The following is a 56896-nucleotide window of genomic DNA, read 5'->3' as shown; positions in this document are numbered from 1 at the left end:
AGATCCGGAAGCCGCCCTCGAGCACGCGCGTGCCGCGCGGAACCGGGCGTCGCGGATCGCGGCGATCCGGGAGGCCGTCGGCATCGCGGCATACCACTGTGGTGACTGGGCGCAGGCCCTTTCCGAGCTGCGTGCCGCCCGACGGATGGGCAGCAAGTCTCCGCTGCTGGCCCTCATCGCCGACTGTGAGCGAGGTGTCGGCCGTCCGGAGCGCGCCATCGAGTTGGGTCGCAGCCCCGAAGCCGAACAGCTCACCGGTGACGACGCCGACGAACTGAAGATCGTCCTGGCTGGTGCACGCTGCGATCTCGGCCAGCCGGCGCAGGCGCTGGCACTGCTGTCCAACCCGCCGCTGGATTCCACCCGGACGGGCCAGACGGCAGCTCGCCTGTTCTATGTATATGCCGAGACGCTGTTGGCTCTGGACCGCAAGGACGACGCACTCCAGTGGTTCCTGCATGCAGCAGCCGCGGACCTGGAAGGCGTCACGGACGCCGAGGACCGCGTCGCCGAATTGGGCTGACGTGACGACGCTGGCTCAGCTGCACGACTGCTTGCTCCTGGACCTCGACGGCACTGTCTTCCGTGGTCATGAGGCCACCGAAGGTGCGGTCGACGCCCTTGCCGCGGTCACGTCGCGCAAGCTTTATGTGACCAACAATGCGTCGCGAAGCCCGGCAGAGGTGGCGGACCACCTCGACGCGCTCGGCTTCTGCGCGCATGCCGACGACGTGGTGACCAGCGCCCAGAGTGCGGCGCACCTGCTCGCGCTACAGCTACCCGCGGGCGCCAAGGTTCTGGTCATCGGTACGGATGCGCTGGCCGCTGAGGTCGCCAATGCCGGCCTGCAGCCGGTACGGCAGTTCACCGACGGGCCGGTCGCGGTGGTCCAGGGGCATTCGCCCCAGACCGGGTGGGCCGACCTCGCCGAAGCGGCGCTGACCATCCGGGCCGGTGGCCTGTGGGTGGCGGCCAACAGCGACAAGACGCTGCCGTCGGAGCGGGGGCTGCTCCCGGGGAACGGCTCGATGGTCGCCGCACTGCAGACCGCCACCGAACAGGTGCCGCAGGTCGCCGGTAAGCCGCAGCCCACGTTGATGAACGACGCCCTGGCCCGCGGTCAGTATGGAACCCCGTTGGTCGTCGGCGACCGGCTCGACACCGATATCGCAGGGGCGAATGCCGCCGGACTGCCCAGCCTGATGGTGCTGACCGGGGTGAACACCGCCGCCGACATGGTGCACGCCGTCCCCGGCGAGCGTCCCGACTACCTGGCGCCCGACCTGCGCTCGCTGGCGGCGCCTGCGGATGCCTTGCGAGTCGGGCCGCACCCCGCGTGGCGGGTCGAGATGTCCGGCAACGAGGTCACCGTCCACGCCACCGGCGAACCCGTTGACGACGAACTGTCGGTGGTCCGCGCGACGGCCGGTGCCGTATGGTCCGGCGCCGTCTCGGGTCGGGTGCGCATCGCGGCCGGGGACGACACGGCACGCGCGGCATTGGATCGGTGGTCGCTGCTCGACGGCACCGATCCGCTAGCGTGAACATCGCTATGAGTACCGATCCTGACCAGATCCGCGAGGACATCGCGGTCCTGCTGTCCCATCTCCCGGATTTGTCCGGCGAGGGCGACGAGACACCGGACCTCGAGGCTGTCGCGGCGGGTTTGGACCACGCCCACAATCTGCTGGTCCGGGCCCTGGAATCGGTCGAGAAGGGGTGACGGGCACGTGACGCGACGCGCACGTGTTGATGCCGAACTCGTCCGGCGGGGGCTCGCCCGGTCTCGTCAACAAGCCGCCGAACTGATCGAGGCCGGCCGCGTGACCATCGACGGTATGCGGGCATCGAAAGCCTCGACGGCGGTGACTCCCGCGGCCAATCTCCTGGTCGCCGAATCCACCGAGCGCAGCTGGGTGTCCCGTGGCGCGCACAAGCTGATCGGGGCGCTCGACGCGTTCGGCGTCTCACCCGAGGGACGACGCTGCCTGGACGCCGGTGCGTCCACCGGCGGATTCACCGAGGTACTGCTGGACCGCGGAGCCCGCGAGATAGTCGCGGCCGACGTCGGCTACGGCCAGTTGGCCTGGTCGTTGCGCTCTGATGATCGCGTCATCGTCATGGAGCGGACGAACGTGCGGGAGCTGACGGCCGAGGCCATCGGTGGCCCGGTCGACCTGGTCGTGGCCGATCTGTCGTTCATCTCGTTGGCCACGGTCCTACCGGCACTGACCGCATGTGCGTCGGCCCTAGCCGATATCGTTCCCATGGTGAAGCCGCAGTTCGAGGTGGGCAAGGATCGAGTTGGAGCCGGTGGTGTGGTTTCCGACCCGGAATTGCGCGCCGATGCGGTGCTGACGGTCGCGCGGCGCGCCGCGGAACTCGGCTGGCATGCGGTCGACGTCACCGCCAGCCCACTGCCCGGCCCGTCGGGCAACGTCGAGTACTTCCTGCGGCTGCGGGCCACGACCGATCAACCGCTGCAGGGCGACGCGCTCGTCGCAGCCGTCGGCCGCGCGGTCGCCGAGGGGCCGCAGTGACGCGCGAACGCACCGTCCTGCTGGTGATCCACACCGGCCGCGACGAAGCCACCGAAACCGCAACCCGTGTCGAAAAAGTACTGGGCGACAACGGAATCGGTTTGCGCGTGCTCGCCGCCGAAGCCGTCGACCGGGGGGCTCTGCACCTGGCCCCGGACCACATGCGCGCGATGGGCGTCGACATCACGGTCGTCGATCCCGACAGCCATGCGGCCGAGGGCTGTGAACTGGTCCTGGTGCTCGGCGGTGACGGCACCTTCCTGCGGGCAGCCGAGCTGGCCCGCAATGCCGAGATCCCCGTGGTCGGGGTCAACCTCGGACACATCGGGTTCCTGGCGGAGGCCGAGGCCGAGGCCATCGACCATGTGCTCGAGCGCATCATCAACAAGGACTACCGGGTCGAAGAGCGGATGACGCTCGACATCGGGGTCCGCGTCGACGGTGAGATCGTGCAGCGCGGCTGGGCGCTCAACGAAGCCAGCCTGGAGAAGAGCAGCCGGTTCGGTGTGCTGAACGTGGTGCTCGAGGTCGACGGCCGTCCGGTCTCGGCGTTCGGCTGCGACGGCGTGCTGGTGTCGGCCCCCACTGGATCCACCGCCTATGCCTTCTCCGCGGGCGGCCCGATTCTGTGGCCCGACCTCGAAGCAATCCTGGTGGTACCCAACAACGCTCACGCCCTGTTCGCCCGTCCCATGGTGACCAGCCCCGACGCATCGATCGCGATCGAGGTCGAAGCGGGCAACAATGACGCCATGGTGTTCTGCGACGGCCGCCGCCAGATGGTGGTCCCGGCCGGTGGCCGGCTGGAGGTCACCCGCTGCGAAGTCTCGCTGAAATGGGTTCGACTCGACAGCGCCCCGTTCTCCGACCGTTTGGTGCGCAAATTCCGGTTGCCGGTGAAAGGGTGGCGCGGCCAGTAATGCTGACCGAGATTCGCATCGAGGCGCTCGGCGCCATCAGTGCGGCCACTGCCGAATTCGGCCGTGGTCTGACTGTGCTGACCGGCGAGACCGGTACCGGTAAGACCATGGTGGTCACCAGCCTGCACCTGTTGGGGGGCGCGCGCGCCGACCCCAGCCGGGTGCGTTCGGGTTCGGCCCGCGCTGTCGTCGAAGGCCGTTTCACCACAACCGAACTCGGCGACGGGGTGTCCGAGCGGGTCGATGAGATTCTCGAGGCCTCCGGCGCCGACCGCGATGACGACGGCAGCGTCATCGCCGCGCGTTCGGTGAGCAAGGACGGGCCGTCGCGCGCATACCTGGGTGGCCGGAGTGTGCCGGCGAAATCGCTGGCCACGTTCACCACGGAATTGCTTGCCTTGCACGGGCAGAATGATCAGCTGCGACTCATGCGTCCCGACGAGCAGCGCGGCGCGCTGGACCGCTACGTCGACGTGACCGGGCTGCTGGCCAAATACCGCAAGCTGCGGGACGAATGGCTCACTGCCCGACGAGATTTGATCGACCGCCGCAACCGGGCGCGGGATCTCGCCATGGAGGCGGACCGGCTGCAGTTCGGGCTGGGGGAGATCGACGCGGTGGCGCCGGAAGCCGGCGAGGACGACGCGTTGGTCGCCGACATCCGCCGGCTGTCCGAGCTGGATGCGCTGCGGGACGCCGCGCAGACGGCCCGCGCGGCGCTGTCCGGCGAACTCGGCGATGGCCCGTCGGACGACGCCACGTCGGCACTCGATGCCGCGGCGCAGGCCAAGTCGGTGTTGTCGGCGACGGACGACGCCGTGCTGCGTGCCCTCGGCGATCGCCTGGCCGAGGCGCTTGCGGTGATCGGTGACGTGTCCGGTGAACTCGGTGACTATCTTTCCGAATTGCCCAGCGACGCAAGCACTCTGGAATCCAAGCTGGCGCGCCAGGCTGAGCTGCGCAACCTCACCCGCAAGTACGCCGCGGACATCGACGGGGTACTGCAGTGGGCGGCCGACGCCCGGCAGCGGCTGTCGCAGCTCGACGTCTCGGAAGAAGCCCTGGCCGAACTGCAGAAACAGGTCGACGAACGGCACGACAAGGTGGTGCTGGCCGCCGCCGAGGTCACCAAGGCCCGCACCAAGGCGTCGAAGTCCCTGGCGAAGGCGGTGACCGCGGAGCTCGCCGGTCTGGCGATGGGCGGCGCCGGATTCAGCATCACGGTGTCACCGCTGGAGGCGCGCGCCGACGACAGCGCGCCGCTGACCTTGCCCGACGGCACCCTCGTGCATGCCGGGCACGACGGCGTCGACGCCGTCGAGTTCGGTTTCACGCCGCACAGCGGTTCGGACGTGCTGCCGCTGGCCAAGAGTGCGTCCGGTGGCGAGTTGTCGCGCGTGATGCTCGCCCTGGAAGTGGTGCTGTCGGCGTCCGCCGAAGGCACCACCATGGTGTTCGACGAGGTCGACGCCGGTGTCGGTGGCCGCGCCGCCGTGCAGATCGGCAAGCGCCTGGCCCGGCTGGCCCGTACCCACCAGGTCATCGTCGTGACGCACCTGCCGCAGGTCGCGGCCTACGGCGACGTGCACCTGGTGGTGGAGAGCGGCCCGAAGTCGAGCCGCGTGGTGCGCCTCGAGGACGAGGACCGGGTCGCTGAGTTGGCCCGCATGCTGGCCGGACTCGGCGACACCGACAGTGGTCGTGCGCATGCTCGCGAGCTGCTCGAGGCGGCGCAGCAGGAGCATGCGGCGCCTTAGGGGTTGGCGGGCGACAGCTCGGCCTGTCCCCATCTGAGTGGACTGACGTCTGTCAGCTCGATCACCTCATCCACGGTGAATTCCACCGAACATTGCGGGCCGTCGTCCCAGATGATCTCGGCGGTGCCGGTCAGCTGCAGCGTGGTCCCGGTCTGCCAGTCGGGGATCAGCAGTCCGGCGCGCGGGTTGGCGCTGATGTTGCCCAGCGTCATGAACATCGAATTGCCTCGGTAGTCCGGCCAGCGCAGCCGGTTCGGCGAAAGCACCTGCAGGAAGCCGGGATTGCCGCCGCGGTGCGACGCATCGGCGTTCCCGTCCGGATCGGCCGACCCGATGAAGAAGGTGTCGGTGCGGGCGACTACGCGCTGCAGACGCTCATCGAGGACGTCGGCGTGACGGACTTCCGGACGATGCGTCTCCTCGGCGACACCGTCGATGTACCTGCGCGAGATGTACTTCGGGCAGTTCGAGTACACCTGGTCGGGGTGGATACGGAGCCCGTCATCGGTCGGTTGGGCGACGCCGTTGACCCGCATGCGGCGCCGGGTCTGCGGTTCGATCGCGATCATGCCGACCTGCTGGCCCGGCCGGCGTACGACATCGTGCAGCGGATCGCCAGGCACGGGCAGGGCGTCGACCACGATGGTGTGGTCGTCGTCGGCGTGCACGAACCCGGCGGGGCCGGTGACCAAACTGGCCCAGACGCGGCCCGCGTCGTCTGTCGCGGCGAGGACCACCATGGGCTGCTCGGCCAGGAAGGCCGCCGCGGCGGCCGGAATCTCCGTACGGATCATCCGGCCGACGCGGACAGCGATCTCCGCCTGGCCCATGCGCCGCTGCACTTCCAGCTCACCGGCGTGGTAGGCAGTCATGGCGCGGCTCAGAAGAATCCGCAGGTGGGGGCGGCGCCGCTCGGTGCCGGAGCGGTCTCGGCGCCGCTCGGAGCGTAGATCTCCAGCCGGATGCCGTCGGGGTCGGTGAAGAAGATGCCGCCCGAGGCCGCGCCCTCGCCGTGTGCCACCACGCCGTCGTGGGCGAACGTCACGCCCAGCTCTTTGAGTGCGGCCTCCACCGTCTGAACCTGCTCGATGGTGTCGACCTGGAACGACAGGTGGTGCAGACCCGGGCTGCGGGTGGAGAACGCGCCGTCGCTCTGCTGCCACAACGTCAGCCGCAGGGTGCCCTCGGAACCCAGGAAGGCGAAGCGGTGGTCGCCCTCGTCGCTGATGCCGAGCTGTTCGAAACCCAAAGCACGCCGGTAGAAGTCGACGGATCGCGACAGGTCGGTGACGTTGAGCCCGACGTGGCCGGGGGCGAGCTTGGGGGTGATGGCGGTGGTCATCGGTTCCTCCGTTGTAACTGTTGATCTGACATTTGAAGGTTAGAATCGGAGGCGCAACGTGTCAACCACCAAAATGAAAATAGATGGTTAGTGGACTGTCGGGAGGCTGTCGATGCAGGAGAGGCGGTTAATCTCAGCTATGCGTGATCCGCGCCCGCACGTCGGCGAACCTCTCGCGCTGGATCTGCTGAACACCCGGTGGATGTCGGCGGAGGGGCCCCGGGATCTCCTGACCGACGTGGCGGGACTCCGATGTTGGTTGGTGGCCAACGGTCTCGACGATCGTTGTGAATCCGATGAGAAGACCCGCGCGGCCCTGCTGCGGGCGCGCGAAGCCATCCTGCAGGTGGTCACCGACGGCGCGGCCGACGAGTTGAACGCTGTCCTGGACCATGGCCGTATCCGGCGGTCCCTCGCGGAGTCCGGGCCGCACGACGATGTGGACGTGCCCCGATCCGAATGGCTGCCCGGTTGGCTCGCGGCCGACAACCTGCTGCAGCTGCTGGCGGAATCGGCCGGCCGGATCAAGCAGTGCGCGCACCCGCACTGCGTGCTGTGGTTCTACGACACGTCGAAGAACGGCGCCCGGCGCTGGCACTCGATGACCACGTGCGGCAACCGTGCCAAGGCCGCCCGGCACTATGCGGCGAAGCGAGATTGAGACCATTCGGCTGTTACGGATGTGACAAAAGAAAACTTCTGAGGCTGTTGTTACGGCGCGCCTCCACCTCTACTTGAGGGTTCATCGACAGAATCGACGCATGAAGATGGCAGCGCTGCTCACCCGAAATGCCGGACCGAAGCCGGGCGTGACTGGAACCGCCCGCGTTGACCGTGACATCGACCGACTGCTGCGACGCGTCGGCCCGGGGGACATCGTCGTTCTCGATGCACTCGACCTCGACCGCATCACCGCCGACGCGCTGGTGGAGGCCGAGGTCGCCGCCGTGGTGAACGCCTCGTCGTCGATCTCCGGCCGCTACCCGAACCTGGGGCCGGAAGTGCTTGTCGCCAACGGGGTTACGTTGATCGACGAGACCGGCCCGGAGGTCTTCAAGAAGGTCAAGGACGGCGCCAAGGTGCGGCTGCACAACGGCGGCATCTACAACGGCGACCGCCGTCTGGTCCTCGGCAACGAGCGCAACGACGAGCAGATCCACGAGATGATGCACGAGGCCAAGAGTGGCCTCGTGGCGCACCTGGAGGCGTTCGCCGGCAACACGATCGAGTTCATCCGCAGCGAGAGCCCGCTGCTGATCGACGGCATGGGCATCCCGGACATCGACGTCGACGTGAACCGCCGGCACGTCGTGGTGGTCACCGACGACCCGAGCGCCGAGGCTGACCTGAAGGCCATCAAGCCGTTCATCAAGGAGTACCAGCCGGTGCTCGTCGGTGTCGGCGCCGGCGCCGACACGCTGCGCAAGGCCGGCTACCGTCCCGCGCTGATCGTCGGCGATCCCGAGGAGATGAGCGCCGATGTGCTGCGGTCCGGTGCCCAGGTGGTGCTACCGGCCGACGCCGACGGCCACGCGAAAGGCCTTGAGCGCATTCAGGATCTGGGCGTCGGTGCCATGACGTTCCCGGCCGCCGGCTCGGCCGCGGACCTGGCGCTGCTGCTCGTCGACCATCACGGCGCCGCGCTGATCGTCACCGCCGGCCACCGCGCCAACATCGAAGAGTTCTTCGACCGCACACGGCAGTCCAGCACCCCGTCGACGTTCCTCACGCGCCTGAAGGTGGGGGAGAAGCTGGTCGACGCGAAAGCCGTTGCGACGCTGTACCGCAGCCGCGTCTCCGGCGGCGCCATCGCGCTGCTGGTCCTGGCGATGCTGGTCGCCGTCATCGTGGCGCTGTACGTCGCGCGCGCCGACGCCACCGTCCTGCACCTGGTGACCGACTACTGGAACCGCTTCCTGCTGTGGGCGCAGGGATTGGTGAGCTAGCCGGACGATGATTTCCCTACGCTCGCATGCGATCTCACTGGCCGCGGTGTTCCTGGCGCTGGCCATCGGGGTGATGCTCGGTTCCGGTCTGCTGTCCAACACGCTGCTGTCCGGACTTCGTGACGACAAACACGAGTTGCAGAACCAGATCAACAGCCTCACCGACGAGAAGAACGCACTGAACCAGAAGCTCAGTGCGGCAGGCGAGTTCGATGCCCAGATGTCGCCGCGCATGGTGCATGACGCGCTGGCGGGGAAATCTGTCGTGGTGTTCCGCACCCCGGACGCCGCCACCGACGACGTCGACGCGGCCGCGAAACTGATTGCGGCCGCCGGGGGTTCGGTGACGGGAACCATCGCGCTGACGCAGCAGTTCGTGGACGCCAACGCCTCGGAGAAGCTCCTGTCGGTGGTGAACTCGCCGATCGTGCCGGCCGGACGTCAGCTGAGCACCCGGACCGTCGACCAGGGCTCGCAGGCCGGTGACCTGCTGGGCATCACGCTGCTGCGCGACCGCAACCCGGCGATCCTGCCCGTCGACGACATGCAGCGCGACACCGTGCTCGCGACGCTGCGTGACACCGGGTTCGTCACCTACGGCTCGCAGCGCATCGGGGTCGCCGACAGCGCACTGATCGTCACCGGCGGCGCCCTGGGCGATGACGCCGGCAACCGGGGAGCCACGGTGGCCCGCCTGGCCTCGGGCCTGGCGCCGCACGGCGCGGGCACGCTGGTGGCCGGCCGGGACGGCTGCGCGTCGGGCACCGCGGCCGTCGCCGTCGTGCGTTCGGATGCCGGGCTGTCCGGCGCGGTCGGCACCGTCGACGACGTCAACAGCCAAGCCGGCCGGATCACCACGGTCCTGTCGCTGCAGCAACTCATCGCCGGCGGCCATCCGGCGCAGCTCGGTATCGGTCGTGGCGCCAGCTCGGTGACGGTCCTGCAGTAATTCGAGTCGCAGCGCGCCGTGGTGACCGTCACCGGCGCGTCAGTCCCAGCTCGGGCCGGTCGGTGATAGGGTGAAATTCCGTGGGTCGGCAGGCCCCAGGTAGCTCAACCGCTACGTTGCCCCATCACCACGGAGGTCGTTCTTGGCATCGCTACGCAGGCACCCACAGGCCGCGACGAAGCACATTTTTGTCAGCGGCGGGGTCGCTTCCTCGCTCGGTAAGGGTCTGACCGCCAGCAGTCTTGGCCAATTGCTCACCGCGCGTGGTCTGCACGTGACGATGCAGAAGCTGGACCCGTATCTCAACGTCGACCCCGGCACCATGAACCCGTTCCAGCACGGCGAGGTGTTCGTCACCGAGGACGGCGCCGAGACCGACCTGGACATCGGCCACTACGAGCGCTTCCTGGACCGCAACCTGTCGCGGTCGGCGAACGTCACCACCGGCCAGGTGTACTCCGAGGTCATCGCCAAGGAGCGTCGCGGCGACTACCTCGGCGACACGGTCCAGGTGATCCCGCACATCACCGACGAGATCAAGAGCCGCATCCTCGAGATGGCGCTGCCCGACGCCCAGGGCAAGCGCCCCGACGTGGTGATCACCGAAATCGGCGGCACCGTAGGCGATATCGAGTCGCAGCCGTTCCTGGAGGCGGCCCGCCAGGTCCGTCACGACGTCGGCCGGGAGAACGTCTTCTTCCTGCACGTGTCACTGGTGCCGTACCTGGCCCCGTCGGGCGAGCTGAAGACCAAGCCCACCCAGCACTCGGTGGCCGCGCTGCGCAGCATCGGTATCACGCCGGACGCGCTGATCCTGCGCTGCGACCGCGATGTGCCGGAGCCGCTGAAGAACAAGATCGCGCTGATGTGCGACGTCGACATCGACGGCGTCATCTCGACACCGGACGCCCCGTCGATCTACGACATCCCCAAGGTGCTGCACCGCGAGGAGCTCGACGCCTACGTGGTGCGCCGGCTCAACCTGCCGTTCCGCGACGTGGACTGGTCGGAGTGGGACGACCTGCTGCGCCGCGTGCACGAGCCCAAGGAGACGGTGCGAATCGCCTTGGTGGGCAAGTACATCGACCTGTCCGACGCGTACCTGTCGGTGGCCGAGGCGCTGCGCGCCGGTGGGTTCGCCCACCACTCGAAGGTCGAGATCCGCTGGGTCGCCTCCGATGACTGCGAGACCGAGCAGGGTGCGGCCGCCGCACTCGGCGACGTGCACGGCGTGCTGATCCCGGGTGGCTTCGGCATCCGTGGCATCGAGGGCAAGCTCGGCGCCATCAGCTACGCCCGCCGCCAGCGGCTGCCGCTGCTCGGCCTGTGCCTCGGATTGCAGTGCATCGTCATCGAGGCCGCGCGGTCCGTCGGCATCAGCGGCGCCAACTCGGCGGAGTTCGACGAGCACACGCCGGACCCGGTGATCGCCACCATGGCCGACCAGCTCGACGCGGTGGCCGGTGAGGCCGACCTCGGCGGCACCATGCGCCTCGGTGCGTATCCGGCCGTGCTGCAGGCGGATTCGATCGTGGCCAAGGCCTACGACGCGACCGAGGTCTCCGAACGCCACCGGCACCGCTACGAGGTGAACAACGCCTACCGCGACCGCATCTCCGAGAGCGGGCTGAAGTTCTCCGGCACGTCGCCGGACGGCCAGCTGGTCGAGTTCGTCGAGTATGACGCCGACCTGCACCCGTTCCTGGTCGGCACGCAGGCGCACCCGGAGCTCAAGAGCCGCCCGACGCGTCCGCACCCCCTGTTCGCGTCGTTCATCGGAGCGTCGCTGGACTACAAGGCGGCCGAACGCCTGCCGCTCGAGGAGATCGACTCCGAGGTGCACGGCGCCGGATCGCATGCGGAGGGTTCGGACGAGGATGCCGAGCAGCTGCAAGAATCCCGTGGCTGACCACGATTTCGCCACGCTTTCGAGCGAAACCGTCTATGTAGGAAAGATTTTCGCGTTGCGGGCCGACGAGGTCGCGATGCCCGGTGGTGGCTCGGCGCGCCGTGAGGTGGTCGAGCACTACGGGGCGGTCGCGGTGGTCGCGCTCGACGACGACGGGAACCTGGTACTGGTGTACCAATATCGGCACCCGATCGGGCGGCGGCTGTGGGAGCTGCCCGCCGGGCTGCTCGATATGGGTGACGAGCCGCCGCACGTCACCGCGGCGCGCGAACTCGAAGAGGAAACCGGCCTGGCTGCCGCACACTGGCAGCTGCTGCTCGATGTCGACTCGACGCCCGGATTCAGCGACGAGAGCGTGCGGATCTTCCTGGCGACCGGGCTGACCGACATCGGCCGGCCGCACGCGCACGACGAAGAAGCGGACCTGGTGGTCAAGCGGGTGCCGCTGGCCGATGCCGTGCGGATGGTGTTCGACGGCGAGATCGTCAATGCCCTTGCGGTGGCCGGGATTCTCGCGGCCGCCCACCGGCCGGCCGAGCTGCGGCCGCTCGACGCGCCGTGGATCGACCGCCCGTCCGCACTGCGCACCCGGCGGGAACAGGACTGATGACGGCCGCGGCGTCAGCGGGGGTCCGGTCGCGACTGGAGCAGCAGGTCCAGGGCTACCTGAACCACCTCAGCATCGAGCGGGGCGTCGCGGCCAACACGCTGAGTTCCTATCGGCGTGACATCCGGCGGTACACCGCCCATCTGGCCGGCCGCGGCATCGATGACCTGCGCGCCGTCACCGAGACCGACGTCAGTGAGTTCCTCGTCGCGCTGCGTCAGGGCGATCCCGACAACGGCGTCGTCGCGTTGTCCTCGGTCTCGGCCGCGCGGGCCGTCATCGCGGTGCGTGGGCTGCACAAGTTCGCCGCCGCCGAAGGTCTCGCCGACGCCGACGTCGCCCGCGGTGTGAAGCCACCGACACCGGGCCGACGGCTGCCCAAGAGCCTCAGCTACGACGACGTCATCGCGCTGCTGGACGGCGCGGGCGGCGACAGTGACGCCGACAATCCGCTGACGTTGCGCAACCGCGCGCTGCTGGAACTGCTGTATTCGACCGGGGCGCGCATCTCCGAGGCGGTCGGCCTCGACCGTGACGACGTCGACACCGAGTCCCGGTCGGTGATGCTGCACGGCAAGGGCGGCAAGCAGCGGCTGGTGCCCATCGGCCGGCCCGCCGTCACGGCACTGGATGCCTACCTGGTGCGGGGCCGTCCCGATCTGGCGCGCCGCGGCAAGGGCACGCCCGCGATCTTCCTCAACGCGCGCGGCGGCCGGTTGTCGCGGCAGAGCGCGTGGCAGGTGCTGCAGGACTCCGCCGAGCGGGCCGGCATCACCGCCGCGGTCTCGCCGCACACGCTGCGCCACTCGTTCGCCACGCACCTGCTCGAAGGCGGCGCCGACGTGCGCGTCGTGCAGGAACTGCTCGGCCACGCGTCCGTCACCACCACGCAGATCTACACGCTGGTGACCGTCAGCGCGCTACGCGAAGTGTGGGCGGGGGCGCACCCGCGCGCCAGATAAGAACGACGATCGGCCGGGGCTAGCATCCGGTCATGGCGTTCTACGACATCATCGAGACGACCGGCAAGGTGATCGACGCCGTCGGTGTCGCCGTGATCGTCGGCGGTGCCGTGATCGCCCTGGCCGCCACGTTCGGTCGGATGCGTGGTTCAGAGGGCGGCGCCTACGACGCGTTCCGGCGCCAGCTCGGCCGCTCGATCCTGCTGGGGCTCGAATTCCTCGTCGCGGCCGACATCATCCGCACCGTGGCCGTCACGCCGACCGCGCAAAGCGTCGCGGTGCTGGCCGGCATCGTCGCCATCCGGACCTTCCTGAGCTTCTCGCTGCAGGTCGAGATGACCGGCTCGTGGCCGTGGCAGCGCCCGGTCAAGGCGGCGGACGACGCTCAGCCCAGGTAGTCGGACTCGAGCACCAGGTCAGGCAGCGTTTTTCTGGTATTCGACGTGGGTGGGGTGTTCCTGCGTGTGCCACAGCTTGCCCTCCTGATCCCGCATGTACGCGCGGTAGGCCGGAGCGCCGGGCACCTTCACGTTGTCCGCCACGACGATCGCGCCGCGGTGCAGCCAGCCCCGCGCCAGGATCGACTCCAGGTCCTTGAGGTAGGCCGCCTTGTCGTGGTCGATGAACACGAAATCGAGGTTGCCCGGCCCGAATCCATGACCGGCCAGCGTGTCGAGCGTCGCGCCGCCGTCGCCGATGGTGCCGACGACGCACGTGATCCGGTCCGCGACGCCGGCGTGGGCCCAGATGCGGCGGGCGATCTCCGCGTTGTCGGCAGACAGTTCGACGGTGAAGACGTGCGCGTCCGGCACGGTTCGGGCCATGAGCAGCGCGCTGTAGCCGCAGTAGGTGCCGAGCTCGAGAATGCGCGACGGGTTGGCCCGGATGAGCGCGGACTCGAGGAGTTGGCCTTTTTCGTCACCGACGTTGACGAGCATCGACTGTTCGCGGGCGAACGTGTCGATGGTCGCGAGGACATGATCGACGTCGCCGCGGCGGGCGTTCGCTTCCACATAGGCGGCCGCGGCGGCCTCGCGGCCGTCGCCCCACTGTCCGGTCTGGACGAACTTTCGCATCCCCAGCGCCATCCGGACGAAGGACCACCGTCGCTTCCAGCTCATGGCAGTCACATTAGGACAGCGGGTCTGCCGTCGTCAGCGGCGTGGCACCGTTAAACTTGCCCGGATGTTCGCTATGGGAGTCACGCCGCTGATCGGCGACGCATGACCGATGTCCCAACAGGCGTGGGGGGCCTGAGCCCGGTGGAGCCGGTTTCGTTGCCGCTTCATGTCGATGCCTCGTCCGCGACCGCAGATCCGGAACCCGCGATCGGCCTGACCGGACGTCCCGCCCGACACATCCCCGAGCCCAAACCCAAGAGCGTGCACGGCCCGGCCAAGGTCATCGCGATGTGCAACCAGAAGGGCGGCGTCGGCAAGACCACGTCAACCATCAATCTGGGCGCCAGCCTGGCCGAATACGGCCGCCGCGTGCTGCTGGTCGACCTCGATCCGCAGGGCGCGCTGTCCGCCGGCCTCGGCGTCCCGCACTACGAGCTCGAGCACACCGTGCACAACCTGCTCGTCGAGCCGCGGGTGTCGATCGACGACGTGCTCATCAACACCCGGGTCAAGGGCCTGGACCTGGTGCCCAGCAACATCGACCTGTCCGCCGCCGAGATTCAGCTGGTCAACGAGGTCGGCCGCGAGCAGACGCTGTCCCGCGCGCTGTATCCCGTGCTGGACCGCTACGACTATGTGCTGATCGACTGCCAGCCGTCGCTCGGGCTGCTCACGGTGAACGGGCTGGCCTGCGCCGACGGCGTCATCATCCCGACCGAATGCGAGTTCTTCTCGTTGCGCGGTCTCGCGTTGCTGACCGACACCGTCGACAAGGTGCGCGACCGGCTGAACCCCAAACTCGACATCAGCGGGATCCTGATCACCCGGTACGACAACCGCACCGTCAACGCGCGCGAGGTCATGGCCCGGGTGGTCGAGCGCTTCGGCGATCTCGTGTTCGACACCGTAATCAGTCGCACCGTGCGCTTCCCGGAGACCAGCGTCGCCGGTGAACCGATCACCACCTGGGCCCCGAAATCCGGTGGCGCCCAGGCGTACCGGGCGTTGGCGTGCGAGGTCATCGACCGGTTCGGCGCGTGATTTCGGAGGTCGACGCTCCCGACAGTGCTGGGGGCGCGGCGCCGGAGGATCCGGCGACCGACCAGCCGGACGAGAAGAAAGCCGGCTTCCAGGTCCGGCTCAACAATTTCGAGGGCCCTTTCGACCTGCTGCTGCAGCTGATCTTCGCGCACCGACTCGACGTCACCGAAGTGGCGTTGCACCAGGTCACCGACGAGTTCATCGCGTACACCAAGGAGATCGGCAGCCAGCTCGAGCTGGATGAGACGACGGCGTTCCTGGTCGTCGCGGCGACTCTCCTGGATCTGAAGGCCGCCCGGCTGCTGCCCGCCGCCGAGGTCCACGACGAGGACGACCTGGCCCTGCTCGAAGTGCGCGACCTGCTGTTCGCGCGGCTGCTGCAATACCGGGCCTTCAAGCACGTCGCGTTGATGTTCGCCGAGCTCGAGGCCGCGGCGATGCGCAGCTACCCGCGGGCCGTCACGCTGGAGGACCGGTTCACCGAGCTGCTGCCTGAGGTGATGCTCGGCGTCGACGCCGACCGGTTCGCCCAGATCGCGGCGGCCGCGTTCACACCGCGTCCGGTGCCGTCGCTGCGCGTCGACCACCTGCACGTGCAGGCGGTGTCGGTGCCCGAGCAGGCCATGAAACTGATGGGGCTGCTGGAGAGTCGCGGCATCGGGGAGTGGGCGTCGTTCACCGACCTGGTCGCCGACTGTGACGGCGGCATGGAGATCGTCGGGCGGTTCCTGGCGCTATTAGAGCTCTACCGGGCCAAGGCGGTAAACTTCGAGCAGATTGAACCGCTTGGAGTGCTGCAAGTTTCGTGGACCGGGGAGCGGCCGACGAACGAGCATCTGGCAGCGGCGGTGGAAGAAGACCAATGACGGACAACGACGCGGTGATTGCCGCGGATAGCAGCGTGGGCGAGGGCGTCGAGCCTGACGCTGGTGTGACCGACGACGCCGCTGCCGCCGAGGGTGACGAACTCGACACCGAGATCAGCGATGACGAGCTCGGGTGCGCGCTGGAGGCCCTGCTACTGGTGGTCGACACCCCGGCGCCGGTCGACTCTCTGGCGACCGCTCTGGACGAAACCATCGAGCGTGTCGAGGACAAGCTGCGCCGGATGGCCGCCGAACTGGCCGAGCGCGGCAGCGGCATCGACCTGCGCGAGGCCGGTGGCGGCTGGCGGATGTACACCCGGGCCCGGTACGCGCCCTATGTCGAGCGGCTGATTCTCGACGGCGCCCGGTCCAAGCTGACCCGGGCGGCGCTGGAGACCCTTGCGGTCGTCGCCTACCGGCAGCCGGTGACCCGCGCCCGGGTCAGTGCGGTGCGTGGCGTCAACGTCGACGCCGTGATGCGGACCCTCGCCGCCCGCGGCCTCATCATCGAAGCCGGCACCGATGCCGACAGTGGTGCAACGACTTTCGCCACGACGGAATTGTTCCTGGAGCGGCTCGGGTTGACCTCGCTGAGCGAGCTGCCGGAACTCGCCCCGCTGTTGCCGGATGTCGACGTCATCGACGACATCACTGAAACGCTCTCTGAGGAGCCGCGTTTCGCCAAACTCGGCGGAACCCCTGCGCCGGCTGCAGAGCCGGCCAAATTCGACGTAGATCGGGACTGACATGACCAACGAAGAAGGCGTGCGACTGCAGAAGGTGTTGTCGCAGGCGGGAATTGCTTCTCGTCGCGTCGCCGAGCGGATGATCCTGGACGGGCGGGTGGAGGTCGACGGCCAGATCGTCACCGAACTCGGTACCCGGGTGCACCCCGATCGCCAGGTGGTCCGGGTGGACGGCACCCGGGTTCTCGTCGACGAGGATTTGGTGTACCTCGCGCTGAACAAGCCAAAAGGTATGCACTCCACCATGTCTGACGACCAGGGCCGGCCCTGTATCGGTGACCTGGTCGAGCACCGCGTGCGCGGCAACAAGAAGCTCTTCCATGTCGGCCGGCTCGATGCCGACACCGAAGGGCTGATCCTGCTGACCAACGACGGCGAGCTGGCCCACCGGTTGATGCACCCGCGGTACGAGGTGTCCAAGACGTACCTGGCCACCGTGCAGGGGACCGTGCCGCGTGGGCTGGGCAAGAAGGTGCGCGAGGGCGTGGAACTGGACGACGGCCCGGTCTACGTCGACGAGTTCGCGGTGGTCGACATGGTCGCCGGCAAGTCGTTGGTGAAGATCGTGCTGCACGAGGGCCGCAATCGCATCGTGCGCCGGCTGATGGCCGAGGTGGGTTTCCCGGTGAAGGAACTGGTGCGCACGCACATCGGCACGGTGGCGCTGGGGGACCAGCGCGTCAACAGCCTGCGGGCGCTCACGCGCAAGGAAGTCGGCGAGCTGTACCAGGCGGTGGGCCTGTGAACGCGCTCGTCATCGCCATCGACGGCCCGGCGGGCACCGGGAAGTCCTCGGTGTCAACGGGTTTGGCGCATGCACTCGGCGCCAACCACATCAACACCGGCGCGATGTACCGCATCGTGACGCTGGCGGTACTGCGCGCCGGCATCGACCCGGCCGACGCCGATGCCGTCGTCGCGGTGTGTGAGAAGACGGAGTTCTCCGTCAGCTTCGACCCGGACCACGACACCTCGTACCTGGCGGGCGAGGACGTTTCGGATGAGATCCGCGGCGAGGCGGTGACTCTCGCCGTATCGGCCGTGTCGGCGATCCCGGCCGTGCGGACCATCCTGGTGCAGCGGCAGCGGGAGTTGATCGCGGAAGCCGGTTCGGTCGTCGTCGAGGGCCGCGACATCGGCACCGTCGTCAAGCCGGACGCCGATCTCAAGATTTTCCTGACCGCCTCGGCCGAGGAGCGCGCCCGTCGGCGCAATGCGCAGAACGTCGCAAACGGTCTGGGCGACAACTACGAAGCGGTGCTGGCCGATGTCCAGCGCCGGGACCATCTGGACTCGACGCGCGCGGTCTCGCCGCTGCAGGCCGCCGATGATGCGATCGTCGTCGATTCCAGTGATATGACCCAGGCTGGTGTGGTGGCACATCTGCTGGATCTCGTGCAGCAGAAGGTAGGTGTGCGTCAATGAGTGACGACGATGGTGTGTGGTTCGACGAAGGTGACTGGGAGATCGGCTCGGAAGGATTCGAGGCCGAGGTCGACGAGTACGCCGGACCCCCGCCCGTGGTGGCCGTGGTCGGCCGCCCGAATGTCGGCAAATCGACTCTGGTGAACCGCATCCTGGGCCGTCGCGAAGCGGTGGTGCAGGACATCCCGGGCGTGACGCGCGACCGCGTGTCCTACGACGCGCAGTGGGTCGGGCGCCGGTTCGTGGTGCAGGACACCGGCGGCTGGGAACCCGACGCCAAGGGCCTGCAGATGCTGGTCGCCGAGCAGGCCACCGTGGCCATGCGCACCGCCGACGCGATCATTCTCGTGGTCGACGCGGTGGTCGGGGCGACCGCGGCCGACGAGGCCGCCGCCAAGCGCCTGCAGCGCTCCGGCAAGCCGGTCTTCTTGGCGGCCAACAAGGTTGACAACGAGAAGATCGAATCCGAGGCCGCGGCGCTGTGGTCGCTGGGGCTGGGACAGCCGCACTCGATCAGCGCGATGCACGGCCGCGGCGTGGCCGACCTGCTCGACAGCGTGCTCGAGGTGCTGCCCGAGGTCTCCGAGACGTCCGGCGGGACCGGCGGTCCGCGCCGTGTCGCGCTGGTCGGCAAGCCCAACGTCGGCAAGAGCTCGCTGCTGAACAAGCTGTCGGGCGACGAGCGGTCCGTCGTGCACGACGTCGCCGGCACCACGGTGGACCCCGTCGACTCGCTGATCGAATTGGACGGCAAGACTTGGCGTTTCGTCGACACCGCCGGTCTGCGCCGTAAGGTCGGCCAGGCCAGCGGGCACGAGTTCTACGCCTCGGTGCGCACGCACGGCGCGATCGATGCCGCCGAGGTCGCGATCATGCTGATCGACGCCTCTCAGCCGCTGACCGAACAGGATCTGCGGGTGCTGTCAATGGTCATCGAGGCCGGGCGTGCGCTCGTCATCGCGTTCAACAAGTGGGACCTGGTCGACGAAGACCGGCGATACCTGCTGGACAAGGAGATCGAGCGCGAGCTGGTGCAGGTGCAGTGGGCGCCGCGCGTGAACATCTCGGCGAAAACCGGTCGGGCCGTGCAGAAGTTGGTGCCGGCGCTGGAGACCTCGCTGGCGTCGTGGGACGCCCGTATCCCGACCGGACGGCTCAACACCTTCCTCAAGGAGATCGTGGCGGCCACGCCGCCGCCGGTGCGCGGTGGCAAGCAGCCACGCATCCTGTTCGCCACCCAGGCGGCATCGCGGCCGCCGACCTTCGTGCTGTTCACCACGGGCTTCCTGGAGGCCGGCTACCGCCGCTTCATCGAGCGCCGGCTGCGTGAAGAGTTCGGCTTCGAGGGCAGCCCGATCAAGATCAACGTGCGGGTGCGGGAGAAGCGCGGGGCCAAGCGCTAGTCGCCGACGCGCCGCCGGACCCGTTTAGGGTCCGGCGGGAGGTCTGAGGTAGGCTTTCCAACCGTTGCCGGTTCGTCCGGCAGCGCCGCGGGCTGTGGCGCAGCTTGGTAGCGCACTTGACTGGGGGTCAAGTGGTCGCAGGTTCAAATCCTGTCAGCCCGACAAAGTTTTTGCAGGTCAAAGGCCTCGCGGTGGCCTGGATGGCCCCGTCTTCCTGCCACTCCCACCCGAGGACACCTTGATGGCGATCGCCGATGTCTCTGCCTACGTACACCTCAGCCGTGAAGACGTCGAAGAGATCGGCTACGAACTCGACGTGATCCGCCGGGACGTCGAGGAGTCGCTCGGGGCGAAGGACTCGGCGTACATCCGGCGGGTGATCCATTTTCAGCGGGCGCTCGATGTCGCGGCGCGGCTGATGATCGCCGGGAGCCGGTCCAAGGTCGGCTGGGTCGCCGGCACGTGCGCGCTGGCGTATGCGAAGTCGGTCGAGAACATGGAGCTCGGCCACAACATCTCCCACGGCCAGTGGGATTGGATGAACGACCCGGAAATCCACTCCAATACCTGGGAGTGGGACATGGTCGGACATTCGGCGCAGTGGCGGTACTCGCACAACTATCGGCATCACGTCTACACCAACGTGCTCGGCATGGACGAGGACATCGGTTACCGCCTGCTACGGGTGACGACCGACCAGCCGTGGCGGTGGGCGCATTTGTTTGCCCCGCTCGGAAACCTGGTGCTGGCAGCGACGTTCGAATGGGGTATCGCCCTGCACGGCCTGCACTCGGAGCGGCTCCGGGGTGAGACGCCAGACGCTGTCGCGGTGGAGGAGCGGAAATTCCTCGCCAAGAGCGCGCGCCAGCTGGCCAAGGACTATGTGTTCTTCCCGGCGCTCAGCCTGCGCCGGTGGCGTCGCACGCTGGCGGCCAATGCCACCGCGAATGTGCTCCGGAACCTGTGGGTGTACGTGAACATCATTTGCGGGCACATCCCCGACGGGGCCGAGACGTTCGACCCGGCGGTGGTCAAGGACGAGACTCGCGGCGAATGGTATCTGCGACAGATTCTCGGGACGGCGAACTTCAACGCAGGCCCGCTGCTGGCGTTCTCGGGTGGGCACCTGTGCTACCAGATCGAGCATCACCTGTTCCCTGATCTGCCGAGCAGCCGGTTGCCTGAAGTGAGCGTCCGGGTCCGGGAACTGTGCGAGAAGTACGACCTGCCCTACAACACGGCATCGCTTCCGCGCCAGTACTTTCGGACGCAACGGATCATCCACGGGTTGGCGCTGCCCGACTGGCTGCTGCGCGTGGGACGGCGGCGGCGCGGCTAGGTTCTCGGGGTCTTCGGGGCGCTGCCGGGTTGGTGGTCCCGTGCGCAGCTTCAACGCCGGGTGCGGCGCACTCAATGCGTCTAGCCTGACGCCATGACCGTGAACTCGAAGGTTTCGCGCTCCTGGCTGCTCGTCAATCCGTCCCGAGAGCCTGATCTCGGGGAGCTGCTGTCGACCACGAAATCCGACGAGGTGATCCTCGATCTCGAGGACGCCGTCGCTCCCGACGAGAAGGAAGCGGCCCGGGAGCGAGTCATCGACTTCCTGAGCTCCGGGGCCCAGGCGTGGGTCCGGGTCAACGATGCGTCGAGTGATTTCTGGTCTGCCGACTGCCGCGCGCTGGCGGAGTGCCGCGGGCTGAAGGGCGTCGTGCTGGCCAAGACGGAGGGCGGAAATCACATGTGGGATACCGCGAACCGGCTCGGGGGCGAATCGCGGGTGATCGCGTTGATCGAAACGGCGCGCGGGCTGGCGCGCGTACACGACATCGCCGCGGCGCGCCCGTGCTTCCGCATCGCGTTCGGCGTCAATGACTACACGCTGGACATCGGCGTCGAGCAGGACCCGTTGGCTCTGGCCTACAGCCGTTCCCAGCTGGTCGTCGCGTCGCGGGCGGCGCACATCCCAGGTCCGATCGACGGGCCCACCCGCGACCCGGATCAGCTGGCCGAGGGCGTGGCGCTCACCCGGCAGATGGGTATGACGGGCAAGCTCGCGCTGCGTTCGTCTGACGCCGAGACCATCAACGCCGGACTGAGCCCCTCCGAATCGGACATCGGCTGGGCGCGCGAGTTCGTCGAGCAGTTCAACGCCCGCGGCGGAAAACCGAAGGACGGCAGCGACTTACCCCGATTGAACCGCGCGCGGATCATCCTCGAGAAGGCGCGCCAACTCCGGCTGATACCGAACTGAGGCGTCAGGTCAGCGGGACCCATCCCCGCGGGTCGACGTCCGTGGGTACAGCACGGACGTAGAAGCAGTTGCTGAATCCCATTGCACCTTCGCAGTGGTTGAAGATGCCGTTGCCGTCGGCTTGCCCGTCGCAGTAGCCACCCCAAGGGGTGTTGAAACACTGTCCTGGCGTGGCGTGGGCGACGCCGATGGGGCTGAGTGCGAGCGCGGCGGCAGCGATTGCGAGTGCGATTTTCATCAGCCCATCCCTCCTTCTGTCATGAGGTTTGATCTGTCGCGGGGCACTGGTGAATTTGCCTTCACCTGGCCCATATAGCTTCCGATGGTAGGCCGACTTCCGGAGTGCCGGCACCGTTATGTGTGCAGGCGAACAGCGGTCTGCGGGGGCCTCACGAGACGGATGTGACACGTGAGGTGTATGGGGATTTTGTGGGTGTGACAGTGCGCAATTGTCGGCGGCACCAACAGGTTTCGATGTGGCGGCGTCTGTGGCCTCATCCGGTGGAAGCTTGGGCCCCGCGGCCCGCCACGACCTACGCGGCACCCGCTCCGGCGGGGTCGCGTACGTTCTTAGCGAAGAAGAATCCGTCAGCATTCAACGAAAGCCAACATGTCCCAGGATCAGAACACCGACGTCCCGCCGAATCACCTCTCCATCGATCCGCGTAGCCCGTTCTTCAATGAAGAGGCGCTCCTGCGCGACGTGGGTATCCGCTTCAATGGCGTCGAGCGAACCAACGTCGTCGAATACAACGTGGCCGAGGGCTGGGTGCGTGTGGAGGTCCCCACCGCCAAGGACCGCCGCGGAAACCCGATGGTCGTCAAGCAGAGCGGCACGGTCGAACCGTATTTCCGCACAGCCAAGTAGCGGACGCCCCGTGGACACCACCGATGCCCCCACGATCACCGCAGCGGTGCCGGGGTCCTTCGAGTGGGAGGTGTTCCATGAGCGTCACCCAAAGCTGATTCGCCAGGTACTGGACACCACGCCCTACACGTCCGCCGAAGAGGCGATGCTGCAGCAGCTGCTCGTCGAGAGCACCACCGGCGTCCTCGAGCCGTTGCCCGAGCATGCTCATGACCGGGATGAGTGGCTCGCCTGGGGAGACGACGTCTACGGACGCCCCTGGGGCGAGGTGCCGTTCCTGTGGAGCGAGAGCTATTTCTACCGCCGGCTGCTCGACGCCGTCGGTTACTTCGGGGCCGGGGCCTGGCGCGGAGTCGACCCGTTCGCGCCGGTCAAGACCGCCGAGCTGACGGGGCCGGAGGTCGACGACGAGTTGCGTGCCTTCGCCGACCTGGCCGACGCGGCGGAGCACCAGCCGCGCCAGACTCTGCTGGTGGCCGCGCTGTGGGGTAACCGCGCCGACCTCAGCTTCCAACTCCAAAAGGGCGCCGGTGCCGCAGACGCGCGCTCGGAGGGCATCCTCGTCGACGACAGCCCCGTGCTGTGGTCTGCGCTCCGCGCGCAGGACAACCCGACCGTCTGCGTCGTCGCCGACAACGCAGGCCGCGAACTGCTGGCGGATCTCGTCCTGATCGACAGCCTGCTCTGTCAGCGCCTGGCTGCCGAGATCGTGCTGTACGTCAAGCCGTATCCCTACTACGTGTCGGACGCGACGACGGCCGATGTCCTGGCTGTCATCCGACGCTTGCGGGCCGACGCACATCCGCCGATCGGGAAGGCCGGCGACCGGCTGTGGAACGCTGTGCGCAGCGGCCGGCTCACGGTGCGCACCCACAAGTTCTTCTGTGCACCGCTGTCGTTCCACGACATGCCCCACGACCTCACCGCCGAATTCGCCGGCGCCACAATGACTGTGATGAAAGGCGACCTCAACTATCGGCGCCTCGTCGGCGACCGATACTGGCCCGCCACAACACCGTTCGACCAGACCGTCGACTACTTTCCGTCTCCGGTGACGGCACTGCGGACACTCAAATCGGAAGTTGTCGTCGGCCTGACATCCGAGCAACTTGCCGAACTCGATACCGCCGGACAGGGGTGGCGGACCAGCGGCGGGTACGGGGTGATCCAAGCCTGGGTGGAGTAGGGATTCAGACGACCACCGGACTGGGCTGCGGAACTGACACCGATCCGCTGATGAGTCGTTCCCGCATCCACCGCGTGCCGGCCTCGAGCTCGAACGGCGCGTAGTGCGGGTTCGGGTTACTGGCCAGGAACACCGCGCCGCTGATCATTGCCTTGATCACCGCGAACACTTCGTCGAAGGGCGCATGGAGCGTGAAGGCGATCTGCCCGGCGAGGGAGAACGGGTTGCTGATCCCGTCGTTCATCACCGCCTGGTAGACAGCGGCTTTGACCGCGCTCGCCTGGTCGTCACGGTTCTCGGCGAAGATGTCGCCTTCACGGTAGACATCCATCCAGTGGTCCGGCTTGGCGGGGAAGCCGGGCAAGCCGAATCGCTGGAGCGGGTCCAGGCCGTGCGTGCCGGTCACTGTCACCCCTGGTCTGGCCCACGGCGCGATCGAATCGGTCTGTCGGCACGGGTTGGCGTACGCCAGAACGCCTTTGAGGTCCGCGGTGCGCCACGCCAGCGGCTGACCGGGGCGCAGGTAACGGAAGTAGAAGTACGATCCCACGATCGCGCCCTGGGAGTAGACGCCGAGCGACCAGGGTGTGCCCTGCGGGAACGGCACGCCGTTGTCCATCTGGGTGGCGCCGAGCAGCCGGGCGAGCTCGTTGATACCGCTCTCGTTGTCGAATGGCAGCGCTCCGTTGTTGTAGCCGATGGGCTGGTGATGGCAAAGGCCCTCGGTCTCAAGGGTTGTCGCGGTGTCGGCCACCGGTCCTCTGAACATGTCCGACAGGTGACCTTCGACCGTGAACATGATCGGTCGCAGATTCCGTGGCGGCGGCACGTAGTGGGCCGCCTGCGCTGTCGTCTCGTCGAAGACGCCGGTCTGGGGTAACCCCAGGCGCCGTTGCATCTCGGTGACCGCGGCGACTGCGCCGTCACCATAAACCCGGTCCTTCGCCGGCGCGTACGCGCGGTACTGGCGCTGGAACCAGGCCTGCCAGTATTCGATTTCGGTGCCATGGGCCCCGGGCCCGTACGGTAGCGGCATCGGAGTGCTCCCTTCTTGTCACGTCGCGCCGGTCCCGTGTCGGCCCGAATTGGTCCGGAATCCTGCGTCGATGACGGATTCGACGCTAATGACGGCGGCGGGTACCTGTATCGAGTAGTCGACTACTCGAATATGCGAATTCACCTTTCACGAATCAGAATTCGCTACCGGGACGGCGGCGTTACCCGTCCCCAGGAAAGGCGTGAGAATGGTCATCATCAGCGCTCCGCCGACGGCAAGCGTGCCGGACAGCATCGTGAACGCGCCGTCGGGCACACTGTATTGCAGTGGTGACCCGGGCACTGTCAATCCGTATACGGCCATCGACAACATGGCTGCCGCGATCGGCAGGTACGGCGGGCGCATGACGCATAGCGCGCTCACACCGTCCCCGTGCTGCAACGTGTAATTCCGCTTGGCGCAATAGGTCGCGAGGATGATGGCACCGCAGGCGATCACCGAGAAGCCGTAGAGCACCCACCGGCCGGTGTTGTACGTAGGGCCTGAGTCGACGAACAATGCCAACAACGTCGTGTAGGCGACGAGTGCCTCGGCGGGGATTTGGGCGGCCAGCAACTGCGCAAATCCGGCAGCTGTGTCGATCAGCGGTGCCGGCGGGGCCATTTGGGCGACATCGGTTGGCCGACGCAACGTCGCTGTCGGCCCCATCGCCGGCATTTCCGGCTGCGAGTCCGACACTTCACCCGACGGTGCCGGTGACGGCGAAACCCCCTGTCCGGCGCCAATTGTCACGCTGTTCAGCGGCTGACCGACCGGTGCGAGGTCGCGCGCAACCGCGACCGACGCCATGGCAACCAGGCTCATGATGACCTCCTCCGTGATGGCAAGGACCGCCGAGTCGCAGTATCGGCCGGCGACCCGGTTCGCCTATGCCCCAATGATGTTGCGGTGCTGGTGGCGCGGAGGCGCGCGTAGCCGGCTACTCGACTGTTGTCGGGTCACGACGTGATTCCGCGCCCTGCTGAACAGCGAATCGAGTAGTGGGCTACTGGTGCGGCTCGGCATATTTCGTCGTGACACTGGGTTCCCATCACTTCATCACAGGAGGGACTGATGACCGTCACTCGAGGCGACGTGGAGTTCGCCAAACGCATATTCTTCGACCGGCTCGGCGACGACTACGTCTACGGCGGAACGTGGGACCCGAACGATCGCGGCGTGGGTTGTGACTGTTCGGGCCTGGTGACCGATGTGCTCTCGGCGGTGTTCAACGGAGACCAGATGGTCTGGGGCAGACAAGGTCTGTCCACCGAGTCGTATCGATACCTGCCGTTCGGCGAGCAACACGTCGGACCATTCGATCTGATGCACGTCGCATCGTTGAGCGACGTGCCCGGCGACGCGCCGGTGGTGATCAACCTGCACCATGAAGGCGACGGCGGTCCCCACTCGCACATGAACTGTGTGGTCGACGGCGTCGCGATGGAATCGTCGGGCTCCTGGGGATGCTGCACCACGCCCAAGGCCCTGCCCTCCGACAGCAACTACTGGAACGACCACTGGTACGTGGCCGGCCCGATCGTCGAGGACGGCACACCCCCGACTCAGGCGCACGTGGACAGCTTCTTTGCCGACGTGTCCGAATTCCAGGTGCCGGTCAGCGATTCCTACCCGTACAAGATTCTGTCCATCCGCGTATGCGACGGCACGCACCGGGATTCCAACTTCGCGCAGAACTATGCGTGGATGCGCAATGCGCTGGACACCGGCCGGCTGGATTGCGGCATCGTCTACACCTACGTGCGCCCGAACTGGCAGGAAAATGCCGACACGGTACGGCAGATGATCGATGCCAACGGGGGACTGCACCCCAGGGTCGTACTCATGCTGGACGTCGAAAGCGGCGGGAACCCTGGCGGCGACGGATCCGCCTGGATCAACGCCCTGTACGACAACCTCGCGGACTACGCCGGCAATCCGGCGCGCATCATCGGTTATGCCAACCAGGGCGACTTCAACACGATGTGGGTGACGCGGCCCAAGGGATTACGGGTGATCGCTGCGTCATACGGCTCGAACCCCCTGCTGCCCGGCCAGATCGCCCATCAATACACAGACGGCGCATATGGCGCCAATCAAGGCCTGCCGATGGGCTGCAACCCGTTCGGCAACTGCGACATGAACGTCGCAGACGGCTTGTCGCCCAACGATTTTGCCGCTGCCTGTGGCATCGGAACCGCCGGTGCCGGGCCGGTAGCTGCCCGAGCGACGACAGGGGTGATCACGATGGCTCAGCCGCAAGACATCATGAACATGCTCAACGGCACCAATACCGACGGCTCACCGCTGATCGGCCCCGACGGCGCGGACTACCGGATGGTCGACCTGCTGGCCCCGGACACCGAGCCGCTCGACGAAAAGCAGAACACGACTCGCTCGGTCTTCGATCAAATTACGACATTGGCGAAAATCCTTACCAGGACCCACAACAACAGGACGCTATTCGACATGGTGTCCGATCTGCATGACAAGATGTAACGCCCGTATTTCGGGCCGGACGTTAGCTGCCGGCCCGAAAAGCGGACCGATATTTCACGGTCATTACGCCTTCAACAGCGAAAACCGGCCGGTAGAATTGTGCGCCGTGGCCCAAAACTGGCCGGTCGTTCACCGCGACAGTGAATTCTCGGTGATTCGCGGCGCATTGCTAGGGGAATCCGGCGATTGCGGCATCGTCCTGGTCGGTGATGCGGGCGTTGGCAAAACGACGCTCGCCCGGTTGGTCACCCAGTCACTGCCGGTGCGCGCCCACTGGGTTGCGGCGACCGAGTCGGCGCGGGGCATCCCGCTGGGAGTGTTCGCCCATCTGGTGCGCAGTGCCACGTCGCGTGATCCGGTGGCATTCCTGTCCGCGGCGCGCGAAACGATTCTGGCCGAAGGACATTCGGTCATCGGCGTGGATGACGCGCATCTGTTGGACCAGCTGTCGGCGACGCTGCTACACCAGCTGGCGTTGGACGGGTCGGTACGCATCGTGGCGACGGTCCGGGCGGGCGCGCCGGTCCCCGACGCGATCACCTCGTTGTGGAAGGACCGGTATCTGCAGCGGTTGCATCTGATGCCGTTCAGTCAGCAGCAGTGTGTCGGCCTCATCGAGGAGGCATTGGGCGGACAGGTGGAGGGTCTGTCTGCCGAGCTGATGTGGCAGGCCTCGGGCGGGAATGCGTTGTTCGTCCGCCACTTGGTGGAAGGCGCCATCGAGGCCGGGACGCTGCGGCAGGTTCGGGGGGTGTGGCAGCTGCGGGGCCGGGCTGCGGTCACCTCGGAGCTGGCGTCATTGCTGGACTCCAGGGTCGACCAGTTGCCCGACCAGGTGCTGCACGCACTGCGGTTGCTCACCTTCTGCGAGCCCCTCGACCTGGACACCCTGACTGCCATCGTCGGTTCGGACGTGGTCGAAGAGGCGGAAAGCCGCGGTCTGGTGCGGGTCGGTGAGGAACCGGGTGGCATTGACGTGCGATTCACCCACCCCTTGTTCGGCGAGGTGATCCGCCGCCGGCTGGGGATGGCTGCGGCCCGTCGACTGCGCGGCGAGCTCGTTCGCGCGATGCGGGACCGGCCGCTGAACAGTTCGGCACATCGGATTCGGCTCGCGGAGCTGACGCTGGACAGCGACGAGGTGCCCGAACTGGATCTGCTCGTCACAGCGGCGAGAGAGGCGATCGCCCTCACGAACGTGACGTTGGGTGAGCGGCTGGCTCGCGCGGCCACCAACCGGGGTGGTGGCCTGGAGGCCGGTGAACTGCTGGCGCGTTCGCTGCTGTGGCAGGGCAAGGCGACCGAAGCCGAGGAGACGCTCAGCTCATTCGACCCCGAGCAGATGACCGAACTGGAGTTGCTGCGGTGGGGCTGGGCACGTATCGCCAACCTGCACTGGGCGATGGGCGACGCCGAGGGTTCCGACGAAGTGCTCGCCCTGCTCCGCGAGCGCATCACGAGCCCCGAGTTGATACCGATCATCGACGGCACAGCGTCGGCAACGCTGGCTTTCGAGAACCGGCTGACGGAAGCCGTGGCGATGGCCGATCGGGTGCTCGCCGAGCCCATCGCGCATCCGGTCGCGTTGCAGTGGGCGGCATTCGGTGGGGCGCTCGCCCTGGCACTGATGGGCCGCAGCGAAGAAGTGGCGGTATTGGCGCGCCGGGGCCGCATGGCCAGCGCCAAGGCCGACGGGCTGCTCCGCTACCTCACCGCGTTCGGGGAGGTGCGCGCGTTGGTGCTCGCCGGAGAATTCGACGCGGCGAGCAGCCGATCCGCGGTCATGATGCAGATCACCTCGTCGGGCCAGTATCTGGCGTGGGGGATGGCCAATGTGCTGGTCGGTACCATCGGTCTGGCCCGCGGCGATTTCGTCGAGACGGTGTCACGGATGGAGCAGACGGTCGCGGCGCTGACGGCCGAGTCGGCGGCTTCGTGGAGCTTCCCGGCCCGGCTGTTGCTGGCGCAGTCGTACTGCGCGTTGGGTCGGGTGCAGCCTGGGGCCAAGATGGTCGCCGAGTTGAAAGTCCGCTCTGGCCGGCACGTCGCGGTGTTCGGTCCACAGCTCAGGATCGCGGAATCGTGGCTCGCGGCGGCAGAGGGAAATGTCAGTGCCGCAATCGAACTGGCATTGGATGCCGCCCGGTTGGCCGACAGTTCCGGCCAGAGTGCAGTGACCATGCTGGCGTTGCATGACGCAGTGCGATTCGGTGACCACAGCGCCGCGGGCCGGCTGATCGAGGTCGCCTCTGGGGTCGGCGGCCGCATGGCCGCTGCGATCGCGGCGCATGCCCGGGCGGTCAGTGATCGCGACGGGCCTGGATTGTTCGCTGCCGCAGAGCAATTCGAGCAGCTGGGTGCGTTGTTGTCCGCTCTCGACGCCGCGGCACAGGCATCGGCGACGTTCGCGGCGGCCGACGACCGGCGACGCAGCGCCGAGGCCGCCGCCGTCGCCAACCGGTTGGCCGCGCAGTGCGGGGGAGTACGTACCCCCGCACTGGAATTGGCGGCGCACCCCTTGCCCCTGACGGTGCGCGAACGGGAGATTGCCAACCTGGTTGCCGCCGGGCTGAGCAATCGCGAAATCGCCGACCGGCTGACCGTATCGGTGCGCACGGTCGAAGGCCACCTGTATCGGGCCTGCATAAAGCTCGACATCTCGGACCGCGAGGATCTCGCCAAGCTGATCCGGACCGGCGCGGCGGCTCACTGAATCTCAGGTGCGCCCCGGCTTCCCATACGCTGGCCGATGTGAACGAGAACGACACCGTGGACGACGACGGCGACCTCCAGATCAGTGGCCCGGTGCAACTTCGTCGCGAACGTTGCGCCACCACGACCGCCGACCAGCGTCTGCTGGACCGACGTGGCCCCACCGACTGGGTGCACACCGACCCGTGGCGGGTGATGCGCATCCAGGGCGAGTTCGTCGACGGTTTCGATGCCCTCTCGGAGATGCCCAGGGCGGTCACGGTTTTCGGCTCCGCCCGCACGGAACCGCATTCGCCCGAATACCGGTTGGGTGAGGAGTTGGGCGCCGCGCTGGTGCACGCGGGCTACGCCGTGATCACCGGCGGCGGTCCGGGGGCGATGGAGGCGGTCAACCGTGGGGCCAGCGAGTCCGGCGGCTATTCGGTCGGTCTGGGCATCGAGCTGCCGTTCGAACAGCGCCTCAATCACTGGGTCGACCTGGGGATCAACTTCCGCTACTTCTTCGTGCGCAAGACGATGTTCGTCAAGTACGCGCAGGCGTTCGTGTGCCTGCCCGGCGGATTCGGCACCCTCGACGAGCTGTTCGAAGCCCTGACCCTGGTGCAGACCCGCAAGGTCACCGCGTTTCCGATCATCATGCTGGGCGTCGACTACTGGTCGGGCCTCATCGGATGGATCCGCAACACGATGCTGGCCGAAGGGAAGATCTCCGAATCCGACCTCGACCTGATCCACTGCACCGACAGCGTGGCCGAGGCCGTGGACATCATCGTCTCGTCAGCGCGTTAGCCGGGCCGCCCTCAGTCGCGCTTCGCCTCGTACCGCAGCAGGACGGTGCCGCAAGGAAACGTGCGGTTCTCCAACAGTCGCAACGAGATCCATGCCGGCAGGGTCGGGAAGAACGGGGTGCCGCCGCCGACTGCGGTGGGCACGAGCACGATCCGGTACTCGTCCACCAATCCGGCCCGCACGACGGGCGCGGCGAGCGTCGCACCGGCTATCTCCAGATTGCCGTCGGTCTCGGCTTTGAGCTTCGACACCACCGCGACGGGGTCGCCGCGTTCCAGACGGGAGTTCCAGTCGACGGAATCCAGCGTGCGCGAGAACACGACCTTCGGCATGTTCCGCCAGATGTGGGCGAAGTCCACGATCATCGGGGTGGCATCCGGTTCCTTGTCGGCGGTCGGCCAGTACGCGGCCATCAGCTCGTACAGCCGCCGGCCGTAGAACGACAGCGCCGTCTCGCGCTCGAAGTCGTTCCAGTACTGGTGCAGTTCCTCGCTCGGTTCGGACCAGTCGATGCTGCCCTGTGCGTCGGCGATGTATCCGTCCACCGACACGTTGAAGCCATAGATGAGTCTGCCCATGTAGATCAGACTGCACCCGACGGCGAAATTCATCGGCCAGGAGCGGGGCGCGTCTCAGCCGAGAAGCTCCACCGACCTGTGGAGATCGGCCACCAGGTCGCGGTAGGCGGCGTCACGGTCGGGCGGTGGCAGGCGCAGGATCGACGAGGGATGCGCGGTGGCGATGGCCACGGTGTCGTGGTTCGGCACGGTGCCGGCCGGGAGCTGTAGGGTCTCGCCGCGATGCTGGGTGAGCCGAAAATCGTTGCCCAGGAGCGACTGTGCTGCCGTCGCGCCGAGCAACACCACCACGTCGGGTTCCACGGTGCGCAGCTCGGCCAGCAGCCACGGTCGGCAGGCGACCACTTCGGTTCGGTTGGGCTTCTGGTGGATTCGGCGCTTGCCGCGATCGGTGACCTTGAACTTGAAATGCTTGACCGCGTTGGTCACATACAGCCGGTCGCGATCGATCGCGGCGTCGCCGAGCGCGCGGTCGAGAAGGCGGCCGGCCGGGCCGACGAACGGTTGACCGCGCCGGTCCTCCACGTCACCTGGTTGCTCGCCGACCAGCATGATCGCGGCCGCGTCGTCGCCGGCGCCGAACACCGTCTGCTGCGCGTGCTGGTAGAGCCCGCATCCGTGGCACTCGCCGGCCGCCGTGCGCAGCGCCGGGATACTGAGCTCGCGGGGGAGATAGTCTGCCGCGCTGGTTTCGGCCATGCGGGTGTTTACCCCGCAGGCCGCCGCGCCAATCGCGCCACGTAGCCGACGCGGCGCCCGTCTACCGGAGGGACTCGGCGCGCTTCTTGACGCCGTCGGTCATGCCCCCGAAGCCCTTCTTCAGGGCGCGGCCCAGCAGGCCGGCGACGATGGGAGACACGGGGCCGAACAACTGGAAGTGCGAGTCGTAGCGGGTGCGGCCGTCGGGCAGCGGGGTCAGCCGGTGTGAGCGCTCGCTGCGCAGCAGTCCCAGCGGGGCGGGCTTCATGTTGTAGCTGAACTCGACGCCCGGGGTGAAGGTGTTGATGTATTCGCGCTGCTTCTTGGGCGGGCCGATCAGCACGACCTTCATGTCGATCGGGCTACCGGGCTCGAACGTCGACGAGCACTCGATGCAGAACGGATTCCACTCGCCGTAGCTGGCCCCGTCGGTGAGGACCTGCCAGACCACCTCGGCCGGTGCGTCGATCTCTACTGACCTGTCAATCGCGAAACTCACAGACACACCGTACGGGAGAGGGTGTACAGCTGCCGACAACTGTCCACTCAATAGACGGGACGCAGCGCGGCGAGCTAGGCGGCGCGAGATCCTTCCTTCGAGGCTTCGACGCTGATGTTCTTGATCATGCCCGTGAAGATGATGCCGTGGAACGGCATCAGCGCGTACCAATACAGCCGTCCCGCAAGGCCTTTGGGAAAGAAGATGGCACGCTGGTGCAGCCGGGTGGTGCCATCGTCACGGGAGTGGAGTTCCCACTGCAGCCACGCTCGGCCCGGGGTGCGCATCTCGGCGCGCAGCCGCAGCAGATGCGGCCGCTCGATGCGTTCGACGCGCCAGAAATCGAGAGCGTCGCCGGTGTAGAGGGTGTTCGGGTTGCGCCGGCCGCGGGCCAGGCCGACGCCGCCAGTCAGTACGTCGAGCCAACCGCGGATCGTCCAGGCGAGTGGAAATGAGTACCAGCCGCGTTCGCCGCCGATGCCCTCGACGACGCGCCACACCTGCTCGATGGCCGCGTCGCAGTCGATGCTGCGGTCGTCGGTATAGATGGCGTCGCCGGTCCAGCTGGGATCCGACGGCAGGGGGTCGGCAGGGGCGCCGGTCGGCGAGGCATTGGCCCAGGTGGTTTCGACTTCGCCGTCCTCGATGCGGCGCAGCGCCAATCTGACGGCGTCGCGGTATCCGGTGGTGCCTCCGGGCGGCGGTGGAATCACCTCATCGATGTCGTGCTCGGTCACCACGGAGTCGGTGCTCAGGGACTCGATCAGAGCGCGGCCGATCCGGGGTGGCACCGGAGTGACCAGCCCGATCCACAATCCGGCGAGTTTCGGGGTGAGGACCGGCAGGACCACGATTCTGCGTCTCGCCAGCCCCGCGACTTCGGCGTAGATCTGCATCATCTCCCCGTAGCGCAGGACGTCGGGTCCACCGATGTCGTAGGTGCGTGAGCGCGGCAGGTCGGCGGTGGCGGCGGCCAGCAGGTAGTAGAGGACGTCGCGTATCGCGATGGGCTGGATGCGGTTGTTGACCCAGCGCGGCGTCGTCATCACCGGTAGCCGGTTGGTCAGGTGGCGGATCATCTCGAAGGAGGCCGAACCGGAACCGATGACCACGCCGGCCTGCAGCACGACCGTCGGGACACCGGAGTCGATCAGGATTTCCCCGACCTGGCTGCGTGACCGCAGATGCGACGACAGCCGGTCGGATTCGGTGTGCAGACCGCCCAGATAGACGATGCGCTTGACGTGGGCGGTGCGCGCGGCAGCAGCGAGATTCTCTGCGCTGGTGCGTTCGGCCTCGGTGAACTCTCCCGGGTTACCCATCGAATGCACGAGGTAGTAGACGACGTCGATGTCTCGGCAGGCCTCGCCGAGCGTGGCCGCATCGGTGAGGTCGCCGCGCACCACCTCCACGTCGGCCGCCCAGGGCACGTCGCTGATCTTGTCCGGGTTGCGCGCCAGCACGCGCACGCGGTGGCCGGCTTCGATGACACGCGGCACCAACCGACCGCCGATGTATCCGGTGGCTCCGGTGACCAGCACGCGCAACGACGGTGCGGCGTGGTTCGCATCTGTCACAGACTCTCCTCGGTTGGGGCGGCACGCTGACTGCTGAGACATTCCCCGAAAATGCCCGGCACTACCCAGTGATTCGGAGGCCTGCCGCGCGCGGATGGTCGGCAATCGGCGACAGATTTGTTTATCCCGAGCGCGGACGGGGCATTCGCTGCGGACATGCCGCATGTGCGGCGTCCGTCTTGGGAAGGTCAGACCACGTGACGATTGATTACGACAGCCCGCAGCAGCTGGCTCGTACGCCGCAGCAGGTCAATGAATTCATCTGCATCCGTTGCATTCACGTCCGTGAGCTCAGCGAGTTGACAGCTGACCCATCGCTGGGGCACGTCTGCCGCGAATGCGCGTGATCAAGGTCGGCCGACTCGGGCCACCCGCGCTAGCCTGGCGACCATGTCCAGCACGTTTTTCGACAACCCCGTCGTCCGCGCGCTCAACAAGGCGGCGGTCGGTCTGACCAGCGTGCCCGTCCTCGGCGACATCGTCGGCCGCAGCCTGGTCGAGATCCGCTACACGGGCCGCAAATCGGGCCGTAGCTTCCAGACCCCCGTCAACTACCGGCTGTCGGGCGACGACGTGGTCATCAGCGTGATGGCCCCGGACTCCAAGAGCTGGTGGCGCAACTTCCTCGGCGAGGGCGGGCCCATCACACTGCTCAACTTTCGCGGCGCCGACCGTGCTGGGCATGCGATCTCGACGCGTGACGAGAAGGGCCGCGTCACCGTGCGGGTGCAGCTCGACTAGGCCTCAATCCGCGGCGGAAGTGGCATGATCCGGTTGTCCACATCCGCAGGAGGCGAGAACGTGCCGCTGGCTCACCGTGAGGCCGAGGACCGGGTGTCCATTGCCTGACGAATTGAGGGTCATCGACCTCGCGGAGGACCCGGGTGCCGCAGGTCTGGTGATCGGGGTCGGAGACCCGGCCGGTGATGACGCCGAGTTCTGGCTGCAGCAAGCGACTTTCACGCTGGTCGACCGCCCGTGTGCGGACCGCAGAACCGTGCAGGTGCCCGATGTGGACGCCGCGCTGGGACAGATCGCCGAACGCGTCGCCACGTGGCCGCAGACCGCCGCGGTGTGCGACGACGTACTACGGGCATTCGACCCCGCGGCGCCGACGTTCGCCGGGGTGATCACCGAATCACTGGCGTATTCGACGCTGCAGTCCGGCCGGGAGTTCGCGCGCTGGCTCGCCGAACGCGGCCCGAAAACCGTTCCGCTGCTCCCGGATCCGGTGGTGTCGCACCGGGACGGTGACACTCTGCACGTCGCGTTCAACCGCCCCCAGCGGCACAATGCGTTTTCCACCGCCGCGCGGGCGGCACTGCTGGAGGCGCTGGAGGTCGCGCGCTTGGACCCGTCGGTGACTCGCCTGGTGCTCACCGGCAACGGTCCCTCCTTCTGCAGCGGCGGAGACCTCGCCGAATTCGGGACATTCGACGACCCGGCGTCTGCGCACCTGGCCCGCACGCGCTTCAGCCCGGCCCTGGTGCTCGACGAGATCACCGCGCGCTTGGGCCCGGCGTCCCGGGCCGTCGTGCACGGCCAGGTGCTGGGCAGCGGGCTGGAGATGGCCGCGTTCTGCGGGCAGGTGACCTGTCACCCCGACGCCACCCTCGGCCTGCCGGAGCTGGCGTTGGGTCTGATCCCCGGAGCCGGGGGGACGGTGAGCATCACGCGGCGGATCGGCCGCTGGCGCACAGCGTATTTGGTGCTGTCGGGGGCGACGATCGATGCGGTGACGGCGCAGGACTGGGGCTTGGTCGATGCGGTCAGCGCGTGAGTGACGAGACGGCGCGGGACTGGTCGGCCAGTGGGCTGGCCGCGCTGACGGGTATGCCGGGCGGGCCGCCGGACGTCAGTCGCGCGGCGGTGTTGGCTCGGGCGCGGACGGTCGCATCCGAGTTGTCCGGCCGACTTGGCATCGAGATCGATGCGGCGGAGCTTCTCGCGGGGCGGGCCGCGCTGGCGGGGCTGCACCGGCAGGGCCGGATCAGCGCCGGCGGCGCCACGCGGCTGATCGCCGGTCGCGACGGTTGGTTCGCCCTGACGCTGGCCCGGCCCGATGATGTCGCCGCGGTACCGGCGCTGCTCGAATCCGACGTGCCGGTCGATCACCCGTGGCCGGCCATCATCGAGTGGGCCGGTCGCCGCCAGATCGCCGATGTCGCGGAGCGTGCGCGTCTGCTCGGTCTTCCTGTCGGCGTGCTGGGGGAGACGACCGCCACCGTCCCGGTGGTCCGGCGACGCGGCAACCGAAAGCCGTTCCGGGACTGCGGCCGGCTGCTGGTGGTCGACCTGTCCTCGATGTGGGCCGGCCCGCTCTGTGGACAGCTGCTGGCTCGGGCCGGCGCGACAGTGATCAAGGTCGAGAGCCCCTCGCGGCCGGACGGCACCCGGCAGGGGGAACGACGATTCTTCGACTGGATGAACGCCGGAAAGCTCTGTTACGCCGTCGATTTCGGCCAGCCCGACGAGCTGCGGCAGTTGTTGTCCGTCGCCGACGTGGTGATCGAGTCGTCTCGTCCGGATGCGCTGACCCGCCGCGGCCTGGGGCCGGACGATGTTCCGGCGCGGGACGGCCGGGTGTGGCTGCGGATCACCGGTCACGGCACTGAGGCGGAGCAGGGCCACTGGGTCGGATTCGGCGATGATGCCGCGGTTTCCGGGGGCCTGGTCGGCTCCGACCCGGCGGGCAGCGGACCGGTGTTCTGCGGTGACGCGATCGCCGATCCACTGACGGGGATGCACGCCACACTGGCGGTGGCGGAGTCGCTGCGGCGCGGCGGTGGTGAAGTCGTCGAGATCGCCCTGGCAGCCGTGGCGGCGGCATACGCCGCGCTACCACTGACGAGCGGTGCGAGCGTAGGTCCGGTGGCCGAACCGGTGGCGCCCGCGCTGTCGTCGCGGGCCGGCGAGCTGGGCACCGACAACGCGCGGGTACGGGCCATCGTGCAGGAAAGGGCTTGCCGGGCATGCTGATTCAACGAGCCACGCTGCTCGACGGTCGGACCGTCGATATTCGGCTGGGCCGGCGCATCGAGGCCATTGCCGACAACCTCGAGCCGATCACCGGGGACGACGTTCTCGACGCGGCCGGTGGCACCGTCATCCCCGGACTACACGACCATCACGTCCACTTGCGTTCGGCGGCAGCGGCGTTGACGTCGGTGCGGGTCGGTCCGGGCGAGGTCCGCAGCCGTGACGCGCTGCGTGCGGTCTTGGGGCAGGCCGCCGTCGGCGCGGACGGCTGGATTCGGGCCGTCGGCTACCACGAGGTTGTCGCGGGTCCGCTGGACCGCGCTGTGCTCGACGAGGTTTCACCGAACGTGCCCGTGCGCGTTCAGCACCGCAGCGGGGTGCTGTGGACCCTGAACTCCGCGGGTCTGACGGCCGTCGGCCTGCCCGACCACCCCGACGGCCGGCTGCGCAGCGCGGACCCGGGCTGGACGCATGCGTTGCAGCGCAGCGACGCCGGACTCGGCGAGATCAGCAGGCGCCTCTCGGCATTCGGTGTCACCGGTGTCACCGACGCGACCCCCGACCTCACCGCTGAGGATGTGATGGACTTCGCCGAGGCCCGTCGGCATGGCGAACTGCGCCAGCGCGTCGAAGTCCTGGCACCCGCCAAACGCATTCTGCACGACGACGATCTGGACCTCGAGGCGCTGGCCGACTGGATCGGCACCCGGCACCGTCAAGGTGGAATCGTTGCGCTGCACTGTGTTACGGCCATGCAGCTCGTCGTGGCGATTGCCGCGCTGCGGCAGGCGGGTTCCCGGGCGGGGGATCGCATCGAGCACGGCGCCGTCATTCCCGACGACTGCCTGGCCGACCTGCGTGACCTCGGCGTGCTGGTGGTGACCCAGCCGAACTTCGTCGCCGAGCGGGGCGCGCAGTACCTCACCGACGTGCCCGCGGACGAGCGTGGCCAGCTGTGGCGGGTGGCGTCGCTGTGTGGCGCGCGGATACCCGTCGCGCTGTCGACCGATATGCCGTTCGGGGACGCCGATCCCTGGGCGGCGATGCGCGCCGCGGTCCACCGCAGGACGCCGTCGGGCGCCGTGCTGGGAGCGGCTGAAAGCATCGATGCCGCAACGGCATTGGGCATGTTCCTCGGCGCACCCGCGCAGCCGGACGTGCCTCGGGAGCTGACGGTGGGAATGCCGGCGGACGTGTGCGTGCTGGCGGCGCCACCGCGAGACGTCCTGGCTGCGCTGGACGCCTCGCTGGTGGCTGCGACCGTGTACGACGGTGCGGTGGTGTATCAGGCGGGCTAGTGCGCCGGCTCGAGAACCTCGTCGTCGAGCACTCGGCTCAGCAGGTCCTGGCGGGCTTCGACGTACTGCGTCTTCAAGGTTTCGACCAGTTGCGCGACGGTGAGGCGTTCCTTGATGCTGCCCACACCCTGCCCGGCACCCCAGATGTCCTTCCACGCCTTGGCGTCCGTGTTCCCGCCCGAGCCGAAATTCATTGCCGAGGCGTCGGATTCGGGCAGGTTGTCCGGGTCGAGACCCTGGGCGACGATGCTGCCGCGCAGGTAGTTGCCGTGCACGCCGGTGAACAGGTTGCTGTAGACGATCTCGGATGCCGTGGAGTCGACGATCATCTGCTTGTACTCGGGCACCGCGTTGGCTTCGTCGGTGGAGAGGAATGCCGAACCGACATAGGCGAAGTCGGCTCCCGCGGCGAGTGCGGCAAGAATGGACCGGCCGTGGGCGATGGCGCCCGACAGCAGCAGCGGACCGTCGAACCACTCACGGATCTCGCGGACCAGCGCGAACGGGGACTGGGTACCGGCGTGGCCACCGGCGCCGGCTGCGACGGCGATGATGCCGTCGGCACCCTTGTCGATGGCCTTGTGCGCAAACTCGTTGTTGATGATGTCGTGCAGGACGATGCCGCCGTAAGAGTGCACCGCATCGTTGATCTCGGGACGCGCCCCGAGCGAGGTGATCACGATCGGGACCTTGTGCTCGACGATGACGCTCATGTCGTGCTCGAGGCGGTCGTTGGAGCGATGCACGATCTGGTTGACGGCGAACGGCGCGACGATGGCGTCGGGATTCGCGAGGGCGTAGGCGGCGTTCGACTCCTGGATCTCATCCAGCCAATCGCCGAGCAGGCTGGACGGCCGGGCGTTGAGCGCGGGGAACGAGCCGATGACGCCGGCCTGGCACTCCGCCTTCACCAGGTCGGGCCCCGAGCACAGGAACAACGGTGACGCGACCACCGGCAGGGACAGGCGCTGTGCGAGGACGGGAGGCAGACCCATGGTGGTGATAGCCCTTCGAATCGGAGACCGGGTTTGGACGGGACTCTAGTGGCGCTGGAGTGGTTATGCAACTAGTGGCATAATCGGCGGCGGGTGGATGTTCTCGCGTTGCCCGCTGATTCGAACATGTTGGAAATCAGTCGTATCAGGGAAGCGCCGACCGCCGGTCCCGGCTTCCGGCGCGCTTTTATGCAACAGATTGGATAACCGTCGTGACAGGACTGCTGCCGCCGCGCTGCGCCGGCGGAAACCGCACGGGACTTACGATCACGCCATGTCGCTGCAATTCGCCATCCTGACCGCGCTCACGGAGCGGGCATCGACGGGTATCGAACTCACCCGCCGGTTTGATCGGGCATTCGGCTACTTCTGGCCGGCGACGCACCAGCAGATCTACCGGGAGCTCGACAAGCTCAAGACCTCCGGGCTGGCCGAGGCCTCGACGCCTGATCGCCCTGAGCGCGGTCAGCCCAAGCGCTTCAGCATCACGCCCGCGGGACGGGCGGCGCTGGGCGAATGGCTCTGTGGCATCGATGATCCCGCGCCGGAGCGGATGTCCATCGCCGTGCGGGTGCGTGCCGCCGCGGCGCTCGGCGAGACCGGGGCCGTGCGCGCCGTGATCGCGCACCACCTCGCCGCGCATGAAGCGATGTTGGCCAACTACCGCGAGATCGATGCCCGAGATTTCGCGGCCCCGGTCGCCGACGCCGACGTGTTGCGGCACCTGGTGTTGAAGGCGGGCCTGCGGACCGAGCAAGCCTGGGTCGACTGGTGTCGCGAGGCGCTGGACGTGCTGGACAGGCTCACGTCGTCCGGTGACGGCGCCTGAGGGTTACGGGACGTTGGTTCCGTCGTCCTACAGATACATGCCTTCCGGCGGCTCGGCGCGGTAGCGACCGGTGCCCAACTCGGCGAGCAGCGCCGCCGTGCTGATGGCTTCGCCGTTACCGGCGAGCAGAGCACGGCGGACGATCTCGCGGATGTCGCTGCCGCTGGTGTGCTCGGGCAGGGCCGCGGCCACCGCGGCCGTGTTGACGTCCGCCCCTCCGGGCAGGTCGCCGAGCAGCACCGACAGGATGCGGGCCGCACCGACGCGGTCGGGGTAACCGACCTCGACCACCGAGTCGAACCGGCCGGTGCGGATCGCCGCCTTGTCCAGAGTCGCGACGTCGTTGGTGGATGCCAGCGTCAGGATGCGGGCGTCGGGGGCAATATCCATCGCCTGCAGCAGCTCCGACAACCCGCCGCCGCCGACGGAACGATCCCGGCACCACAGGTCGACGTCTTCGAGCACCAGCAGCACCGGGCCGCCCAGACGCTGAGCCTCCTCGACGACGACCGTCAGCAGGTCCGCTCCGGCGCGGGCCTCGACATAGATCACGGTGAAATCGCCGACGACTTCACTGGCCGCGACAGCACTCACCGCCGACTTCCCGGTACCGGGCGGACCGCACAACAGCACGCCGCGGCGGGCTCCCAAGCCGTGGGCGTTGAGCAGGCCGTGGCGATCGCGAACCGCCGCGATGCCGAGGTCGACTTCGGTCCACACTGATTGGGGCACAATCACATTCGATCGGCTGACAGCCGGCGGCAACTCGATCACCGTGAGCTGCAGACCATGCGCGTTGGTGGCGCGCAGCGCGCGGCCCCGGTACGGGTTGAGCGCGTTGGCACGCTCTGCGAGCCTGTCGAGCAGCACGCGGGCCTCGGCCTGATGTGCGGGCATCACGTAGACGCTGACCTCGGCCGAGTGGTTGAACGACTCGCGGGTTTCGATCTTGATGACGCACCCGGCCTCGGGCAACAGGGACCCAGCGGGGAAGTGCACACGCAGGCTCAGCGGGTGGCGGTACTGCCGCTCGCCGATCTCGGTTTGCGTCCACATCGGGGGATGCGAGTACTCGCCGGGGCCGACCAGACACACCTGCTCGTGCTCAGTGATCCACTCACCGAGTGCCAACGCCGTGGTCAACCGGGCCACGGGATTCAGATCGCGGGTTTCATCGATCAGCTGACCGCAGTCGCTCACCCCGAGCGCACGGGCGGTGAACCGGTCGGCGGTCTCGGCCCTGTCGAGGTTGGAGACGCCGGCAAGCAACTCGCCGAGTGCATGCAGGGTCACACGCGCCATCGGGTGCACGTCGTTCAGCCACGCCGCGACATCGCTGATCGGCCGGCGACCCGTGCGGTCGTCGTCGGCGAATTCGGTTGCCAGTTGGGTTATTTCGTCGTTCGTCAGAGTCATGATTGGTGATGTGGGTCGGAAACAGGGCAGTCGGACAGAATGGCACGCTGCCGAGGCACCGTCAACGAGTTTTCGCCGCCGCTACGCGGTGGGCTTCTGCCACACGAGCAGATAACGCCAGAAGAGCAGGCGCCGCACGTAGGCACCCGGAAGGAGAATCGCGGCCTGCGCGGCGACTTCGCGCGTCGTCAGCGGTGGGTCGAGCACCACCGGCATCACGTCGTGGTCAGGCGTCTTCGCGAACCCGCTGCCGGTTCCCAGCAGTCGCTCGGCGCGAAACCGGACACCGAGCGCGCGATGGGCGAGCGCGGCGCCGAGCTCATACGGCCACTCACGCCGCAGGTCTGTCCGCGGCAGCGCGATGGCCGCGAGCACACCACCGGGCCGAAGCGCGTCGGCCAGCCGGGGCAGCACCGCATCGAGCCGCATGTGGTGCAGTGCGCTGATGGACACGATCGCGTCGTAGTCGGTTGCCGGCAGCGCGTCGGTCAGCACGTCGGCCTGAATGCAGTTCACATTCGTCGGGGCCCGGCGCTGCGCTTCGGCGATCATCACCGCCGAGCGATCGACCGCGTCGACGTGCGCACTGCGCTCGGCGAGCTGGACGGCGAATCCGCCGGCTCCGCAGCCGACGTCCAGGACTCGTTGGCACCGTGACGGCAGGAGCTGCAGCAGCCGGCGCTGGTAGTAGGCGTTGTGGTCCCAGTCGAGCTGGCTCCGGGCGTCGGCCACCGCCGGCGTCACGCGCGCGCGGTGACCCGAACCGGGATGGGGCCTTTCGCGACCGTTGTGTAGGGCGATTCGAGCGGGAAGTCGTCGTGGAGCGACTCGATGCGGTTGGACCGCACGATGGTGGCCAGCGCGAGCGTCGTCACCAACATCGCGAAGTGTTCACCGATGCAGGACCGCGGCCCCGCGGCGAACGGGATGAACTGCCAACGGTCGCGGGTCTTGGCGTTGTCGGGGCTGAACCGGTCGGGGTCGAACGCCAGCGGGTGATCCCACAACGTGGGGTCCCGGTGCACGGCACTGATGCCGATGGCCACGATGCTGCCGGCTTCGACGCGATGGCCGTCCACCACGATGTCCTGCATCGCCGTCCGGCCGACACCGGCCGCCGGCGGGCACAGCCGCAGCGACTCGTTGAGTACCTGGGCGGTGTAGGCGAGCCGGGGCACGTCGTCGGGGGTCAGCTCCCGATCGCCGATCGCGGCGACCTCGGCCGCGACCCGGTCCTGCATCGCGGGATTGCGCCCGAGCTGCCACAAGGCGTACGTCAGCGTCGTCGCGGTCGTGTCGTGGCCGGCCAGCATGAAGATGAGCAGGTCGTTGCAGATGTCGTCGTCGGAGAGCTTCTGGCCGGTATCGGGGTCCGAGGCCGCGAGCAGTGCCTTGACCAACGGTGCATCGCGGTCCGGGTTCGCGCGGCAGTCCTGCAGGACCGCCATGGTCATCTTGCGCATCCGGGCAACCGCGGCGCGAGCCCGACGCCGTCCCAGCGTCGGCAGCCACTGCGGCGCCTTGATCGGCCGCAGGGCGCGATCGGCCGTATAGCGCGAGGCCACGTGCATGTTCTCGGCGATGGTGTTGCTGTGCTCGTTGATGTCGAGACCGAGAATCGAGTAGCCGAGGGACCGCATGGCGAGCCGGCGGCATTCGGTGTCGAGGTCGACGTGATGCGCGTCGCGCCAGTGGTCGGCGATCGCCTGCGCGGCCTGGGACATGTGGCCGCCGAAGCGGTCGACGTGCTGCTTGGTGAAGACCGGCTGCAGGGCGCGCCGGCGCGGCGGCCAGGCCTTGTTGGGCAGGACGAAGAGATTGTCGCCGACCACGTTGCGCACTTCTTCGTGGATCGTGGAGCGTTCGGCGAGGTTGTCGGAGCGACCCAGCACGTCGCGGATGCCGGCCGGCGACGTGACGAGCACGATGGGCGGCGCGACGCGCTTGGGTACGACGGCGATGCGACTGACGGGCCCACCGGCCTCGCTCAGCCGGACCAGCCCGGTGTGCAATTGCCGGGTGGCGATCAACTGCCGTAACGGCAGCGGATTCTTCGGCGCGAGCGGCAGCGTGCCCACGTCGCGGGCGTCGATGGTTGCAGTCATGTCAATAAAGAATTATGCCGCGCCAGGGGCGCGCGGTCGAGTGATTCGACCGGCAGGTATCGCAGTCACGGGTATGAATCAGTCATGAGCAACCACGTGAACCTCACCCCGCAGGAAAACGAACTGATCGCCGAGAGCCATCCCGAGGCGTTGGCCCGGATGGATTCGAAAGCACTCAAGGAGCTGCAGCGCAGGCTGCGGCAGGCGCGTGAGAAGAACTTCAGTTTGTTGCGGCGTCAGGGTGCGGCGCGGGTGGAATCCGAGGGTGGCCGGGGCGCCGCGCAGCCCGCCAACGAAAAGCGGGGCGAGAAGGTCGACGTGTTCGACGAGGCGCTCACTCGGGTGAGCGAGCGCCTCGAAGCCGTCGGCGACAACGAGTAGTCACCCGGAACGCGCCCCGGCGCGAAGCCGTACCTCTGGGCCCTGGCCGGCGAGTGACTTTTGGCCATAGCCCCGGGCAGTCGACGCCCGTACCGTTGAAGGTGTCGGGAATTGCACCTTCGTCTGGAGCGGACATCATGACCGAATTATCTCCTCGCCCATACATTTTGGTCGGCATCGACGGATCAAGATCATCGCTGGAGGCGTTGCTGTGGGCCATCGGCGAGGCGCAACTGCGCAACCTGCCGCTGCGCCTGGTCCACGCCGTCGACTACGGCAATTTCGTGATGGGATTCAATCCGGGTGCTTCCGAGAGCTTCTTCAAGTACGTGGAGACGTCGGGACAGAACTTCCTGAACGAGGCCGCGGAGCGTGTTCAGGCACTCGCCCCCGAGGTGGAGGTGTCCGTCCACAACCTGGTCGGCCGCCCGGCGCAGCTGCTGGAGGAGCAGTCGAGGGATGCGTTCCTCACCGTTGTCGGATCGAGTGGGCTGCACGGGTTCACGGGTCTGCTCGCGGGGTCGGTGGCGGTGGCGCTGACCGCGCACGGCCACAGTCCCGTCGTTGTGGTCCGCGCGCCCGGCGCACACGCCGGAGGGCCCGTCGTGGTCGGTGTCAGCGGCGCGCCCGACAGCGAGGAAGCAATCGGCTGGGCCTTCCAGGAGGCGTCACTGCGCGGGGCGAAACTGCTCGCCGTTCTCGTATCGAGTTATGTCCCAGCCTATTTCGACTACATCGAACCGACATGGGAAGAGCTGCCGGGCCCGGCGCGGGAGGACCAGCAGGCGATGTTGCTGGCTGAACGGCTGGCGGGGTGGCAGGAGAAGTTCCCGGAGGTCGCGGTCCGCCGCGTGGTCGCCGCCGGCCATCCGGGGCACGTGCTGCTGGGCTATGCGCAGCGCGCGCAGCTGATCGTCACCGGGACCCGCGGCCATGGAAACGTGGCCGGGTGGTTCCTCGGGTCGACGAGCCACCGGCTGGTGCAGCATGCCGAGTGCCCGGTGCTGGTCGCCCGGCCGCAGGCCCGGTAGTCAGATCGTTGCTGAGGTGCAGGGGGCCGTTCGCGGCCGCCTGCACCTCAGGTATTTCAGACCCGTGCGACGAGCACAGAGGGGTTGTCGGAGTTCGCGTCGGCGTGTGAGCCAATAATTTTGACGAGCTTGGCCGCTTCGCGGGCACCGACAACGACGAGGCTGATCGGTTCGGACGTCGTCTGCAGGAACCGTGCGAAACTCGTCGTGATGGGTACCGCCGTGATGTACACGTCGGGGTAGAGGTCTAGCCACACCGCACAACGGCGCAGCAGCTCCTGGCGGCCACTCATCCCGGTCTCCGGCGGACACACGCCGACCGCCACAACGGGCCGTCCACGCAGTTGCGCTTCGGCGACCGCCGCGGCGAACACATCGTGGTTCTCTTCCCAGTCATTGACCTCGACGACGATCGACCCTGCCGGCGAGCGCCGGTGCGGTGCGTAACTGCGGACCACTGCGGCCGGACACGCCGCGCCCTCGGCCACGCCCGCCGCGGTCGATCCCAGCAGCGCTTTTGCGAAACGGCCTATCCCGACGGAGCCCACACACACCATGGCGGCTCGGCGGGATTCTTCGATCAATACCGCCGTCGGGTCTCCGACTACGACGGCGGTCTCGATCTTGACGTGCGCGGCGGTGTCGTCGATGGCTGCGTGAGCCGCCCGCAGAGAGGTCCTGGCGTATTCGATGACCATTCGATCCGAGCGCTGCGGGCCTTGCACGCAACTCACCAGCCGCAGCGGGACATCTCGGGCGATGGCTTCAGCGACGGCCCAGTGAGCGGCGTAGACGGCAGCTGTCGACCCGTCGATGCCGACCACGACGGAATCGCCAGCGTGCATTTCGATCATGTTGTCTCCCGGTGGTTTTCGCGTGTTACGCAGTGGTTGCCCTGGCGTGCGGCACGGCAGATGTGTCATCGAATCCTCGCCCGGGTACGTAGCCGGAGGCGAGGGCATAAAGGCCTTTGGGACGGCGCATGAGTCACCACAGGTCAAGGGTCCCGAGCGGTGGCGAGTGATCACTCAACGAGTGACTTTCGGCCATAGCAGCGGAGGAGCCGTGCTCGTACCGTCGTGGGCATCGGACAGTCAGAGGCATCGGAGGATATTGTGACCGAATTACCGCCCCGCCCTTATATTTTGGTCGGCATCGACGGGTCGAGCTCATCGCTGATGGCCCTGACTTGGGCCGTCAACGAAGCACAGTTGCGCAACCTTCCGCTCCGGTTGGTGCACGCCGTCGACTTCGAGAGTTTTGCGCTGGGGTTCAACCCGGGTGCCTCCGAGAGCTTCTTCACGTACCTGGAGACCACGGGCCAGCGTTTCCTTGACGAGGCCCTCGATCGTGTCCAGACGCTGGACCCTGATCTGGAGGTGACGTTGACCAGAAAGGCGGGCCGCCCAGCTCGAGTGTTGATCGAGCTGTCGAAGGGCGCATTCCTCACCGTCGTCGGTTCAAGCGGACTGAACGCATTCACCGGCCTGCTGGCCGGCTCGGTGGCAGTGGCGCTGACCGCACACGGACACAGCCCGGTCGTCGTCGTCCGCGCACCGGGGGTGCCGGTGACAGGCCCAGTTGTGGTCGGGATCAGTGGGGCCCCGGACAGTGAGGATGCGATTGGCTGGGCCTTCGAGGAAGCCGCCATGCGCGGGACCGGACTGACCGCTGTCCTGGTTTGGGGCTACTTGCCGGCGCATTTCTACGATGTCCAAGGTCCCTGGAATGACCTGACCGGCCCGGCGCGTGAGGAGCAGCAGGAGATGCTGGCCGAGCGATTGGCCGGGTGGCAGGAGAAATTCCCGGATGTCGCGGTGCGCCGCGTCGCGGCAATCGGCAACCCCGGGCACGTCCTGCTGAGCCATGCCCAGCGCGCTCAGCTCGTCGTCACCGGAAGCCATGGTCGCGGCGACGCCACCGGGCTGCTGCTCGGTTCCACCTGCCACAAACTGATTCACCAGGCGAATTGCCCAGTCCTCGTCGCTCGGCCGCATGCTCGCGAGTCGACCCGATGACGAGCGCAACTCGCGAGGTGCGTGAGCCCTTGACGGCGGCGCGGCTGCGATCGGTGGACGCGTACTGGCGGGCTGCCAACTATCTCACTGCCGGCCAGATCTACCTGATGGACAATCCGCTACTGCGAACGCCTTTGGAGCATCAACACATCAAGCCCCGCCCGTTGGGGCACTGGGGCACCTCGCCGGGGCTGAACTTCACCTACGCGCACCTGAATCGCGCCATCATCGATCATGATCTCGACGCGATGTATGTCATCGGTCCCGGTCATGGCGGGCCGGCGCTGTTCGCGAACGCCTGGCTCGAGGGCAGCTACAGCCGAACACGTCCCGACATAACCCGTGATGAACGCGGCATGGCGACACTGTTCCGCGAATTCTCCTTCCCGGGTGGCGTGCCCAGCCATGTCGCACCGGAAGTTCCGGGCTCCATCCACGAGGGCGGCGAGCTCGGTTATTCCCTGGCGCACGCCTACGGTGCAGCTCTCGACAACCCGAACCTGTTGGTGGCGTGTGTGATCGGTGACGGCGAAGCCGAGACCGGTCCGCTGGCCGCCAGCTGGCATTCGAACAAGTTCATCAACCCCGTCACTGATGGTGCGGTACTGCCCATCCTGCACCTCAATGGGTACAAGATCGCCAATCCGACGGTCCTGGCGCGGATCACCGACACCGAACTCGATTGTCTACTAAGGGGATACGGGCACCATCCGATCTACGTCAGCGGCGACGACCCGCAACAGATGCATCAGGAGATGGCGGCGGCGATGGATCGCGTCGTGGCGATGATCAACGAAATCCAGACCGCCGCGCGTGCCGCGACATCCCCAGCGGCGCGCCCACAGTGGCCCATGATCGTGTTGCGGACGCCCAAAGGCTGGACCGGACCGCGGTGGGTCGACGGTGTGCCTGTTGAGGGTACGTGGCGTTCGCATCAGGTGCCCATAGCCGATGTCCGGTCTGATCCGGAACATCGCCGGCAGTTCGTCGATTGGCTGGATTCGTACCGCCCCGGCGAGCTGTTCGATGAAATGGGTTGCCCCACAGCGCTGGTGACTGACAATGTGCCGTCAACCGATTATCAGATGGGATTGAACCCGAACGCCAACGGTGGCCTGCTGCTGACACCTTTGCATTTGCCTGCTGCCCAGGAATTCGCGGTGTCAACCGTCAGGCCGGGGGACACCACCGCAGAGCCGACCAGGGTGCTCGGGCAATATCTGCGCGAAGTAATGGTGCGTAACGCCTGCTACCGCAACTTCAGACTGTTCGGGCCCGACGAGACGGCGTCGAATCGGCTCGGTGCCGTGTATGACGTCAGCGACAAGCAGTGGAACGCAGCAGTTCTGCCGAGCGACGAGCACCTGGCCCGCGACGGGCGTGTGCTCGAAGTCTTGTCGGAACACATGTGCCAGGGCTGGCTGGAAGGTTATCTGCTGACCGGGCGGCATGGCCTGCTCAACAGCTACGAGGCCTTTGCTCATGTCGTGGACTCGATGGTGAACCAACATGCCAAGTGGCTCAAGGTGAGTCGCGAACTACCGTGGCGCGCACCGATCGCATCCCTGAACTACCTGATCACGTCCCACGTGTGGCGCCAGGACCACAACGGCTTCTCGCACCAGGATCCGGGTTTCATCGATCATGTTGCCAACAAGCGCGCCGATATCGCCCGCATTTACTTGCCGCCGGACGCAAACACGCTGCTGTCGGTAGCGGCGCACTGCCTCGCCAGCCGGAGCTACATCAACGTGATCGTCGCCGGTAAGAACGACGCCCCGGTGTGGCTCACCGCGGAGCAAGCTGCGGTGCACTGCGCACGCGGCGCGGACATCTTCGAGTGGGCCAGCACCGACAGGGGTTCAGAACCTGATGTGGTGCTGGGCGGCGCCGGCGACGTGCCCACCATTGAGGTGCTGGCTGCCGCATCGATACTGCGAGAGCGCCTGCCGGAGATAAAGATCCGCGTCGTCAACGTCGTCGACCTGTTCCGGCTGCAATCCGACTCCCAACATCCACACGGCATGACCGATGCGGAGTACGACACGTTGTTCACCACCGACCGACCCGTGATCTTCGCCTACCACGGCTACCCGTCGTTGATCCACCTGTTGACCTACCGCCGACGCAATCACCGGAATATGCATGTGCGGGGGTATCTGGAAGAGGGTTCGACGACAACGCCTTTCGACATGCTGGTGCTGAACAAGATGGACCGCTTCCAGCTGGTGATCGACGCCATCGATCTGACGCCCGGACTCGACGGTCCCGCGGTACACGCACTGCGCGCAGACATGGTTGCGGCTCATGATCGCCACCGTGAATGGATCCGGACGCGCGGTGAGGATCTGCCCGAGGTCACGGAGTGGCGTTGGGAGTCGGCAACTGATTGACGGCGTCGGCGATAACTGTCCTCGTCATGCGACGACTGTGCGCTCAGGGGGCTTCGGCGACTAAGGTCTAGGGTCCTCAGATTGACGGCCACTGGTGATCCACGCCGTGGCGTCCTCGACCTGCCCCGCGGGGAACTTCCGGATCTCCGCAGTGATGAAGTGTGACACCAGGTGCTGTGCAACGCCCGCTATCGGCGAATCAGTGACGATGGCAATCTTTTTCACGTGTTGGTGATGGTCATGGACGAATCGCAGGTGCGTCACCATCGCCCCGAAACTGTCCCATCCCGGAAAATGTGGAGCGTCGATGATGAGGCCGGCAAGGTCGCCGCCCTGCTCGATCTTCGGGTCGACAGTTTGGTTGAGGGCGGCAAAATCGCCGGTACTCAACGGGGATTCCGGGTGAATGGTGAGAATCGAGTTGTCCGAGTCCCATTGTTGATCGATCACGGTTCACTCCTGTGCTATCAGTCTGAGCGCAAAGTTGTTGTGCAGCAGCGGGTAATTGCCGGTTCTAGCCGCTGAGCAGCATCAGGTTGCCCAGCCGGCGAGTGTGCGTCGCAGCTGACGCGACGGAGATCAGGTGAGCGAGCCCGTTCTCGATGCCGCGGGCGAGATCTTCCGTGTCGAGCTCGGCGTCGTAGTCGCCGATGACGCCGAATGTCAGGCGATCTGCGTAGCTCATGATGGCGATGCCCGTGCGCATGCCCATCGCAATCGGCGGTACCGGCACGAGCGCGGCGATCTGACGACCCATCAAGCGCATGCGCCGGCTCGGGCCCGGGACATTCGTCGTCACGGCAACGACGCCATGTTGCGGAAGCCGGCCCAGCAGGCGCACGGCCGACGCCATGATCGGAAATGGAATCAGGTTGGCTGCGGAAACCACCAGAGAGCCGGCCTGGCGCTGCCCACTGCCTTTCGCCGTTGTCAGCCTCTTGTGGACCAGCCGAAGCTGTTCGAGCGGATCCGGCCGATCGACGGGGAGGTCAGGCAGCAATATGGAAACCCGGTTGTCGGGCACGTGGAGCAGTTCGGCCGGCCGGACGGAAACCGGCACCACGGTACGGATCGGCCCGGCCGAAGGCTGCATGTCGTGCCGCAGCATCGCAGACCGGAAACCGTCGGTGATGGCGGCCAGAGCCACATCGTTGACCGTGACGCCGAACCGTTTCGCGACCATCTGGACATCCTGCATCGAGACGTCGACAGCACTGAATCGACGCATGTCGCTGAGCTGACCGTTGAGCGGTTGGGTCGATGTGGTGAGCACGCCGGCCACGAGTTGAGCGGCCCCGAAGGCCATCCGTACTCCACTGCGCGCCGTCGACCGCACCATCCGCCACGCATCGGTGCCGAGCGCGATCGGATTGAAGGGGCGTGAGGGATGCCGGTCCGATACCGAAGGGAGGCTGAGGATTTCATCGTGGTCGGCCCACTGGTTGTCGCAGATGCCCGCGAGCATCGCTGTCGCCGCGACACCGTCGGCGATGCAGTGGTGCAGCTTCACCACGATCGCCCAGCGACCATCGGCCAGGCCGTCCAGCATCCAGGCTTCCCACAACGGACGGGACCTGTCGAGACGGCGCTCCATCAAATCGGCGACCGCGCGATGGAGCGCGGTGTCATCACCGGGCGCTGTCACGGTGAGTCGGCGGACGTGGTGGGTGATGTCGAAACTGGGCGCCGGTACCCATTCTGGAGCGCTGAGATCGAGCGGATAGGAGTGCAACACCTGTCGGCAGCGGGGGAGCGTGGCCGACCGCTCGTCGAGCACAGTCATGAGTTCGGCGAAGTCCGGCGCCGGGCCTTCCATGAGGGCGACCACTGCGACAGCAAGATTGGCGTGGCTGTCGGAATCCTCCGCCTGCAGGAAACCGGCATCGAGAGCGGTGAGCTGATTGTCGTTCATCGGTTTCCTTTACGGGCCGGCCCGCGGGCGGTGCGGTATTCGCGAATGATGTTGCGCCTATCGGCGGTTCGTCAGCAGGGCTGATGGACCGCGGTCGTAGGGACCTTCGGCACCTGTGGCCTTCCGGCTATATGCCAGAGGACTTTTGACCCGTGTGGCCCTCAGCCGAGTGGCGCACCATGTGGACATGCGGTTGTCAGAAGGTCTCGACGGTGAACACCAGGGACAGCTTCGCGGTATGACCGGCGTGGCACTGATTGCGGCGCCAATATTCATCGGTTGGATGTTCGGCGATCTCTCGTCGGTCCGCCTGGGACTGCCGGATGACGCAGTGGCACCGGCGAAAGTTGCTACGGCACAACAGCAGGCGCCGCCCGCATCGCAACAACTGCACACGTGGCTTGCACGACTCGAATCGCCGCTGGACGCGTTGCTGATCCAGCGGGACAACATGACCAGGGCGGCGGCCAGCGCCGACATCGCGGGAATCCACCGAGCCTGCGAGGCCGGCCAGGCGGCCGTGCCGCCGCTACAGATATTGTTGCCGAGCCCGGATGCGACCCTGACCACTGCCCTGCGGCAGACTCTCGATGATTTCGGCTCCGGGTTCAGTGAGTGCCTGGCCGGAATTCGGCATCAGGACGTCGCCGACATCGAGATGGCCTCGGTCTATCTGTACCGCGCGAACAACGATCTCCGAACGCTGATGGCCGTGATCGCGCGTGAGCTCGATGACGCCGACTCCGGGACCCAGGACGTCGTGCCGATCTGACGCCGAGCGTCGAGCCGAATGCCGTTGGAGCGCCTCAAGACTCGGAGGTCGCGGTGACGGACGGTGCCGGTCGACGATCCGGTGACCACCCGACCGCGGTCAGATACAGTCCGGCCAGTCCGGTGACGATCACCCCGGCCTGCCACCACGGTGCGCCGGCCAGCACGTCCTGTCCCGTGGTGAGGTACGCCCCGGGGAACGTCATCAACGCGACACCCTTGAGCACCGTCAACCAGCCCAGCACCGACACGGTGGCGGCGGCAGCTCCGCGCCAGTACGGGTGCAGTGTGACGACAACCAGTCCCATCGGTAGGACGAATGCGCCTGTGACCCAGGGCCATACGGAGTCGTCTCCGAACGTGTGCAGCAGTGTCTTGACGTAATCGGCCCGGGTGACCAGTGAAGCGGCCGCGACGACGAGGTAGGGCCCGAGCACCCGGGCGAACATCCGGGTGCGGTGCGCGATCATCGATCCGTCTCTTCGGCGTCAGTGGGCTGTGAGCCCAATACCGGGTTGTCGTCGTGCAGAAGGGAAACGACGTCCGTCAGCGCGCGGCGCGGGGTCGCGGGCAGGGGGTCGGCGTTGAGGGGTGCCCAGCCGACCCGGATGAGCATCTGCGGGAACAGCTCGTCACCGAAAACGTCCGACCGGACGATCGCTCGGCACGCGGGATTTTCCAATGCCTCCGTGACGGGGCATGTGGACAGTCCCTGTGCGGTGGCAGTGAGCAGAACCGCGCTCGTCGCTTCGCCGGCCCGCAGTCGATCGATCGGAGCATCGGTCGAGGTGCCGAGTGCCAATAGCGAACCGTTGTCATCACTGGCCGTCGTACCGGCGGCCTGCCCGAGCACGGGACCGGCGAAGATGCGACTCGGGAGAGCTGCACCATGGTCGGGCGTGGGTGTACTTCGAGCGGGCACTCCGGCCACGGAGGCATAGCGCCCGCTCCAGACCGTCAGTTCGGTGAGATAGTCCAGATCATGCACATGCTGCAAAACAGCCTGCCGCAGTGCACTTGTGAGGACGTCGTTGAGCTTCACCCGGCGTAGCCCGATGCCCAGACGGGCGGCGCGGGCGGTCATCAGAGCGATGTCTCCGAGCGGGACGGGCCAGCCGCTGTAGTAGCGCCGGTCGGTTCTGCGCCGCGGAATCGCTGCGGCGAGCGCGATGTCGGGCTGCTCCGGGGTGGCGGGGGTCAACTCGATCGCGGCGAGGTGATCAGGTTCGGCGGGATTGGGGAATCTGCGCACGGTCGGCTGCCAGCCCAGCGCGTGGAAGGCCACGGTCGCGTGGTGCAGGGCCGCACCGCAACTGATCAACAGGTCGCGGCCGTCGGGGTCGGTGTGAATCAGGTGCAATGACGATTCGGCGTACAAATGCACACTGTTCGAGCCGATCCGCCACCGCCACGGTTGCGTGTTGTGGACCGAGGGGGCACGCGTTGCCAGCGCCATGGCTGCGCAAATCGTCTGGTGGTCGGGGAACGTCTCGGACATCTGATTCACCTCGCAAGACCTGTCGTCGAGATCGACGCGGAGCGATTCAGGTCGCGCCCACTGCTCGTTTCTCATACGACGATCCTGCAGGCGCTCGGGCACCAGCGACAGAGCACTACGTCACTTGCTGAGAGGTCTTTGCCCGATGGCGACGTGCCGGCCGAAGCCGGGGCTCCGTCGTTGGCGGCCAATGCCATTGGTCGCTCACTCCAGGTTGCCCGTCAGGGCAGGGGTGCCCACCACCGCAGTACGGTGCCGGCGTCGACGCCGGGTTCGACGGTCATGTCGCCGCCGGTGTCCTGCGCCCGCCTGCGAAGGTTCGCGAGGCCGCTTTCGGTGATTCCGGCGGGCAGTCCCTGACCGTTGTCGGCGACTTCGATACGTAGGTCGTTGTCGACATTGACGGTGACGCTGACAGCGCTGGCCTTACCGTGACGGACGGCGTTGCTCACCGCCTCGCGGACGACGGCCTCGGCGTGATCGGCCAGGTCAGGCTCGATGACCGAGAGCGGTCCGTCGTAGCGCACCGTGGTGTGCAGCTCGTGGCTGGAGAAGGAGGCGACTGCGGCATCGAGGCGTTGACGTAACCGGGTGGTGGAAGCGGTGCTGCCGTGCAGATCGAAGATCGCCGTACGGATTTCGGTGATCACTTCCTGGAGGTCGTCGACACAGTCGGTGATGCGCCGCTGCACGTCGCTGGATTTTGCGCGCGGGATGGCGCCCTGGAGCGTCAGACCGACCGCGAACAGTCGCTGGATGACGTGATCGTGCAAGTCGCGGGCAATGCGGTCGCGATCCGCCAGCACGTCCAACTCACGCTTCTGACGCTGGCTGGCCGCAAGTTGCCAGGCGAGCGCGGCCTGATCGGCGAACGCGGCCATCGTGTCCAGCTGATCCGGAGTGAAATCCGGTCGGCCCCTACGCCGCAGCACGATCAGCACCCCGATGACGCTGTCGGTGGTGCGCAGGGGCAGCACCAGTGCCGAAGCCATGTCAACCGCTATCGCTTGCGGCAACTCCGCTGCCCGGCAGAACAAGGGCGTCCGAGCGTGAAAGGACCGGCCGATGGGGCCGTCGGCCGCCGGCGCCTCCAGCGATGATGCGCGGACGTCGCCGACGACGTCGATGACCTGGAGTTCGGTGATCTCGCTGCTCGGAGCATCGTCGTCCTCGGGAACCGCAATCAGCGTCGCGTCCGCGTCCGTCAGGGAGCGCGCTTCCTCCGCGATCTGGCGGAACACCTCCGCGGGCTCCGTGCCGGACAGCAGGGCGGTACCGATGTCGCGGGTGGCCTCGATCCAGGCCTGGCGTTGCTGTGACTGGCGGTAGAGCCGGGCGTTGTCGATGGCGATGCCGGCCGCCGCGGCCAGGGCTTGGGCGAGCACTTCGTCGTCTTCGCTGAAGGGCTGCCCAGATGCCTTCTCGGTCAGATACAGGTTTCCGAACACTTCATCGCGGATGCGCACCGGTACCCCGAGGAACGTGCGCATGGGCGGGTGGTTATCGGGAAACCCGACCGAGGCCGGGTGCGTTCGAATGTCCTCCAGCCGAATGGGTTTCGGCTCGTCGATCAGTACGCCGAGCACGCCGCGCCCTTGGGGAAGCGGGCCGATCTTGCAACGGGTCTCCTCATCGATGCCCTCGTAGACGAATTCGACGAGCTCGTGGTCGGTGCCCCGTACCCCGAGTGCGCCGTACCGGGCGTCGATCAGCTCGATCGCGGTGTGCACGATGGTGCGCAGTGTCTCGTCCAGTTCGAGACCGGACGTGACCGTGAGCATCGCCTCGACCAGACCGTCGAGCCGGTCCCGGCCCTCGATGATCTGCTCGACGCGGTCCTGGACTTCACTGAGCAGTTCACGCAGCCGGAGTCCCGATAGCGGCGCTCGCAGCGGATGCTCAGCGCTGCTGTCGTGGCGTGTCACACCGGTGATTCTGCCATCGCGGCAGTCGCGCGCCAGGAATTTGACGCCGCGGGCATATCAGTCGTCGGAGCGCCGCGGCCGGTCCAGCTTCGACACGAACACCGCGGCCTGGGTGCGTCGCTCCATGCCGAGTTTGGCCAGTAGCCGCGACACGTAGTTCTTGACGGTCTTCTCCGCCAGGAACATTCGGGCGGCAATCTGCTTGTTGGTCAAGCCCTCACCGAGCAGATCCAGCAGCACCCGTTCCTGATCGGTGAGGCCCGAAAGTGGGTCGGACCGCTCGGCGGCGTTGCGCAGCTTCGCCATCAAGGCCGCGGCGGCGCGATTGTCCAGCAGGGACCGTCCGGCACCGACAGCCTTGATCGCCTCGGCCAGTTCCATGCCTTTGATGTCCTTGATGACATATCCGCTCGCGCCGGCCAGGACCGCGTCGAGCATGGCCTCGTCGGAGGTGAACGACGTCAGCATCAGACACCGCAGGTCGGGCAGGCGCGACAGCAGATCGCGGCACAGCTCGATGCCGTTGCCGTCCGGCAGACGCACATCGAGGACGGCGACATCGGGTCTGAGCGCAGGAATCTGGGCCATGGCGTGCGCCACGGTTCCAGCCTCGCCGATGACTTCCAGATCCGGGTCCGCACTCAGCAGGTCGATGAGTCCGCGGCGCACGACTTCATGGTCATCGACGAGAAATACTGTGACCATTCGCGTGCCCTTCTGCACGCCGGCGGCGCGCTGATAAACGTTGACGTCTTGCTCATGACGATAGGCCAGGCCTCGGCTACAGGCGCTGATTACGTTGGCAAATCAGTGCCGTGCAGTTCACCTGGGGCGAGGCTGAGCGCGCCGTCCCCACGATCTCACCCATCCCGGGTCTCCGGTGCCTGCCGATCACCAGCAATTGGATCGAATCGGCATGGCGATCAAGGTAATTCATCGTGGAACCACGGATTGCGACGGGGTTGAACTCGATGTCCGGGTTGGCGAGGCGATACCGGGAGAGACGTTTGTCCAGCCGCGCAGACACGCCATCATCCTGGCTAAGCCTCGATCCGTGGACTGACTGATTCTGTGAGGACTTTTCGGTTCTGGTCGGGATCATTTTGCTGTGGGCGGC

General features: G+C 67.2%; 56 protein-coding genes, 1 tRNA gene and 3 pseudogenes (1 of these 60 cut by a window edge). 38 read left to right on the top strand and 22 right to left on the bottom strand.

Annotation, left to right across the window (positions count from 1 at the left end; genetic code table 11):
• The 6 genes in view from ACJH7A_RS22280 to recN are tightly spaced (at most 8 nt apart) and all read left to right on the top strand, a layout consistent with a single transcriptional unit that may run on beyond the window.
• A protein-coding gene (locus ACJH7A_RS22280) for a tetratricopeptide repeat protein (protein ID WP_212814166.1) crosses the window boundary here: on the top strand, window positions 1-523 show its 3' portion. 311 nt of this gene lie to the left of the window's left edge; 523 of the gene's 834 nt are visible here — the last part of the coding sequence; its start codon lies beyond the left edge, outside the window; it ends in the stop codon at window positions 521-523.
• Between the two features lies 1 nt (window position 524).
• Window positions 525-1544 carry an HAD-IIA family hydrolase gene (locus ACJH7A_RS22275; protein WP_212814168.1) on the top strand — a complete coding sequence of 340 codons (1020 nt, stop codon included), beginning with the start codon at window positions 525-527 and terminating at the stop codon, window positions 1542-1544.
• A gap of 8 nt (window positions 1545-1552) precedes the next feature.
• Window positions 1553-1723: a hypothetical protein gene (locus tag ACJH7A_RS22270; protein ID WP_090562517.1), complete on the top strand. Its 171-nt coding sequence runs from the start codon at window positions 1553-1555 to the stop codon at window positions 1721-1723.
• A 7-nt stretch (window positions 1724-1730) separates the two neighbouring features.
• A complete protein-coding gene (locus ACJH7A_RS22265; RefSeq protein WP_212814170.1) occupies window positions 1731-2540 on the top strand; it encodes a TlyA family RNA methyltransferase in 810 nt (269 codons plus the stop codon).
• On the top strand, window positions 2537-3460 hold the full coding sequence (locus ACJH7A_RS22260; protein ID WP_020100018.1) for an NAD kinase: 924 nt from the start codon (window positions 2537-2539) through the stop codon (window positions 3458-3460). Before ACJH7A_RS22265 ends, ACJH7A_RS22260 begins: the two co-directional genes overlap by 4 nt.
• Entirely contained in the window at window positions 3460-5217 is a 1758-nt protein-coding gene (recN, locus tag ACJH7A_RS22255) for a DNA repair protein RecN (protein WP_212814770.1), read from the top strand. Before ACJH7A_RS22260 ends, recN begins: the two co-directional genes overlap by 1 nt.
• On the opposite strand, the gene ACJH7A_RS22250 is transcribed toward recN, so the two are convergent.
• Window positions 5214-6089, bottom strand: coding sequence for a pyridoxamine 5'-phosphate oxidase family protein (locus ACJH7A_RS22250; protein ID WP_406776119.1), 876 nt, complete (start codon window positions 6087-6089; stop codon window positions 5214-5216). The genes recN and ACJH7A_RS22250 overlap by 4 nt on opposite strands.
• Window positions 6090-6097: 8 nt before the next feature.
• Window positions 6098-6559, bottom strand: coding sequence for a VOC family protein (locus ACJH7A_RS22245; RefSeq protein WP_212814172.1), 462 nt, complete (start codon window positions 6557-6559; stop codon window positions 6098-6100).
• 139 nt (window positions 6560-6698) lie between these two features.
• On the opposite strand from ACJH7A_RS22245, the gene ACJH7A_RS22240 reads away from it, so the two are divergent.
• From ACJH7A_RS22240 to ACJH7A_RS22210, 7 genes are all read left to right on the top strand, one after another.
• Window positions 6699-7220 carry a CGNR zinc finger domain-containing protein gene (locus tag ACJH7A_RS22240; RefSeq protein ID WP_212814174.1) on the top strand — a complete coding sequence of 174 codons (522 nt, stop codon included), beginning with the start codon at window positions 6699-6701 and terminating at the stop codon, window positions 7218-7220.
• Window positions 7221-7320: 100 nt separating this feature from the next.
• Entirely contained in the window at window positions 7321-8505 is a 1185-nt protein-coding gene (gene steA / locus ACJH7A_RS22235) for a putative cytokinetic ring protein SteA (RefSeq protein WP_212814175.1), read from the top strand.
• Between the two features lie 7 nt (window positions 8506-8512).
• On the top strand, window positions 8513-9454 hold the full coding sequence (locus ACJH7A_RS22230) for a copper transporter (protein WP_318984871.1): 942 nt from the start codon (window positions 8513-8515) through the stop codon (window positions 9452-9454).
• A gap of 142 nt (window positions 9455-9596) precedes the next feature.
• Window positions 9597-11363, top strand: a complete 1767-nt coding sequence (locus ACJH7A_RS22225) for a CTP synthase (protein ID WP_212814180.1) — start codon at window positions 9597-9599, stop codon at window positions 11361-11363.
• On the top strand, window positions 11356-11970 hold the full coding sequence (locus ACJH7A_RS22220) for an NUDIX hydrolase (RefSeq protein ID WP_318984872.1): 615 nt from the start codon (window positions 11356-11358) through the stop codon (window positions 11968-11970). Before ACJH7A_RS22225 ends, ACJH7A_RS22220 begins: the two co-directional genes overlap by 8 nt.
• Window positions 11970-12932, top strand: a complete 963-nt coding sequence (xerD, locus tag ACJH7A_RS22215) for a site-specific tyrosine recombinase XerD (protein WP_318984873.1) — start codon at window positions 11970-11972, stop codon at window positions 12930-12932. The genes ACJH7A_RS22220 and xerD overlap by 1 nt, the downstream gene beginning before the upstream one ends.
• A gap of 32 nt (window positions 12933-12964) precedes the next feature.
• Window positions 12965-13330 carry a DUF1622 domain-containing protein gene (locus ACJH7A_RS22210; protein WP_064986775.1) on the top strand — a complete coding sequence of 122 codons (366 nt, stop codon included), beginning with the start codon at window positions 12965-12967 and terminating at the stop codon, window positions 13328-13330.
• Here the strand turns inward: ACJH7A_RS22210 and ACJH7A_RS22205 are convergent.
• Window positions 13318-14053 (bottom strand): annotated as a pseudogene (locus tag ACJH7A_RS22205) (O-methyltransferase). The gene ACJH7A_RS22210 and the pseudogene ACJH7A_RS22205 sit on opposite strands and share 13 nt — an antisense overlap.
• Window positions 14054-14209: 156 nt before the next feature.
• On the opposite strand from ACJH7A_RS22205, the gene ACJH7A_RS22200 reads away from it, so the two are divergent.
• From ACJH7A_RS22200 to ACJH7A_RS22160, 9 genes are all read left to right on the top strand, one after another.
• Window positions 14210-15094 carry a ParA family protein gene (locus tag ACJH7A_RS22200; protein WP_406802704.1) on the top strand — a complete coding sequence of 295 codons (885 nt, stop codon included), beginning with the start codon at window positions 14210-14212 and terminating at the stop codon, window positions 15092-15094.
• The gene (locus tag ACJH7A_RS22195) at window positions 15094-15960 is read left to right on the top strand and encodes a segregation/condensation protein A (RefSeq protein WP_406776139.1); all 867 of its coding nucleotides are present in this window, start codon (window positions 15094-15096) and stop codon (window positions 15958-15960) included. Before ACJH7A_RS22200 ends, ACJH7A_RS22195 begins: the two co-directional genes overlap by 1 nt.
• A complete protein-coding gene (gene scpB, locus ACJH7A_RS22190) occupies window positions 15957-16706 on the top strand; it encodes an SMC-Scp complex subunit ScpB (protein ID WP_406802701.1) in 750 nt (249 codons plus the stop codon). Before ACJH7A_RS22195 ends, scpB begins: the two co-directional genes overlap by 4 nt.
• A gap of 1 nt (window position 16707) precedes the next feature.
• A complete protein-coding gene (locus ACJH7A_RS22185; RefSeq protein ID WP_212814190.1) occupies window positions 16708-17451 on the top strand; it encodes a pseudouridine synthase in 744 nt (247 codons plus the stop codon).
• A complete protein-coding gene (gene cmk / locus ACJH7A_RS22180) occupies window positions 17448-18131 on the top strand; it encodes a (d)CMP kinase (protein WP_064986779.1) in 684 nt (227 codons plus the stop codon). The genes ACJH7A_RS22185 and cmk overlap by 4 nt, the downstream gene beginning before the upstream one ends.
• Entirely contained in the window at window positions 18128-19534 is a 1407-nt protein-coding gene (der, locus tag ACJH7A_RS22175) for a ribosome biogenesis GTPase Der (RefSeq protein ID WP_212814193.1), read from the top strand. The genes cmk and der overlap by 4 nt, the downstream gene beginning before the upstream one ends.
• Window positions 19535-19622: 88 nt before the next feature.
• A tRNA-Pro gene (locus ACJH7A_RS22170) sits at window positions 19623-19696 on the top strand.
• Between the two features lie 79 nt (window positions 19697-19775).
• Window positions 19776-20873: an acyl-CoA desaturase gene (locus tag ACJH7A_RS22165; RefSeq protein WP_212814196.1), complete on the top strand. Its 1098-nt coding sequence runs from the start codon at window positions 19776-19778 to the stop codon at window positions 20871-20873.
• A 93-nt stretch (window positions 20874-20966) separates the two neighbouring features.
• A complete protein-coding gene (locus ACJH7A_RS22160; RefSeq protein WP_212814198.1) occupies window positions 20967-21785 on the top strand; it encodes a CoA ester lyase in 819 nt (272 codons plus the stop codon).
• Between the two features lie 4 nt (window positions 21786-21789).
• On the opposite strand, the gene ACJH7A_RS22155 is transcribed toward ACJH7A_RS22160, so the two are convergent.
• Entirely contained in the window at window positions 21790-22023 is a 234-nt protein-coding gene (locus ACJH7A_RS22155) for a hypothetical protein (RefSeq protein ID WP_073696419.1), read from the bottom strand.
• 372 nt (window positions 22024-22395) lie between these two features.
• On the opposite strand from ACJH7A_RS22155, the gene ACJH7A_RS22150 reads away from it, so the two are divergent.
• Both ACJH7A_RS22150 and ACJH7A_RS22145 read left to right on the top strand, forming a co-directional pair.
• Window positions 22396-22653, top strand: coding sequence for a DUF3297 family protein (locus ACJH7A_RS22150; protein WP_212814200.1), 258 nt, complete (start codon window positions 22396-22398; stop codon window positions 22651-22653).
• A 10-nt stretch (window positions 22654-22663) separates the two neighbouring features.
• Window positions 22664-23839, top strand: a complete 1176-nt coding sequence (locus tag ACJH7A_RS22145; protein ID WP_406802699.1) for a damage-control phosphatase ARMT1 family protein — start codon at window positions 22664-22666, stop codon at window positions 23837-23839.
• A 4-nt stretch (window positions 23840-23843) separates the two neighbouring features.
• Here the strand turns inward: ACJH7A_RS22145 and ACJH7A_RS22140 are convergent, their stop codons facing one another.
• Both ACJH7A_RS22140 and ACJH7A_RS22135 read right to left on the bottom strand, forming a co-directional pair.
• The gene (locus ACJH7A_RS22140) at window positions 23844-24875 is read right to left on the bottom strand and encodes a peptidoglycan-binding domain-containing protein (RefSeq protein ID WP_244872876.1); all 1032 of its coding nucleotides are present in this window, start codon (window positions 24873-24875) and stop codon (window positions 23844-23846) included.
• A gap of 147 nt (window positions 24876-25022) precedes the next feature.
• Complete coding sequence (locus tag ACJH7A_RS22135; protein WP_212814204.1) at window positions 25023-25700, bottom strand: hypothetical protein; 678 nt, start codon at window positions 25698-25700, stop codon at window positions 25023-25025.
• A gap of 378 nt (window positions 25701-26078) precedes the next feature.
• Between ACJH7A_RS22135 and ACJH7A_RS22130 the strand changes: the two genes are divergently transcribed.
• From ACJH7A_RS22130 to ACJH7A_RS22120, 3 genes are all read left to right on the top strand, one after another.
• On the top strand, window positions 26079-27374 hold the full coding sequence (locus ACJH7A_RS22130; protein ID WP_406802698.1) for a hypothetical protein: 1296 nt from the start codon (window positions 26079-26081) through the stop codon (window positions 27372-27374).
• A gap of 106 nt (window positions 27375-27480) precedes the next feature.
• Window positions 27481-30087: a LuxR C-terminal-related transcriptional regulator gene (locus ACJH7A_RS22125; RefSeq protein ID WP_318984884.1), complete on the top strand. Its 2607-nt coding sequence runs from the start codon at window positions 27481-27483 to the stop codon at window positions 30085-30087.
• A gap of 38 nt (window positions 30088-30125) precedes the next feature.
• Entirely contained in the window at window positions 30126-30875 is a 750-nt protein-coding gene (locus ACJH7A_RS22120) for a TIGR00730 family Rossman fold protein (RefSeq protein ID WP_318984885.1), read from the top strand.
• A gap of 11 nt (window positions 30876-30886) precedes the next feature.
• Here the strand turns inward: ACJH7A_RS22120 and ACJH7A_RS22115 are convergent, their stop codons facing one another.
• The 4 genes and pseudogenes from ACJH7A_RS22115 to ACJH7A_RS22100 form a co-directional block, all read right to left on the bottom strand.
• A complete protein-coding gene (locus ACJH7A_RS22115) occupies window positions 30887-31453 on the bottom strand; it encodes a dihydrofolate reductase family protein (protein WP_318984886.1) in 567 nt (188 codons plus the stop codon).
• Window positions 31454-31507: 54 nt separating this feature from the next.
• Window positions 31508-32197: pseudogene (locus ACJH7A_RS22110) on the bottom strand (UdgX family uracil-DNA binding protein); the annotation flags it as partial.
• A gap of 16 nt (window positions 32198-32213) precedes the next feature.
• Entirely contained in the window at window positions 32214-32651 is a 438-nt protein-coding gene (locus ACJH7A_RS22105) for an SRPBCC domain-containing protein (RefSeq protein ID WP_029118694.1), read from the bottom strand.
• 74 nt (window positions 32652-32725) lie between these two features.
• On the bottom strand, window positions 32726-34228 hold the full coding sequence (locus ACJH7A_RS22100; protein WP_318984887.1) for an SDR family oxidoreductase: 1503 nt from the start codon (window positions 34226-34228) through the stop codon (window positions 32726-32728).
• A gap of 197 nt (window positions 34229-34425) precedes the next feature.
• Here ACJH7A_RS22100 and ACJH7A_RS22095 point away from each other — a divergent pair, with 197 nt between their 5' ends.
• The 5 genes from ACJH7A_RS22095 to ACJH7A_RS22075 all read left to right on the top strand — a co-directional run bounded on the left by ACJH7A_RS22095 (window position 34426) and on the right by ACJH7A_RS22075 (window position 38505).
• A complete protein-coding gene (locus ACJH7A_RS22095; RefSeq protein WP_212814214.1) occupies window positions 34426-34575 on the top strand; it encodes a DUF4193 family protein in 150 nt (49 codons plus the stop codon).
• Window positions 34576-34618: 43 nt separating this feature from the next.
• The gene (locus ACJH7A_RS22090; protein WP_212814216.1) at window positions 34619-34969 is read left to right on the top strand and encodes a hypothetical protein; all 351 of its coding nucleotides are present in this window, start codon (window positions 34619-34621) and stop codon (window positions 34967-34969) included.
• 112 nt (window positions 34970-35081) lie between these two features.
• Window positions 35082-36008 (top strand): enoyl-CoA hydratase/isomerase family protein, encoded by a 927-nt coding sequence (locus ACJH7A_RS22085; protein ID WP_318984888.1) that lies wholly within the window; start codon window positions 35082-35084, stop codon window positions 36006-36008.
• Window positions 36005-37207, top strand: a complete 1203-nt coding sequence (locus tag ACJH7A_RS22080) for a CoA transferase (RefSeq protein WP_406802697.1) — start codon at window positions 36005-36007, stop codon at window positions 37205-37207. The genes ACJH7A_RS22085 and ACJH7A_RS22080 overlap by 4 nt, the downstream gene beginning before the upstream one ends.
• A complete protein-coding gene (locus tag ACJH7A_RS22075; protein ID WP_318984889.1) occupies window positions 37201-38505 on the top strand; it encodes an amidohydrolase family protein in 1305 nt (434 codons plus the stop codon). The genes ACJH7A_RS22080 and ACJH7A_RS22075 overlap by 7 nt, the downstream gene beginning before the upstream one ends.
• Here the strand turns inward: ACJH7A_RS22075 and ACJH7A_RS22070 are convergent.
• The gene (locus ACJH7A_RS22070; RefSeq protein ID WP_212814221.1) at window positions 38502-39500 is read right to left on the bottom strand and encodes a nitronate monooxygenase family protein; all 999 of its coding nucleotides are present in this window, start codon (window positions 39498-39500) and stop codon (window positions 38502-38504) included. The genes ACJH7A_RS22075 and ACJH7A_RS22070 overlap by 4 nt on opposite strands.
• Before the next feature lie 274 nt (window positions 39501-39774).
• Between ACJH7A_RS22070 and ACJH7A_RS22065 the strand changes: the two genes are divergently transcribed.
• Window positions 39775-40329 (top strand): PadR family transcriptional regulator, encoded by a 555-nt coding sequence (locus ACJH7A_RS22065; protein WP_212814223.1) that lies wholly within the window; start codon window positions 39775-39777, stop codon window positions 40327-40329.
• Window positions 40330-40356: 27 nt separating this feature from the next.
• On the opposite strand, the gene ACJH7A_RS22060 is transcribed toward ACJH7A_RS22065, so the two are convergent.
• From ACJH7A_RS22060 to ACJH7A_RS22050, 3 genes are all read right to left on the bottom strand, one after another.
• Window positions 40357-41745 carry an AAA family ATPase gene (locus ACJH7A_RS22060; protein WP_212814226.1) on the bottom strand — a complete coding sequence of 463 codons (1389 nt, stop codon included), beginning with the start codon at window positions 41743-41745 and terminating at the stop codon, window positions 40357-40359.
• Window positions 41746-41826: 81 nt separating this feature from the next.
• Entirely contained in the window at window positions 41827-42489 is a 663-nt protein-coding gene (locus ACJH7A_RS22055; RefSeq protein ID WP_212814228.1) for a bifunctional 2-polyprenyl-6-hydroxyphenol methylase/3-demethylubiquinol 3-O-methyltransferase UbiG, read from the bottom strand.
• Entirely contained in the window at window positions 42486-43850 is a 1365-nt protein-coding gene (locus ACJH7A_RS22050; RefSeq protein WP_212814230.1) for a cytochrome P450, read from the bottom strand. The genes ACJH7A_RS22055 and ACJH7A_RS22050 overlap by 4 nt, the downstream gene beginning before the upstream one ends.
• A gap of 84 nt (window positions 43851-43934) precedes the next feature.
• Here ACJH7A_RS22050 and ACJH7A_RS22045 point away from each other — a divergent pair, with 84 nt between their 5' ends.
• Window positions 43935-44231 (top strand): hypothetical protein, encoded by a 297-nt coding sequence (locus ACJH7A_RS22045; protein ID WP_212814232.1) that lies wholly within the window; start codon window positions 43935-43937, stop codon window positions 44229-44231.
• Window positions 44232-44368: 137 nt separating this feature from the next.
• Entirely contained in the window at window positions 44369-45262 is an 894-nt protein-coding gene (locus tag ACJH7A_RS22040) for a universal stress protein (protein WP_212814234.1), read from the top strand.
• A gap of 56 nt (window positions 45263-45318) precedes the next feature.
• On the opposite strand, the gene ACJH7A_RS22035 is transcribed toward ACJH7A_RS22040, so the two are convergent.
• Window positions 45319-46107 carry a universal stress protein gene (locus ACJH7A_RS22035; RefSeq protein WP_244872880.1) on the bottom strand — a complete coding sequence of 263 codons (789 nt, stop codon included), beginning with the start codon at window positions 46105-46107 and terminating at the stop codon, window positions 45319-45321.
• Between the two features lie 270 nt (window positions 46108-46377).
• Between ACJH7A_RS22035 and ACJH7A_RS22030 the strand changes: the two genes are divergently transcribed.
• Together ACJH7A_RS22030 and ACJH7A_RS22025 are read left to right on the top strand one after the other, a co-directional pair.
• A complete protein-coding gene (locus ACJH7A_RS22030) occupies window positions 46378-47280 on the top strand; it encodes a universal stress protein (protein ID WP_212814777.1) in 903 nt (300 codons plus the stop codon).
• Window positions 47277-49673, top strand: a complete 2397-nt coding sequence (locus ACJH7A_RS22025) for a phosphoketolase (RefSeq protein WP_212814238.1) — start codon at window positions 47277-47279, stop codon at window positions 49671-49673. The genes ACJH7A_RS22030 and ACJH7A_RS22025 overlap by 4 nt, the downstream gene beginning before the upstream one ends.
• Before the next feature lie 60 nt (window positions 49674-49733).
• Here ACJH7A_RS22025 and ACJH7A_RS22020 read toward each other — a convergent pair whose 3' ends face one another.
• Window positions 49734-50123, bottom strand: coding sequence for an STAS/SEC14 domain-containing protein (locus ACJH7A_RS22020; protein ID WP_212814241.1), 390 nt, complete (start codon window positions 50121-50123; stop codon window positions 49734-49736).
• 64 nt (window positions 50124-50187) lie between these two features.
• Window positions 50188-51585: a wax ester/triacylglycerol synthase family O-acyltransferase gene (locus tag ACJH7A_RS22015; protein ID WP_406802696.1), complete on the bottom strand. Its 1398-nt coding sequence runs from the start codon at window positions 51583-51585 to the stop codon at window positions 50188-50190.
• 187 nt (window positions 51586-51772) lie between these two features.
• On the opposite strand from ACJH7A_RS22015, the gene ACJH7A_RS22010 reads away from it, so the two are divergent.
• Window positions 51773-52357 carry a hypothetical protein gene (locus tag ACJH7A_RS22010; protein ID WP_406802695.1) on the top strand — a complete coding sequence of 195 codons (585 nt, stop codon included), beginning with the start codon at window positions 51773-51775 and terminating at the stop codon, window positions 52355-52357.
• A gap of 34 nt (window positions 52358-52391) precedes the next feature.
• On the opposite strand, the gene ACJH7A_RS22005 is transcribed toward ACJH7A_RS22010, so the two are convergent.
• From ACJH7A_RS22005 to ACJH7A_RS21985, 5 genes and pseudogenes are all read right to left on the bottom strand, one after another.
• Window positions 52392-52805 (bottom strand): hypothetical protein, encoded by a 414-nt coding sequence (locus tag ACJH7A_RS22005; protein WP_406802703.1) that lies wholly within the window; start codon window positions 52803-52805, stop codon window positions 52392-52394.
• Window positions 52806-52822: 17 nt separating this feature from the next.
• A complete protein-coding gene (locus ACJH7A_RS22000; RefSeq protein WP_406802694.1) occupies window positions 52823-53854 on the bottom strand; it encodes an Acg family FMN-binding oxidoreductase in 1032 nt (343 codons plus the stop codon).
• Between the two features lie 221 nt (window positions 53855-54075).
• Window positions 54076-55788 carry a GAF domain-containing sensor histidine kinase gene (locus ACJH7A_RS21995; protein ID WP_406802702.1) on the bottom strand — a complete coding sequence of 571 codons (1713 nt, stop codon included), beginning with the start codon at window positions 55786-55788 and terminating at the stop codon, window positions 54076-54078.
• Window positions 55789-55836: 48 nt separating this feature from the next.
• On the bottom strand, window positions 55837-56484 hold the full coding sequence (gene dosR / locus ACJH7A_RS21990) for a hypoxia response regulator transcription factor DosR/DevR (RefSeq protein WP_406802693.1): 648 nt from the start codon (window positions 56482-56484) through the stop codon (window positions 55837-55839).
• Between the two features lie 76 nt (window positions 56485-56560).
• Window positions 56561-56896: pseudogene (locus ACJH7A_RS21985) on the bottom strand (hypothetical protein); the annotation flags it as partial.

The sequence above is a fragment of the Mycobacterium sp. SMC-17 genome (assembly GCF_045310915.1).
Lineage (GTDB): Bacteria > Actinomycetota > Actinomycetes > Mycobacteriales > Mycobacteriaceae > Mycobacterium.
This window is presented reverse-complemented; position numbering and strand designations above follow the sequence as displayed.

Coding starts and splice junctions, on each gene's coding strand:
- ACJH7A_RS22155 (WP_073696419.1), bottom strand. CDS start 22,023: ATGAAAATCGCACTCGCAATCGCTGCCGCCGCGCTCGCACTCAGCCCC.
- ACJH7A_RS22240 (WP_212814174.1), top strand. CDS start 6,699: ATGCGTGATCCGCGCCCGCACGTCGGCGAACCTCTCGCGCTGGATCTG.
- scpB (WP_406802701.1), top strand. CDS start 15,957: ATGACGGACAACGACGCGGTGATTGCCGCGGATAGCAGCGTGGGCGAG.
- steA (WP_212814175.1), top strand. CDS start 7,321: ATGAAGATGGCAGCGCTGCTCACCCGAAATGCCGGACCGAAGCCGGGC.
- ACJH7A_RS22050 (WP_212814230.1), bottom strand. CDS start 43,850: ATGACTGCAACCATCGACGCCCGCGACGTGGGCACGCTGCCGCTCGCG.
- der (WP_212814193.1), top strand. CDS start 18,128: ATGAGTGACGACGATGGTGTGTGGTTCGACGAAGGTGACTGGGAGATC.
- ACJH7A_RS22040 (WP_212814234.1), top strand. CDS start 44,369: ATGACCGAATTATCTCCTCGCCCATACATTTTGGTCGGCATCGACGGA.
- ACJH7A_RS22010 (WP_406802695.1), top strand. CDS start 51,773: ATGCGGTTGTCAGAAGGTCTCGACGGTGAACACCAGGGACAGCTTCGC.
- ACJH7A_RS22065 (WP_212814223.1), top strand. CDS start 39,775: ATGTCGCTGCAATTCGCCATCCTGACCGCGCTCACGGAGCGGGCATCG.
- ACJH7A_RS22160 (WP_212814198.1), top strand. CDS start 20,967: ATGACCGTGAACTCGAAGGTTTCGCGCTCCTGGCTGCTCGTCAATCCG.
- ACJH7A_RS22245 (WP_212814172.1), bottom strand. CDS start 6,559: ATGACCACCGCCATCACCCCCAAGCTCGCCCCCGGCCACGTCGGGCTC.
- ACJH7A_RS22015 (WP_406802696.1), bottom strand. CDS start 51,585: ATGAACGACAATCAGCTCACCGCTCTCGATGCCGGTTTCCTGCAGGCG.
- ACJH7A_RS22135 (WP_212814204.1), bottom strand. CDS start 25,700: ATGAGCCTGGTTGCCATGGCGTCGGTCGCGGTTGCGCGCGACCTCGCA.
- ACJH7A_RS22005 (WP_406802703.1), bottom strand. CDS start 52,805: ATGTTCGCCCGGGTGCTCGGGCCCTACCTCGTCGTCGCGGCCGCTTCA.
- ACJH7A_RS22140 (WP_244872876.1), bottom strand. CDS start 24,875: ATGCCGCTACCGTACGGGCCCGGGGCCCATGGCACCGAAATCGAATAC.
- ACJH7A_RS22045 (WP_212814232.1), top strand. CDS start 43,935: ATGAGCAACCACGTGAACCTCACCCCGCAGGAAAACGAACTGATCGCC.
- ACJH7A_RS22230 (WP_318984871.1), top strand. CDS start 8,513: ATGATTTCCCTACGCTCGCATGCGATCTCACTGGCCGCGGTGTTCCTG.
- ACJH7A_RS22210 (WP_064986775.1), top strand. CDS start 12,965: ATGGCGTTCTACGACATCATCGAGACGACCGGCAAGGTGATCGACGCC.
- ACJH7A_RS22165 (WP_212814196.1), top strand. CDS start 19,776: ATGGCGATCGCCGATGTCTCTGCCTACGTACACCTCAGCCGTGAAGAC.
- ACJH7A_RS22150 (WP_212814200.1), top strand. CDS start 22,396: ATGTCCCAGGATCAGAACACCGACGTCCCGCCGAATCACCTCTCCATC.
- ACJH7A_RS22075 (WP_318984889.1), top strand. CDS start 37,201: ATGCTGATTCAACGAGCCACGCTGCTCGACGGTCGGACCGTCGATATT.
- dosR (WP_406802693.1), bottom strand. CDS start 56,484: ATGGTCACAGTATTTCTCGTCGATGACCATGAAGTCGTGCGCCGCGGA.
- ACJH7A_RS22090 (WP_212814216.1), top strand. CDS start 34,619: ATGTCCAGCACGTTTTTCGACAACCCCGTCGTCCGCGCGCTCAACAAG.
- ACJH7A_RS22115 (WP_318984886.1), bottom strand. CDS start 31,453: ATGGGCAGACTCATCTATGGCTTCAACGTGTCGGTGGACGGATACATC.
- ACJH7A_RS22060 (WP_212814226.1), bottom strand. CDS start 41,745: ATGACTCTGACGAACGACGAAATAACCCAACTGGCAACCGAATTCGCC.
- ACJH7A_RS22185 (WP_212814190.1), top strand. CDS start 16,708: ATGACCAACGAAGAAGGCGTGCGACTGCAGAAGGTGTTGTCGCAGGCG.
- ACJH7A_RS22070 (WP_212814221.1), bottom strand. CDS start 39,500: ATGGGTCTGCCTCCCGTCCTCGCACAGCGCCTGTCCCTGCCGGTGGTC.
- recN (WP_212814770.1), top strand. CDS start 3,460: ATGCTGACCGAGATTCGCATCGAGGCGCTCGGCGCCATCAGTGCGGCC.
- ACJH7A_RS22025 (WP_212814238.1), top strand. CDS start 47,277: ATGACGAGCGCAACTCGCGAGGTGCGTGAGCCCTTGACGGCGGCGCGG.
- xerD (WP_318984873.1), top strand. CDS start 11,970: ATGACGGCCGCGGCGTCAGCGGGGGTCCGGTCGCGACTGGAGCAGCAG.
- ACJH7A_RS22250 (WP_406776119.1), bottom strand. CDS start 6,089: ATGACTGCCTACCACGCCGGTGAGCTGGAAGTGCAGCGGCGCATGGGC.
- ACJH7A_RS22270 (WP_090562517.1), top strand. CDS start 1,553: ATGAGTACCGATCCTGACCAGATCCGCGAGGACATCGCGGTCCTGCTG.
- ACJH7A_RS22000 (WP_406802694.1), bottom strand. CDS start 53,854: ATGTCCGAGACGTTCCCCGACCACCAGACGATTTGCGCAGCCATGGCG.
- ACJH7A_RS22035 (WP_244872880.1), bottom strand. CDS start 46,107: ATGCACGCTGGCGATTCCGTCGTGGTCGGCATCGACGGGTCGACAGCT.